Annotated in this window: 68 protein-coding genes, 1 pseudogene and 2 other annotated features (1 of these 71 running past the window's edge); of the genes and pseudogenes, 68 read left to right on the top strand and 1 reads right to left on the bottom strand. The window is 38.8% G+C overall.

Going from position 1 to position 57,671, the window contains the following annotated elements; translation table 11 throughout:
- The 68 genes and pseudogenes from radA to AC1RFD_RS17060 form a co-directional block, all read left to right on the top strand.
- Positions 1-726, top strand: partial view of a DNA repair protein RadA gene (gene radA, locus AC1RFD_RS17395; RefSeq protein WP_004233577.1) — the 3' portion only. The gene continues 651 nt to the left of window position 1, outside the view; 726 of the gene's 1,377 nt are visible here — the last part of the coding sequence; its start codon lies off the left edge, out of view; the stop codon is at positions 724-726.
- A gap of 282 nt (positions 727-1,008) precedes the next feature.
- Positions 1,009-2,094, top strand: a complete 1,086-nt coding sequence (locus AC1RFD_RS17390) for a PIN/TRAM domain-containing protein (RefSeq protein WP_004233578.1) — start codon at positions 1,009-1,011, stop codon at positions 2,092-2,094.
- A gap of 11 nt (positions 2,095-2,105) precedes the next feature.
- Entirely contained in the window at positions 2,106-2,801 is a 696-nt protein-coding gene (gene ispD, locus AC1RFD_RS17385) for a 2-C-methyl-D-erythritol 4-phosphate cytidylyltransferase (RefSeq protein WP_048395541.1), read from the top strand.
- A 314-nt stretch (positions 2,802-3,115) separates the two neighbouring features.
- Positions 3,116-4,057 carry a serine O-acetyltransferase EpsC gene (gene epsC, locus AC1RFD_RS17380; protein WP_004233580.1) on the top strand — a complete coding sequence of 314 codons (942 nt, stop codon included), beginning with the start codon at positions 3,116-3,118 and terminating at the stop codon, positions 4,055-4,057.
- Between the two features lie 141 nt (positions 4,058-4,198).
- On the top strand, positions 4,199-4,675 hold the full coding sequence (gene ispF, locus AC1RFD_RS17375) for a 2-C-methyl-D-erythritol 2,4-cyclodiphosphate synthase (protein ID WP_004233581.1): 477 nt from the start codon (positions 4,199-4,201) through the stop codon (positions 4,673-4,675).
- A gap of 89 nt (positions 4,676-4,764) precedes the next feature.
- On the top strand, positions 4,765-6,225 hold the full coding sequence (gltX, locus tag AC1RFD_RS17370; RefSeq protein WP_349532465.1) for a glutamate--tRNA ligase: 1,461 nt from the start codon (positions 4,765-4,767) through the stop codon (positions 6,223-6,225).
- A 50-nt stretch (positions 6,226-6,275) separates the two neighbouring features.
- Positions 6,276-6,494, top strand: a binding site (T-box leader).
- Between the two features lie 61 nt (positions 6,495-6,555).
- The gene (gene cysS / locus AC1RFD_RS17365; protein WP_048395551.1) at positions 6,556-7,956 is read left to right on the top strand and encodes a cysteine--tRNA ligase; all 1,401 of its coding nucleotides are present in this window, start codon (positions 6,556-6,558) and stop codon (positions 7,954-7,956) included.
- The gene (locus AC1RFD_RS17360) at positions 7,941-8,381 is read left to right on the top strand and encodes a Mini-ribonuclease 3 (protein WP_175400791.1); all 441 of its coding nucleotides are present in this window, start codon (positions 7,941-7,943) and stop codon (positions 8,379-8,381) included. The genes cysS and AC1RFD_RS17360 overlap by 16 nt, the downstream gene beginning before the upstream one ends.
- Positions 8,381-9,133 (top strand): 23S rRNA (guanosine(2251)-2'-O)-methyltransferase RlmB, encoded by a 753-nt coding sequence (rlmB, locus tag AC1RFD_RS17355; protein WP_054548957.1) that lies wholly within the window; start codon positions 8,381-8,383, stop codon positions 9,131-9,133. Before AC1RFD_RS17360 ends, rlmB begins: the two co-directional genes overlap by 1 nt.
- A 2-nt stretch (positions 9,134-9,135) precedes the next feature.
- Positions 9,136-9,648 carry an NYN domain-containing protein gene (locus tag AC1RFD_RS17350; protein ID WP_054548958.1) on the top strand — a complete coding sequence of 171 codons (513 nt, stop codon included), beginning with the start codon at positions 9,136-9,138 and terminating at the stop codon, positions 9,646-9,648.
- Positions 9,649-9,716: 68 nt separating this feature from the next.
- Positions 9,717-10,364 (top strand): RNA polymerase sporulation sigma factor SigH, encoded by a 648-nt coding sequence (sigH, locus tag AC1RFD_RS17345; RefSeq protein ID WP_004233587.1) that lies wholly within the window; start codon positions 9,717-9,719, stop codon positions 10,362-10,364.
- 77 nt (positions 10,365-10,441) lie between these two features.
- Entirely contained in the window at positions 10,442-10,588 is a 147-nt protein-coding gene (gene rpmG / locus AC1RFD_RS17340; RefSeq protein ID WP_004233588.1) for a 50S ribosomal protein L33, read from the top strand.
- 48 nt (positions 10,589-10,636) lie between these two features.
- Positions 10,637-10,822 (top strand): preprotein translocase subunit SecE, encoded by a 186-nt coding sequence (gene secE / locus AC1RFD_RS17335; protein WP_004233589.1) that lies wholly within the window; start codon positions 10,637-10,639, stop codon positions 10,820-10,822.
- 358 nt (positions 10,823-11,180) lie between these two features.
- Positions 11,181-11,714, top strand: a complete 534-nt coding sequence (gene nusG, locus AC1RFD_RS17330) for a transcription termination/antitermination protein NusG (protein ID WP_004233590.1) — start codon at positions 11,181-11,183, stop codon at positions 11,712-11,714.
- 229 nt (positions 11,715-11,943) lie between these two features.
- Positions 11,944-12,369 carry a 50S ribosomal protein L11 gene (gene rplK, locus AC1RFD_RS17325; RefSeq protein ID WP_004233593.1) on the top strand — a complete coding sequence of 142 codons (426 nt, stop codon included), beginning with the start codon at positions 11,944-11,946 and terminating at the stop codon, positions 12,367-12,369.
- 116 nt (positions 12,370-12,485) lie between these two features.
- On the top strand, positions 12,486-13,184 hold the full coding sequence (rplA, locus tag AC1RFD_RS17320) for a 50S ribosomal protein L1 (protein WP_004233594.1): 699 nt from the start codon (positions 12,486-12,488) through the stop codon (positions 13,182-13,184).
- A gap of 53 nt (positions 13,185-13,237) precedes the next feature.
- Positions 13,238-13,383, top strand: a sequence feature (ribosomal protein L10 leader region).
- 32 nt (positions 13,384-13,415) lie between these two features.
- A complete protein-coding gene (gene rplJ, locus AC1RFD_RS17315) occupies positions 13,416-13,916 on the top strand; it encodes a 50S ribosomal protein L10 (RefSeq protein WP_004233596.1) in 501 nt (166 codons plus the stop codon).
- Between the two features lie 73 nt (positions 13,917-13,989).
- A complete protein-coding gene (gene rplL / locus AC1RFD_RS17310) occupies positions 13,990-14,349 on the top strand; it encodes a 50S ribosomal protein L7/L12 (RefSeq protein WP_004233598.1) in 360 nt (119 codons plus the stop codon).
- A gap of 76 nt (positions 14,350-14,425) precedes the next feature.
- Entirely contained in the window at positions 14,426-15,028 is a 603-nt protein-coding gene (locus AC1RFD_RS17305) for a class I SAM-dependent methyltransferase (protein ID WP_036077767.1), read from the top strand.
- A 242-nt stretch (positions 15,029-15,270) separates the two neighbouring features.
- Positions 15,271-18,846, top strand: coding sequence for a DNA-directed RNA polymerase subunit beta (rpoB, locus tag AC1RFD_RS17300; protein ID WP_175400790.1), 3,576 nt, complete (start codon positions 15,271-15,273; stop codon positions 18,844-18,846).
- 202 nt (positions 18,847-19,048) lie between these two features.
- The gene (rpoC, locus tag AC1RFD_RS17295) at positions 19,049-22,732 is read left to right on the top strand and encodes a DNA-directed RNA polymerase subunit beta' (protein ID WP_048395560.1); all 3,684 of its coding nucleotides are present in this window, start codon (positions 19,049-19,051) and stop codon (positions 22,730-22,732) included.
- Between the two features lie 138 nt (positions 22,733-22,870).
- The gene (locus AC1RFD_RS17290; protein ID WP_004233607.1) at positions 22,871-23,119 is read left to right on the top strand and encodes a ribosomal L7Ae/L30e/S12e/Gadd45 family protein; all 249 of its coding nucleotides are present in this window, start codon (positions 22,871-22,873) and stop codon (positions 23,117-23,119) included.
- 99 nt (positions 23,120-23,218) lie between these two features.
- The gene (gene rpsL / locus AC1RFD_RS17285) at positions 23,219-23,638 is read left to right on the top strand and encodes a 30S ribosomal protein S12 (protein WP_004233609.1); all 420 of its coding nucleotides are present in this window, start codon (positions 23,219-23,221) and stop codon (positions 23,636-23,638) included.
- Positions 23,639-23,682: 44 nt separating this feature from the next.
- On the top strand, positions 23,683-24,153 hold the full coding sequence (gene rpsG / locus AC1RFD_RS17280) for a 30S ribosomal protein S7 (RefSeq protein WP_004233610.1): 471 nt from the start codon (positions 23,683-23,685) through the stop codon (positions 24,151-24,153).
- A gap of 42 nt (positions 24,154-24,195) precedes the next feature.
- Positions 24,196-26,274, top strand: coding sequence for an elongation factor G (gene fusA, locus AC1RFD_RS17275; protein ID WP_066038311.1), 2,079 nt, complete (start codon positions 24,196-24,198; stop codon positions 26,272-26,274).
- Positions 26,275-26,410: 136 nt separating this feature from the next.
- The gene (tuf, locus tag AC1RFD_RS17270; protein ID WP_004233614.1) at positions 26,411-27,598 is read left to right on the top strand and encodes an elongation factor Tu; all 1,188 of its coding nucleotides are present in this window, start codon (positions 26,411-26,413) and stop codon (positions 27,596-27,598) included.
- A 158-nt stretch (positions 27,599-27,756) separates the two neighbouring features.
- Positions 27,757-28,437 (top strand): response regulator transcription factor, encoded by a 681-nt coding sequence (locus AC1RFD_RS17265; protein ID WP_082148187.1) that lies wholly within the window; start codon positions 27,757-27,759, stop codon positions 28,435-28,437.
- Between the two features lie 15 nt (positions 28,438-28,452).
- Positions 28,453-29,469 carry a sensor histidine kinase gene (locus tag AC1RFD_RS17260; protein ID WP_492475119.1) on the top strand — a complete coding sequence of 339 codons (1,017 nt, stop codon included), beginning with the start codon at positions 28,453-28,455 and terminating at the stop codon, positions 29,467-29,469.
- Between the two features lie 96 nt (positions 29,470-29,565).
- Positions 29,566-30,327, top strand: coding sequence for an ABC transporter ATP-binding protein (locus AC1RFD_RS17255; protein ID WP_048395566.1), 762 nt, complete (start codon positions 29,566-29,568; stop codon positions 30,325-30,327).
- Positions 30,317-32,296 carry an ABC transporter permease gene (locus AC1RFD_RS17250; RefSeq protein ID WP_328023931.1) on the top strand — a complete coding sequence of 660 codons (1,980 nt, stop codon included), beginning with the start codon at positions 30,317-30,319 and terminating at the stop codon, positions 32,294-32,296. The genes AC1RFD_RS17255 and AC1RFD_RS17250 overlap by 11 nt, the downstream gene beginning before the upstream one ends.
- Before the next feature lie 159 nt (positions 32,297-32,455).
- Positions 32,456-33,766: a Na+/H+ antiporter family protein gene (locus AC1RFD_RS17245; protein ID WP_259420055.1), complete on the top strand. Its 1,311-nt coding sequence runs from the start codon at positions 32,456-32,458 to the stop codon at positions 33,764-33,766.
- A 357-nt stretch (positions 33,767-34,123) separates the two neighbouring features.
- Positions 34,124-34,432 carry a 30S ribosomal protein S10 gene (rpsJ, locus tag AC1RFD_RS17240; protein ID WP_004233624.1) on the top strand — a complete coding sequence of 103 codons (309 nt, stop codon included), beginning with the start codon at positions 34,124-34,126 and terminating at the stop codon, positions 34,430-34,432.
- A gap of 45 nt (positions 34,433-34,477) precedes the next feature.
- Positions 34,478-35,107 (top strand): 50S ribosomal protein L3, encoded by a 630-nt coding sequence (rplC, locus tag AC1RFD_RS17235; RefSeq protein WP_004233625.1) that lies wholly within the window; start codon positions 34,478-34,480, stop codon positions 35,105-35,107.
- Positions 35,108-35,133: 26 nt separating this feature from the next.
- Positions 35,134-35,757: a 50S ribosomal protein L4 gene (gene rplD / locus AC1RFD_RS17230; RefSeq protein WP_004233626.1), complete on the top strand. Its 624-nt coding sequence runs from the start codon at positions 35,134-35,136 to the stop codon at positions 35,755-35,757.
- Positions 35,757-36,041: a 50S ribosomal protein L23 gene (gene rplW / locus AC1RFD_RS17225; protein WP_004233628.1), complete on the top strand. Its 285-nt coding sequence runs from the start codon at positions 35,757-35,759 to the stop codon at positions 36,039-36,041. The genes rplD and rplW overlap by 1 nt, the downstream gene beginning before the upstream one ends.
- 47 nt (positions 36,042-36,088) lie before the next feature.
- A complete protein-coding gene (rplB, locus tag AC1RFD_RS17220) occupies positions 36,089-36,919 on the top strand; it encodes a 50S ribosomal protein L2 (RefSeq protein ID WP_009373990.1) in 831 nt (276 codons plus the stop codon).
- A 60-nt stretch (positions 36,920-36,979) separates the two neighbouring features.
- Positions 36,980-37,258: a 30S ribosomal protein S19 gene (gene rpsS, locus AC1RFD_RS17215; RefSeq protein ID WP_004233637.1), complete on the top strand. Its 279-nt coding sequence runs from the start codon at positions 36,980-36,982 to the stop codon at positions 37,256-37,258.
- Positions 37,259-37,280: 22 nt separating this feature from the next.
- Positions 37,281-37,625, top strand: a complete 345-nt coding sequence (gene rplV, locus AC1RFD_RS17210; RefSeq protein ID WP_004233639.1) for a 50S ribosomal protein L22 — start codon at positions 37,281-37,283, stop codon at positions 37,623-37,625.
- Positions 37,626-37,628: 3 nt separating this feature from the next.
- Positions 37,629-38,282 carry a 30S ribosomal protein S3 gene (gene rpsC / locus AC1RFD_RS17205; RefSeq protein WP_004233642.1) on the top strand — a complete coding sequence of 218 codons (654 nt, stop codon included), beginning with the start codon at positions 37,629-37,631 and terminating at the stop codon, positions 38,280-38,282.
- A gap of 1 nt (position 38,283) precedes the next feature.
- Entirely contained in the window at positions 38,284-38,718 is a 435-nt protein-coding gene (gene rplP / locus AC1RFD_RS17200; RefSeq protein WP_004233644.1) for a 50S ribosomal protein L16, read from the top strand.
- Complete coding sequence (gene rpmC / locus AC1RFD_RS17195) at positions 38,708-38,908, top strand: 50S ribosomal protein L29 (RefSeq protein ID WP_004233646.1); 201 nt, start codon at positions 38,708-38,710, stop codon at positions 38,906-38,908. Before rplP ends, rpmC begins: the two co-directional genes overlap by 11 nt.
- A gap of 18 nt (positions 38,909-38,926) precedes the next feature.
- Positions 38,927-39,190, top strand: coding sequence for a 30S ribosomal protein S17 (gene rpsQ / locus AC1RFD_RS17190; RefSeq protein ID WP_004233648.1), 264 nt, complete (start codon positions 38,927-38,929; stop codon positions 39,188-39,190).
- A 43-nt stretch (positions 39,191-39,233) separates the two neighbouring features.
- The gene (rplN, locus tag AC1RFD_RS17185; RefSeq protein ID WP_004233650.1) at positions 39,234-39,602 is read left to right on the top strand and encodes a 50S ribosomal protein L14; all 369 of its coding nucleotides are present in this window, start codon (positions 39,234-39,236) and stop codon (positions 39,600-39,602) included.
- A 35-nt stretch (positions 39,603-39,637) separates the two neighbouring features.
- Entirely contained in the window at positions 39,638-39,946 is a 309-nt protein-coding gene (gene rplX / locus AC1RFD_RS17180) for a 50S ribosomal protein L24 (protein WP_004233652.1), read from the top strand.
- Positions 39,947-39,974: 28 nt separating this feature from the next.
- Positions 39,975-40,514 carry a 50S ribosomal protein L5 gene (gene rplE / locus AC1RFD_RS17175; protein ID WP_004233654.1) on the top strand — a complete coding sequence of 180 codons (540 nt, stop codon included), beginning with the start codon at positions 39,975-39,977 and terminating at the stop codon, positions 40,512-40,514.
- Positions 40,515-40,535: 21 nt separating this feature from the next.
- A complete protein-coding gene (locus tag AC1RFD_RS17170) occupies positions 40,536-40,721 on the top strand; it encodes a type Z 30S ribosomal protein S14 (RefSeq protein ID WP_004233656.1) in 186 nt (61 codons plus the stop codon).
- Positions 40,722-40,750: 29 nt separating this feature from the next.
- Positions 40,751-41,149: a 30S ribosomal protein S8 gene (rpsH, locus tag AC1RFD_RS17165; protein WP_008181717.1), complete on the top strand. Its 399-nt coding sequence runs from the start codon at positions 40,751-40,753 to the stop codon at positions 41,147-41,149.
- 30 nt (positions 41,150-41,179) lie between these two features.
- Complete coding sequence (gene rplF / locus AC1RFD_RS17160) at positions 41,180-41,719, top strand: 50S ribosomal protein L6 (protein WP_048395570.1); 540 nt, start codon at positions 41,180-41,182, stop codon at positions 41,717-41,719.
- Positions 41,720-41,751: 32 nt separating this feature from the next.
- Positions 41,752-42,111, top strand: coding sequence for a 50S ribosomal protein L18 (rplR, locus tag AC1RFD_RS17155; RefSeq protein WP_004233662.1), 360 nt, complete (start codon positions 41,752-41,754; stop codon positions 42,109-42,111).
- A 21-nt stretch (positions 42,112-42,132) separates the two neighbouring features.
- Positions 42,133-42,636, top strand: a complete 504-nt coding sequence (gene rpsE / locus AC1RFD_RS17150) for a 30S ribosomal protein S5 (protein WP_004233664.1) — start codon at positions 42,133-42,135, stop codon at positions 42,634-42,636.
- Between the two features lie 13 nt (positions 42,637-42,649).
- Complete coding sequence (gene rpmD / locus AC1RFD_RS17145) at positions 42,650-42,832, top strand: 50S ribosomal protein L30 (protein WP_004233668.1); 183 nt, start codon at positions 42,650-42,652, stop codon at positions 42,830-42,832.
- A 34-nt stretch (positions 42,833-42,866) separates the two neighbouring features.
- Positions 42,867-43,307 carry a 50S ribosomal protein L15 gene (gene rplO, locus AC1RFD_RS17140; RefSeq protein WP_004233670.1) on the top strand — a complete coding sequence of 147 codons (441 nt, stop codon included), beginning with the start codon at positions 42,867-42,869 and terminating at the stop codon, positions 43,305-43,307.
- Positions 43,307-44,602 (top strand): preprotein translocase subunit SecY, encoded by a 1,296-nt coding sequence (secY, locus tag AC1RFD_RS17135; RefSeq protein WP_004233672.1) that lies wholly within the window; start codon positions 43,307-43,309, stop codon positions 44,600-44,602. The genes rplO and secY overlap by 1 nt, the downstream gene beginning before the upstream one ends.
- A 70-nt stretch (positions 44,603-44,672) precedes the next feature.
- Positions 44,673-45,326 carry an adenylate kinase gene (locus tag AC1RFD_RS17130; protein ID WP_004233689.1) on the top strand — a complete coding sequence of 218 codons (654 nt, stop codon included), beginning with the start codon at positions 44,673-44,675 and terminating at the stop codon, positions 45,324-45,326.
- A gap of 249 nt (positions 45,327-45,575) precedes the next feature.
- Positions 45,576-45,653, top strand: a pseudogene (locus AC1RFD_RS17125) (type I methionyl aminopeptidase); the annotation flags it as partial.
- 86 nt (positions 45,654-45,739) lie between these two features.
- Positions 45,740-45,958 carry a translation initiation factor IF-1 gene (infA, locus tag AC1RFD_RS17120; protein ID WP_004233690.1) on the top strand — a complete coding sequence of 73 codons (219 nt, stop codon included), beginning with the start codon at positions 45,740-45,742 and terminating at the stop codon, positions 45,956-45,958.
- A 37-nt stretch (positions 45,959-45,995) separates the two neighbouring features.
- Positions 45,996-46,109 carry a 50S ribosomal protein L36 gene (gene rpmJ, locus AC1RFD_RS17115; protein WP_000868344.1) on the top strand — a complete coding sequence of 38 codons (114 nt, stop codon included), beginning with the start codon at positions 45,996-45,998 and terminating at the stop codon, positions 46,107-46,109.
- 24 nt (positions 46,110-46,133) lie between these two features.
- Positions 46,134-46,499, top strand: coding sequence for a 30S ribosomal protein S13 (rpsM, locus tag AC1RFD_RS17110; protein WP_004233729.1), 366 nt, complete (start codon positions 46,134-46,136; stop codon positions 46,497-46,499).
- A gap of 25 nt (positions 46,500-46,524) precedes the next feature.
- Entirely contained in the window at positions 46,525-46,914 is a 390-nt protein-coding gene (rpsK, locus tag AC1RFD_RS17105; protein ID WP_004233731.1) for a 30S ribosomal protein S11, read from the top strand.
- Between the two features lie 139 nt (positions 46,915-47,053).
- Positions 47,054-47,998, top strand: coding sequence for a DNA-directed RNA polymerase subunit alpha (locus AC1RFD_RS17100; protein WP_004233733.1), 945 nt, complete (start codon positions 47,054-47,056; stop codon positions 47,996-47,998).
- Between the two features lie 57 nt (positions 47,999-48,055).
- Entirely contained in the window at positions 48,056-48,436 is a 381-nt protein-coding gene (gene rplQ, locus AC1RFD_RS17095) for a 50S ribosomal protein L17 (RefSeq protein ID WP_008181938.1), read from the top strand.
- Positions 48,437-48,861: 425 nt separating this feature from the next.
- Positions 48,862-49,707, top strand: a complete 846-nt coding sequence (locus tag AC1RFD_RS17090; protein ID WP_115673256.1) for an energy-coupling factor ABC transporter ATP-binding protein — start codon at positions 48,862-48,864, stop codon at positions 49,705-49,707.
- Positions 49,683-50,555, top strand: a complete 873-nt coding sequence (locus tag AC1RFD_RS17085) for an energy-coupling factor ABC transporter ATP-binding protein (RefSeq protein ID WP_492475118.1) — start codon at positions 49,683-49,685, stop codon at positions 50,553-50,555. The genes AC1RFD_RS17090 and AC1RFD_RS17085 overlap by 25 nt, the downstream gene beginning before the upstream one ends.
- The gene (locus AC1RFD_RS17080; RefSeq protein ID WP_004233739.1) at positions 50,552-51,349 is read left to right on the top strand and encodes an energy-coupling factor transporter transmembrane component T family protein; all 798 of its coding nucleotides are present in this window, start codon (positions 50,552-50,554) and stop codon (positions 51,347-51,349) included. Before AC1RFD_RS17085 ends, AC1RFD_RS17080 begins: the two co-directional genes overlap by 4 nt.
- A gap of 13 nt (positions 51,350-51,362) precedes the next feature.
- Positions 51,363-52,103 carry a tRNA pseudouridine(38-40) synthase TruA gene (truA, locus tag AC1RFD_RS17075; protein WP_066038306.1) on the top strand — a complete coding sequence of 247 codons (741 nt, stop codon included), beginning with the start codon at positions 51,363-51,365 and terminating at the stop codon, positions 52,101-52,103.
- A 178-nt stretch (positions 52,104-52,281) separates the two neighbouring features.
- A complete protein-coding gene (gene rplM, locus AC1RFD_RS17070) occupies positions 52,282-52,719 on the top strand; it encodes a 50S ribosomal protein L13 (protein WP_004233742.1) in 438 nt (145 codons plus the stop codon).
- 25 nt (positions 52,720-52,744) lie between these two features.
- Complete coding sequence (gene rpsI / locus AC1RFD_RS17065; RefSeq protein WP_004233744.1) at positions 52,745-53,137, top strand: 30S ribosomal protein S9; 393 nt, start codon at positions 52,745-52,747, stop codon at positions 53,135-53,137.
- 237 nt (positions 53,138-53,374) lie between these two features.
- Entirely contained in the window at positions 53,375-56,431 is a 3,057-nt protein-coding gene (locus AC1RFD_RS17060; protein ID WP_492475117.1) for a sensor histidine kinase, read from the top strand.
- A gap of 258 nt (positions 56,432-56,689) precedes the next feature.
- Here AC1RFD_RS17060 and AC1RFD_RS17055 read toward each other — a convergent pair whose 3' ends face one another.
- Complete coding sequence (locus AC1RFD_RS17055) at positions 56,690-57,295, bottom strand: ankyrin repeat domain-containing protein (RefSeq protein ID WP_492475116.1); 606 nt, start codon at positions 57,293-57,295, stop codon at positions 56,690-56,692.
- Between the last annotated feature and the right edge of the window lie 376 nt (positions 57,296-57,671).

The following is a 57,671-nucleotide window of genomic DNA, read 5'->3' as shown; positions in this document are numbered from 1 at the left end:
ACAAAAGAGGGACAAATTGCAGGGCCACGTATTTTAGAGCATATGGTGGATACTGTACTGTACTTTGAAGGGGAGAGACATCATAATCATCGTATTTTAAGAAGCCAAAAAAACCGATTCGGATCTACAAATGAAATTGCTATATTTGAAATGCTTCAAGGTGGGTTAAAGGAAGTTCTAAACCCTTCTGAGTTATTTTTACAGGAGCGTTCACAAGGTGCGGCGGGGTCAACTATTGTAGCCTCAATGGAGGGGACAAGGCCAATTCTTGTTGAAATTCAATCCTTAGTTACGCCTACAAGCTTTAACTATCCTAAACGTATGGCCACAGGTGTCGATCAAAATCGAGTACAATTGCTAATGGCTGTACTAGAAAAGCGTATGGGTCTCATGCTACAAGCTCAGGATGCATATATTAAAGTTGCTGGTGGTGTCAAGCTGGATGAGCCAGCAATAGATTTAGCGGTGTTGACAAGTATTGTATCTAGTTTTAAGGATCAGGCAGTGCGTGCAACGGATTGCTTTATTGGTGAGGTCGGACTGACAGGTGAGGTCCGTCGGGTATCACGTATAGAACAGCGAGTCATTGAAGCGGCGAAGCTTGGATTTAAAAGAGCTTTCATTCCTTCTTCGAATATTGGTGGTTGGGAATTTCCGCAGGGAATTGAAATTGTTGGTGTAGAAACGATAAAAGATGCACTAAATGCATGCTTTAGAGAGTTATAAAGGAGGTTGTGCATGTTGGATATTATTCTGACATGCATTTTCCTTCATTTTTAATGCTAATATCGGAAACTCATATAAAAGAATAAACGTCCTAAATAATAGCTGATGAATGAATAAAGGATTTCATCTAGTACGAACAAAATAGAAGTTTGTAAAATTTTGTCTAACTATCTTATCCTTGTTTCACAACATCAAAAATAATGAGATTTTGACTGAGCTCATGAAAGATTTTCTACCGTAAACTATGTATAATCTTAACTAACAATTAGGAGGTGACAGCTTGTGAAAAAATTTGTTCAAATTGCGTTTTTACTGATTGGAGGAGCATTGGGCCTTGTTTTCTTACCGCCATTATACGAATTGCTTCATTTATCATCTAATCCTTGGCTAGATAATCCTTATGTATCAGTAGCTCTAGGCGCACTTTTACTGTTTACACTATCTTTTGCATTTTCCGATTACTTTGTAAGGCTCATTAGCTGGATGGAAGAAGTTCTGTTTAAGGTTCCTATCGGAGATTTATTATTTGGTACGTTTGGTTTAATAATTGGGTTGATTGTCGCTTACTTTTTAGGCTTTGCCATTGATAGTGTACCATTCCCTGTTATTTCGGAAGTACTTCCAATTATCCTGTCATTTGTATTAGGGTATTTAGGGTTCCGTCTAGGTTTTAGAAAAAGAGATGAGCTCATACAGCTTTTTACATTACGTAGTACCAATACGAAGAAAAAAGCTGCTGAAGGTGCTGAAGCTCAAGAGGTTCGTGGAAGCTACAAACTGCTAGATACAAGTGTAATTATTGATGGTCGTATTGCTGATATTTCTGAAACAGGCTTCATTGAGGGTATATTAGTTGTACCTCAATTTGTGCTCACAGAGCTTCAGCATATAGCTGATTCTTCTGATACCTTAAAGCGCACAAGAGGTCGGCGTGGTTTAGATATTTTAAAAAAATTACAAGATGAACGTAAGACAAAAGTTGAAATTACAGACGAGGATTTTGAAGATGTACAAGAGGTAGATTTAAAGCTTGTCCGTCTTGCAAAAAAAATGGGCAATGATACATGCATCGTTACCAATGATTTTAACCTGAATAAAGTCTGTGAGCTCCATCATGTAAAAGTGTTAAATATCAATGATTTAGCGAATGCAGTGAAACCTGTAGTTATACCAGGTGAAGATATGCAGGTTGTGGTTATAAAGGATGGCAAAGAGCATAACCAAGGAGTTGCCTATTTAGATGATGGTACGATGATTGTGGTTGAAGGTGGTCGTAGTTACATCGGACAGGCAATTACAGTTACAGTTACTAGTGTGCTGCAAACATCAGCAGGTCGTATGATATTTGCTAAGCCGAAGGACGATTAGGATGTGGGGAAATGCAATATGAAGTGGTTCTACCTGCTGCCGGAAGTGGGAAGCGTATGGGTGCAGGGCAAAATAAATTATTTTTAAAGCTTTTAGAGAAACCTATTCTGGTACACACGCTAGAAGTGTTTCAACAAGATCCCGCTTGCACAGGTATTTGGCTCGCTGTAAAACCAGAAGAGCGTGGATTTATTCAAAAAATGCTAGAGGACTATAGGATTACCAAAGTGAAGGGTTTACCTGATGGGGGTGCTGAGCGACAGCATTCGGTTCATTCTTGCATGAAAGAGATGCAACAGGTAGATATTGTGCTTGTCCATGACGCAGCACGCCCGTTTATTACGCATGATATCATTGCAAAGCTTGTACAGAACGCGCATCATCATGGTGCAGCAATTGCAGGGGTTCGTGCGAAAGATACGATGAAAAAAGTATCAATGAATGGCATTATAGAGGAAACGGTTGATCGAGAAAGCCTTTGGATGGTGCAAACTCCACAAGCATTCCGTTTTGAATTAATTATGGAAGCGGAGGACGTAGCTGAAAAAGTAGGTTTTCTTGGGACAGATGAGGCAATGCTAATGGAGCGTCTCGGACATCAGGTACACATCGTAGAAAGTAGTTATGAAAATGTAAAAATGACAACACAAGAAGACTTAGTATTTGGTGAGGCAATTTTGCGTAAGCGTGGATCATTCAATCATTAAGAAATATTATATATAGAGGCTATACATTCGTAGTTTGTTAAGGATGGATAGTCTTTTTTATTTGTTTTGTTTGGGAAAAATTATATGGTCAGAATGCCTTATTGCTTCGTAATCTGTTCATCCATATATGTATGATAATAATGACATAACTGCTAGTCGAATTAGAAACGAAGGCGTAGAAGAGAATAAAAAGTTGGAATGCTCAAATAAAGTGGATTTTATCCATGTGTGATCGTTTTACGTGTAAAATGAAATAGTGGATATATGATTAATAAGGTAATAGAATAGATGAAAAGATGTGAGGGGTGTTTATTGTGTCATTAAATGATTGGTTGAATCAAAAGGTTCCAGAAATTACAGGTTCATTAACTAGTATAAATAAACAGTACATCGACGTTGACAACTCAATAGGCTTTGATGGACGAGATCGGGTTATAAAAATAATAGATAATTTCCATGAGGTGCTGTTTCCTGGCATTTATATGACAAGACCTATTGATGAAACAAGGGTGAACGTAGTTTGCAGTAATAAGCTGCGTGAAACAGCATTAGATTTGCGGGATATTATCGAAAAAGTATTATTTTATAATATGGAGGATAGTGATCCTGCCAATTGCGAGAAGTATTGCCGTGAACAAGCAGACAAAATTGTTATGAATTTGATTAATCGATTTCCTGCCATTCGCCAAGTGCTACAAACAGATATTCAAGCGGCATATAATGGTGACCCAGCAGCTCTTTCCACAGAGGAAATTTTGCTAAGCTATCCTTCTATTGTGGCTGTTTATATTCACCGCATCGCACATGAGTTATACGAAATGGGTGTACAAATTGTGCCTCGAATTATGTCAGAATATGCGCACCGATTAACGGGTATCGATATTCATCCAGGGGCTACAATAGGAGAATCATTCTTTATTGACCACGGAACAGGTGTCGTTATCGGTGAAACTTGTACTATCGGTAAGAATGTAAAAATTTATCAAGGTGTAACATTAGGTGCACTAAGCTTCCCATTAGATGAAAATGGTAATCCAATTAAGGGCATTAAACGTCATCCGAATATTGCCGACAATGTTGTCATTTATGCTGGTGCTACTATCTTAGGGGGCGAGACGACGATTGGGCACGATTCCGTTTTAGGGAGTAATATTTGGCTAACACACTCTGTTCCCCCTTATTCACGTGTCTATAATTCACAGCCATCTCCGAATATTAGCAACAGTCAAATGAAAAATATAGAGTATCATATTTAAAGAATGTGGGGCAGTCTAGAGAGTGTAGCTTTCTAAACTGCCCATTACTGCTATAGGAGGATAATTATTAAAGCGCTTTTCAAACAACCTAGGGCAAATTTTGATATGATAATGATAAATATTAATTAAAGGAAGATGAATATGTTTCGAATTGGACAAGGTTTTGACGTACATGCATTTGAAGAAGGTCGTCCATTAATTATTGGTGGCATTACCATTCCGCATGAAAAAGGACTAGTAGGACATTCAGATGCGGATGTTCTCTTACACACTGTCACAGATGCGGCTCTAGGAGCAATTGGAGAAGGGGATATTGGCCGTCATTTTCCAGATACAGACCCTGCATTTAAGGACGCGGACTCAGCAAAATTATTAGAGTACATTTGGAAGATCGTTGAGGATAAGGGTTATTCTCTAGGTAATGTCGATTGTACCATTATGGCACAGCGTCCTAAAATGGCCCCCTATATTGGACAGATGCAACAACGTATCGCTGAATTATTACACGCAGAGCCTTCACAGGTAAATGTTAAAGCAACTACAACTGAACGATTAGGTTTTACAGGTCGCGAGGAAGGTATTGCGGCAATGGCAACAATTCTATTGATCAAGAAATAAATGTGGATGAACCCCGCTTTTATTTCCTGTAACAGAGTGGTAAAATGAACAAAGTCAATTTTTGATCGAAAATTTAGGAGGCTTTTAATATGACGAAAGAAGTTCGCGTTCGTTACGCGCCATCTCCAACAGGTTATTTACATATCGGTGGAGCGCGTACAGCATTATTCAATTATTTATATGCAAAACATCATAACGGTAAATTCATTGTACGTATTGAAGATACGGATATTGAACGTAATGTAGAGGGCGGAGAAGCATCTCAGCTAGATAACCTAAAATGGTTAGGTATTGAATATGATGAGTCCATTGATATTGGTGGACCTTATGCGCCTTATCGTCAAATGGAGCGTCTTGATATTTATAAAGAGCACGCTGAAAAACTATTAGAGCAAGGTGTAGCCTACAAGTGTTTCTGTTCTTCTGAAAAGCTTGAAGCATCTCGTGAAGAACAAAAAGCAAGAGGTGTAGCTGCTCCTACTTATGATGGTACATGTCGCCACTTATCAGCAGATGAAATCGCTGCTAAAGAAGCGGCAGGTGAGCCATACACAATCCGTATGCGTGTACCTGAAAATGTAACATACGAATTTGAAGATTTAGTTCGTGGACAAGTTACCTTTGAGTCTAAAGATATTGGTGATTGGGTACTTGTAAAAGCAAATGGTATTCCAACATATAACTATGCAGTTGTTTTAGATGATCACTTTATGGAAATCTCTCACGTTTTCCGCGGTGAGGAGCATTTATCGAATACACCAAAGCAAATGATGATTTTTGATGCATTTGGTTGGGAATATCCACGCTTTGGACATATGACATTAATTATTAACGAAAACCGTAAAAAACTATCTAAGCGTGATGAATCGATTATTCAATTTGTTACGCAATATAAAGATTTAGGTTATCTTCCTGAAGCGATGTTTAACTTCTTTGCACTACTTGGTTGGTCTCCAGAGGGAGAAGAAGAGATTTTCTCAAAAGAAGAATTTATCAAAATTTTTGATGAAAAACGTCTTTCAAAATCACCATCTATGTTCGATAAACAAAAGCTAACATGGATGAATAATCAATATATTAAAAAGTTGTCTTTGGAAGAAGTTGTAGCTTTATCTTTACCACATCTACAAAAAGCAGGCTTATTACCTGAAGAACTTACTGCAGAGCAACATGCTTGGGCGACGGATTTAATCGCACTTTATCATGACCAAATGAGCTTTGGTGCAGAAATTGTCGAATTATCTAGCCTATTCTTTAACGACCATATTGAATATGATGAAGAAGCAAAAGAGGTTTTAGCAGGAGAGCAAGTACCTGAAGTAATGGCGGCATTTAAAGCACAATTGGAAGAGCTAAAAGAGTTTACACCAGATGCGGTAAAAGCTGCGATTAAAGCTGTACAAAAGACAACTGGTCATAAAGGTAAAAATCTGTTCATGCCAATCCGTGTTGTGACAACAGGTGAAACACATGGACCAGAGTTGCCGAACGCCATTTGTTTAATTGGTAAAGAGAAAGCAATTGACCGTGTAGAAAAATTTGCACAATAAAGATAAATTTATTGACAATTCATTCTTTCGTTGTAAAATGTATTTACATTGAAAAAGCGTTGATAAGGAGAAGTAAGTGGCGCATGCTCTTAAGAGAGGACCATCATCGGCTGAAAGTGGTCTGAGCCTAGGCAAAACTGAAATGCACCTTTGAGCATAAAGCTGAACGAGAGTAGGCTTTATCGAGTCATCCCCGTTAATGGATGTCCAAAGTGGAAGGCTTTTTGTCTTCAATCAGAGTGGAACCACGCAAATCGAGCGTCTCTGTCATTCCTTTTAGGAGTGATAGAGACGCTTTTTTTATTCAACAGAAAAGGAGAGTGAAATACAATGGGTATTCAAATTTTTAACTCATTAACACGACAAAAGGAAACCTTTGTACCGCTAGAAGAGGGCAAGGTAAAAATGTATGTCTGCGGTCCTACGGTTTATAACTATATCCATATTGGGAATTCACGTCCTGTAATTGTTTATGATACAGTACGTCGTTATTTTCAGTATAAAGGCTATGATGTAAAGTTTGTTTCCAATTTTACGGATGTAGACGATAAAATTATTAAAGCAGCAAATGAGCTTGGTGAAGAAGTACATGAATTAACAGAGCGTTTTATTGCAGCCTATTTTGAAGATGTTACAGCACTGGGATGCAAAAAGGCAGATGTTCATCCACGTGTGACAGAGCATATGGACGATATCATTCAATTTATTCAAGTGCTAATTGAAAAGGGCTACGCTTATGAGTCTGCTGGAGATGTGTATTACCGTACTCGTAAATTTGATGGCTACGGTAAATTATCACACCAATCAGTTGACGATTTAAAAATCGGTGCTCGTATTGAAGCGGGCGAGAAAAAAGATGATGCGCTAGATTTTGCTTTATGGAAAGCTGCTAAGCCAGGTGAGATATTCTGGGAAAGCCCATGGGGAGATGGTCGTCCAGGGTGGCATATTGAGTGTTCTGTAATGGCTCGTGAACATTTAGGAGATACTATTGATATTCATGCTGGTGGGCAGGATTTAACTTTCCCTCACCACGAAAATGAAATTGCTCAATCAGAGGCACACAATGATAAAACATTTGCGCGTTATTGGATGCATAACGGGTATATTAATATTGATAATGAAAAGATGTCCAAATCTCTTGGGAATTTTATTCTTGTGAATGATATCCGTAAACAAATTGACCCGCAGATATTGCGTTTCTTCATGCTATCTGTCCATTATCGTCATCCAATTAACTTTGCGAAGGACCTAGTAGAAGCTGCTGCGTCAGGTTTAGAGCGCATTCGTACAGCATACAACAATGTGAAGCATCGCCTTACGACTACTGTAAGCTTAGGTGATCATTCAGAAGAATGGCTGAACAAAATTGCGGAACAGAAAGCGCATTTTGAAGAGGCAATGGATGATGATTTTAATACAGCCAACGCTATTTCTGTATTATTTGAAGTAGCTCGTATTGCTAATATTTACTTAAATGAAGCCAATACTTGCAAGAAGGTATTAGAAACCTTTATTGAAACCTTTGAAGTACTAGGTGACGTCTTAGGTATTGAATTTGCAAAAGAAGAAGAACTATTAGACGAAGAAATTGAAGCATTACTACAAGAGCGCGTCGAGGCACGTAAAAATCGTGATTTTGCTCGCTCTGATGAGATCCGTGACCATTTGCAAGCCCAAGGTATCATTTTAGAAGATACACGACAAGGAACTAGATGGAAACGAGGGTAATTAAGTTGGATAAACTTCGCAATGAAGATGTTAAACAATTAAAAGCGCTGGCGTTAGCCTATATGGGTGATGCCGTATTGGAACAAAAGGTCCGAGAATATTTGCTACGCTCTGGTCGTGTTAAACCAAACACACTACATCGAGAGGCAACTCGCTACGTCTCAGCAAAAGCGCAATCGATGATCGTTCATCGCATGATGGATGAAAATTATTTAACAGAGGAGGAATTGGCTGTGTTCCGCCGTGGACGCAATGCCAAATCCGGCTCTGTACCAAAAAATACGGATGTCCAAACCTATCGTAATAGCTCAGGCTTTGAGGCGGTGCTTGGTAGTTTATATTTATTGAATGAACTAGAACGCGTCTACGAAATCATTGCATATGCTATTCAAATAATCGAGGAATCAAAAGGAGTGTCTAAATAATGGCAGAACAGAATGGTGAAATTATTGCCGGTAAAAACCCAGTGTTAGAAGCACTTCGTTCAGGCCGCGATATGAATAAAGTATGGATTGCAGAAGGGGTAAAAAAATCTGGCGTCAATGAACTGCTAGATTTAGCCCGTGAACGTGGTGTCATAGTTCAATTTGTCCCAAAAAAGAAAGTTGATCAATTATCAAGTGCTAATCATCAAGGTATCGTTGCTTCTGTTGCCGCTTATAAGTATGCTGAACTAGAGGATTTATTTGCAGCCGCAGCTAATAAACAGGAAGATCCTTTTTTCTTAATCTTAGATGAGTTAGAGGATCCTCATAATCTAGGGTCTATTATGAGAACGGCTGATGCTATAGGAGCACATGGTATTATTATTCCTAAGCGCCGATCAGTGAGTCTAACAGCAGTAGTGGCAAAGGCATCTACAGGAGCGATTGAACACGTTCCAGTTGTACGTGTAAACAATCTTGCTCAAACTATAGATGAATTAAAAGAACGCGGTGTATGGATTGCAGGGACAGATGCAAAGGGATCTGCAGATTATCGAAAAATGGATGCAACATTACCATTAGCCATCATTATCGGTAGTGAGGGCAAAGGGATGGGGCGTTTATTAAAAGAAAAATGCGATTTTTTATATCACTTACCGATGGTTGGGCATGTCACATCACTGAACGCATCAGTAGCAGCGGCTTTATTAATGTACGAAGTGTATCGTAAACGTCAAGAAGCGATTGAATAACAATGAAAAACATTTTGCTTGTTGATGGCTATAATATGATTGGATCTTGGAAAGAGCTGCGGCCATTGCGTGATACAAATTTTGAGGATGCGCGAAGAAGGTTGATAGAACTCATGGCTGAATATAAAGCAGCAATGGGTTGGCGCGTAATTATTGTTTTTGACGCCCATCTTGTACCAGGAGTAGAGCAATCTTATATAGAAAATGATGTAGAAGTCATTTATACACGAAAAAATGAAACAGCAGATGAACGTATTGAAAAAATGACACATGAATTAAAGGCTAGAAATGTACAAATTCATGTAGCAACTTCTGATATGGCAGAGCAAAGTGTTATATTTGGGAATGGTGCCTTAAGGAAATCGGCTAGAGAGCTAGAAATTGATACAAGTATTATCCAACATAAAATTACTCATGATGTGAAGCGGAAGCAAGAAAGTAAGCCGCCTTCCCGTATAGAATTAAAGCCAGATGTTGCGCTCGCCTTTGAAAAATGGCGACGAGGGTTGAAATGATTGATTGACGCATATTTTCCAATTCCGTTATACTGTTTCTAATTATCTGTTGTGGCTGAGGTGATACCATGTTTAAAAATAGCATTGTACAAGTGACACAAGATTTTGAACGATTCAATGATGAAGAGCTTATTGAAATGGTGCATCAAGGTAATACAGATGCGTTGGATTATTTAATTACAAAATACCGTTTGTTAGTAAGAGCGAAGGCAAGATCCTATTTTTTAATCGGAGCAGATAAGGAAGACATTGTACAAGAGGGCATGATAGGCTTATATAAAGCGATTCGTGATTTTAAAGGAGATAAGCTTGCATCATTCAGAGCTTTTGCAGAGTTATGTATTACAAGACAGATTATCACAGCTATTAAAACAGCAACTAGGCAAAAGCATATACCTCTAAATTCCTATATCTCTTTGGACAAGCCTATATTCGACGAAGAGTCAGACCGAACGCTTATGGATGTACTAACGGGTGCTATTATGGATGATCCAGAAGAATTGATGATTCATAGAGAAGAGTTTGGATATTTAGAAGAAAAGATGAGTGAGATTTTAAGTGAATTAGAGCTACAAGTTTTAGCCTTATATCTAGACGGCCAGTCTTATCATGAAATTTCCGCCAAATTAAATCGTCATGTCAAATCTATCGATAATGCATTGCAGCGGGTAAAACGTAAATTAGAACGTCATTTAGTCCTTGAGGAAATGTCTTAGCCCATTTAGGCCTTTATTGACATTGACAAATATAGGTGTTAGTCTTAAAAAGACAAAGTGCCGAAAAAGGTGATTATATGGCAAAAAAAGTCGTGCTAAATTGTGAGAAATGTGGTTCGAGAAATTACACGTTCCCAGCTAAAGAAGGTTCAACTGTACGTCTCGAATTAAAGAAATTTTGCTCGCATTGCAATGAACATACAATGCATAAACAAACGCTATAAAATGATATGTAAATAGACAGATTTGATTGATTCGGAGGTTAAGCTAGAATGGGCAAGATCAAAAGCTTTTTCAGCGATGTAATGTCAGAAATGCGCAAAACAAGCTGGCCGAAAAGTAAAGAACTGACGAAATATACAGTCGTTGTAATTTCAACTGTTGTCATTATGGCTTTATTTTTTGTGTTAGTTGACTTAGGTATTTCATCATTATTCCGCTGGTACTTAGATTTATAATTTAGTAAATAGCATATTTTTGAAATAGCCCGTCCATTGCAATAACGGGTTTTTTCGTTTGTTTTATCTTCATTCATTCAGCAGAAAACCCCATCTAATGGGATCGGTGGGATGGGTGAAGTGAAGCGCAAAGCAGTAAAATCTCCTCATTATGATAAATACTACTAGGAGAGTATGATAGTAGCGATAGATGACTATGCTAGTTTCGGTATATATCATCGAGCTTTCGCAAGTAATTAGCGAAAGCTATATTTTTCTAATGAGATGTTTGTGAAAAGAGTAAAAATGCATTGAGCGTATCGCGATTCATTTTCACTTTTATTTGTAAGGGAGGGACGGACGAGGAGTCCTAGTAGTTATGGAGAAAAATTGGTATGTTGTTCATACGTATTCAGGGTATGAAAACCGTGTAAAAGCAAACCTAGAGAAACGTGTAGAAACAATGGGAATGCAAGATAAAATCTTCCGTGTGATTGTTCCTGAGCATGAAGAAACAGAAATGAAAGATGGAAAAAAACGTACAATGATGCGTAAAGTTTTCCCTGGTTATGTGTTAGTAGAGTTAATCATGACAGATGATTCTTGGTATGTAGTTCGAAATACGCCTGGTGTTACGGGCTTTATCGGTTCATCTGGTGGAGGAGCAAAACCAACACCGTTATTACCTGAAGAAGCAGATCGTTTACTACAACAAATGGGTATGACTGATAAAGTTGTAGAAGTGGACATTACTGTTGGTGAAGCAGTAGAAGTATTAGAAGGGCCGTTTGCTCATTTCCAAGGACGTGTTGAAGAAATTGACACAGAAAAAGGTAAAATTAAAGTGACGGTTGATATGTTTGGTCGCGAAACGATTATGGAGCTAGATTTCGAACAAGTTCAAAAATTATAGTTCTAACAATAGAACATTACATGCTAATTGGTAGATGTTTCGCAGATTTTGTTAATTACTACTTGCTTAAAAAAATTAAAAGTGGTATCATTTCATAGGTCAGACTGTCATACTTTTGTTTGACGTCTGTAATGATAATTTTAATGTTATCGGCACTTAGCTGACAGACAGATATTGAGTGGGAGGGGCAACCCAATTACCACATCACGGACTTAAGGAGGTGTGTCTCGTGGCTAAAAAAGTTATTAAAGTTGTTAAACTTCAAATCCCTGCTGGTAAAGCTAACCCAGCTCCACCGGTTGGTCCTGCATTAGGTCAAGCGGGTGTGAACATCATGGGATTCTGTAAAGAATTTAATGCGCGTACTGCTGATCAAGCTGGTCTTATTATCCCAGTTGAAATTTCAGTATTCGAGGATCGTTCTTTCACTTTCATTACAAAAACTCCACCTGCAGCAGTTCTACTTAAAGTAGCAGCTGGTATCCAATCTGGATCTGGTGAACCAAACCGTAAAAAAGTGGCAACGGTTAAACGTGATAAAGTTCGCGAAATCGCTGAAACTAAAATGCCAGACCTTAACGCTGCTTCAGTAGAAGCTGCTATGTTAATGGTTGAAGGTACTGCACGAAGCATGGGTATTGTTATCGAAGACTAATCCCATTTACTTGATGTTTTGTTTTTTGGAAGGTTGCGAAGTTTCTTTGTGAACACGCAACCTTTATTCGTGGGAGGTAAAATCCGCTATAACCACAATCAAGGAGGAAATATATAATGGCTAAAAAAGGTAAAAAACTGCAAGATGCAGCAAAATTAATTGATCGTAACGCACTTTACACTGCACAAGAAGCAATCGAACTTGCTCAAAAAACTAGCACAGTAAACTTCGACGCTACTGTAGAAGTTGCTTTCCGCTTAGGTATTGATACTCGTAAGAACGACCAACAAATCCGTGGTGCAGTAGTACTACCAAACGGTACAGGTAAAACTCAACGCGTATTAGTATTTGCAAAAGGTGAAAAGCTTAAAGAAGCTGAAGCAGCTGGTGCTGACTATGTAGGCGATGCAGAATACATCCAAAAAATCCAACAAGGTTGGTTTGACTTCGATGTAATCGTAGCAACTCCTGACATGATGGGTGAAGTTGGTAAACTTGGTCGTGTATTAGGGCCTAAAGGTTTAATGCCAAACCCTAAAACTGGTACAGTTACTTTTGATGTAACAAAAGCTATCGAAGAAATCAAAGCTGGTAAAGTAGAATACCGTGCTGATAAAGCTGGTATTATCCACGCTCCTATCGGTAAAGTTTCTTTCTCAGCAGAAAAATTAGTAGAAAACTTCTTAGCTGTTTTTGATGTAGTTCAAAAAGCAAAACCTGCTGCAGCTAAAGGTACTTACATGAAATCTGTAAATGTTACAACTACAATGGGTCCAGCGGTTAAAATTGACGCTTCTAACGTAGTAGTAAAATAATTTATATATATGTATTGACGATAGTGGCTATACGTGATACTATAGTTGCTGTTGTGAATTATCCATTTGTACCGTAGACAGTAGGAGTGACTTGTCACTTAATGTTCCTACCGAGGACATCGGAATTCAGATTCTTATTTAAAGATGATGACTTTCAGCCTCTGTGTCTATTTGACTCGGAGGCTTTTCTTTTGTCGGTATAAATGACCCATTCTAATAGGAGGTGTCATCATGAGCAAAGCAATCGAAAACAAACAAGTACAAGTTCAAGAGATTACTGAAAAATTCCAAGGCGCTGCTTCTGTAGTAGTTGTGGATTACCGTGGTCTTAATGTTGCACAAGTAACAGAGCTTCGTAAACAACTTCGTGAAGCTGGCGTTGAGTTCAAAGTTTACAAAAACACTTTAACTCGTCGTGCTGCTGAAGCTGCTGGCCTTGAAGGAATCAACGACGTATTAGTTGGTCCTAACGCAATTGCGTTCTCAAATGAAGATGTTGTAGCGCCTGCTAAAATCATCAACGAGTTCGCTAAGAAAAACGAAGCTTTAGAAATTAAAGCTGGTATTATTGAAGGTACTATTTCTTCTGTTGAAGATGTTAAAGCACTTGCAGAACTTCCATCACGCGAAGGTCTACTTTCTATGCTTTTATCTGTACTTCAAGCTCCAGTGCGTAACTTCGCACTTGCAACAAAAGCTGTTGCAGAACAAAAAGAAGAACAAGGCGCGTAATTTAGTACGCACTAATACTTCTGCGGCCTGATCGCAAAAAAATAAAACATTATCCAATTAGGAGGAAATTATAATGAATAAAGAGCAAATCTTAGAAGCTATCAAAGCTATGACAGTTCTTGAATTAAACGATTTAGTAAAAGCTATCGAAGAAGAATTCGGTGTAACAGCTGCTGCTCCAGTAGCAGTAGTTGCTGGTGGTGCTGCTGCAGCTGAAGAAAAAACAGAATTTGACGTAGTATTAGCATCTGCTGGTGCAGAAAAAATCAAAGTAATCAAAGTGGTTCGTGAAATCACTGGTTTAGGTCTTAAAGAAGCTAAAGAAGTAGTAGATAACGCTCCTAAAGCTCTTAAAGAAGGCGTTTCTAAAGATGAAGCTGAAGAAATCAAAGCTAAACTTGAAGAAGTTGGCGCATCTGTAGAAGTTAAGTAATCTCGCGTTACTTTTTAACAAAAGGAAAGCTCGTCATTTTGGCGAGCTTTTTTCTTCATTCTGAGGAGGCGTGAAAATGTCAGATCACTATTATACAAGTAAGCCTCAAACTGAAAGTAAACCACGTCACTGGACATTCAAGTTACTAGGGCATACGTTTTCATTCGAAACGGATGCAGGTGTATTTAGTAAAAGCGAAGTAGATTTTGGATCCCGTGTTTTAATAGACGCTTTTCAAATGCCTGATATTGATGGTGCGATTTTTGATGTAGGTTGTGGATACGGGCCGATAGGGTTATCGATTGCCAAAACTAATCCAGACCGTACCGTTTTTATGATGGATATTAATGAACGTGCAGTTGCGCTTTCGCAAAAAAATGCGCAAGTGAACGGTGTTCAAAATGTGCGAATATTTGTGAGTGACGGCCTATCGATGGTTGATAAAGATGTAGATGCAGCAGCTATCTTAACGAATCCACCAATTCGTGCGGGGAAGGAAACGATTTTCCGCTTTTACGATGGAGCTTACGATCGGCTAGTGTCTTCGGGTGAACTCTGGGTAGTCATTCAGAAGAAACAAGGAGCGCCATCGACAGTAAGTTACTTAGAAGAAAAGTTTTCAGAAGTCGATGTAGTAGAAAAGAAAAAAGGGTACTGGATAGTACGCGCAAAAAAATAAATGAAATATGTATAATTTATTGACTTGACAAATCGGCTATGATAATATGATACAATGCAAAAATATTATTTTGAGGTCGTATGCCCTTTTTGTATAGAATTGTTTTAATATGGGTATACTTGCCAAGATAAGTTTAGTTAACCGAAAATGAGATCTTTTTGAAGACTCGTTTTCTTTTTGTCTTTCGAAATCATACACTATTTGTATGATTTTGCAAAGACCTAATATCGCTTTATTGAGGGGTGAATGAGTTGACAGGTCAACTAGTTCAGTACGGACAACACCGCCAGCGTAGAAGCTTTGCGCGTATTAAAGAGGTGCTTGAGCTTCCAAATCTGATTGAGATTCAAACGGCGTCTTACGAGTGGTTCCTTGAAGAAGGTTTACGTGAAATGTTCCGTGACATTTCGCCGATCGAGGACTTTACAGGTAATCTTTCATTAGAATTCATCGATTATTCATTAGGTGAGCCTAAATATGATGTTGATGAGTGTAAAGAGCGAGATGTTACTTACGCAGCTCCATTACGTGTGAAAGTACGTCTTTACAACAAAGAAACAGACGAAGTGAAAGAACAAGATGTCTTCATGGGTGATTTCCCGTTAATGACAGAAACAGGTACGTTCATTATCAACGGTGCTGAACGTGTTATCGTTTCACAATTAGTTCGTTCACCAAGTGTGTATTTCCATGATAAAACTGATAAAAACGGTAAAAAAGGCTTTGGAGCTACAGTTATTCCAAACCGTGGTGCTTGGTTAGAGTATGAAACTGATGCGAAAGACGTAGTTTATGTGCGAATTGATCGTACTCGTAAGCTACCAGTAACAGTGTTACTACGTGCATTAGGTTTCGGTTCAGATCAAGAAATTATCGATATTATCGGTGATAACGAGTATCTACGTAATACGTTAGAAAAAGATAACTCTGAAAGTACAGAAAAAGCGCTTTTAGAAATCTACGAACGTTTACGTCCAGGCGAGCCACCAACAGTAGAAAGTGCGAAGAGTTTATTATACTCTCGTTTCTTCGATGCTAAACGTTATGATTTAGCGAATGTTGGTCGCTACAAAATGAATAAAAAGCTTCACATTAAAAATCGTTTATTCAACCAAACGATTGCTGAAACGCTTGTAGATCCAGAAACAGGCGAAATTTTAGTAGAAAAAGGTACAGTACTAGATCGTCGTACTTTAGATAAAATTCTACCTTACCTAGAAGATTCATCAAAAGGTATTGGTTACCGCACTTTATCACAAGTCGGTGGAGTGCTTGAAGATGATGTAACCATCCAATCTATTAAGATTTATGCTCCAAAGGATGAAGCTCAAAAAGAAATTAATATCATTGGTAATGCGTACATTGATGAAGAAGTGAAGAATATTACACCTGCTGATGTTTTATCTTCAGTAAGCTATTTCTTTAACTTACTTTACCAAGTAGGTGCAACAGATGATATTGACCATTTAGGTAACCGTCGCCTACGTTCTGTTGGTGAGTTACTACAAAATCAATTCCGTATCGGTTTATCTCGTATGGAACGTGTAGTACGTGAGCGTATGTCAATTAATGACACAGCTGCGATCGTACCACAACAATTAATCAATATCCGTCCAGTGATTGCGTCGATTAAAGAGTTCTTCGGAAGCTCTCAATTATCACAATTCATGGACCAAACAAACCCATTAGCAGAGTTAACGCATAAACGTCGTCTATCTGCATTAGGTCCTGGTGGTTTAACGCGTGAGCGTGCTGGCTTCGAAGTACGTGACGTTCACTACTCTCACTATGGTCGTATGTGTCCGATCGAGACACCAGAGGGTCCAAACATTGGATTAATCAACTCATTATCTTCATTTGCCAAAGTTAATAAATTTGGCTTCATTGAAACACCTTATCGTCGTATTGACCACGAAACAGGTCGAGTAACAGAGCAAATTGATTATTTAACAGCTGATGAAGAAGATAACTACTATGTAGCACAAGCAAATTCACCGTTAAATCCAGATGGTACTTTTGTAAATGATGAAGTAGTAGGTCGTTTCCGTGGTGATAACACGGTATTCAATAAAGCGCAAATGGACTACATGGATGTATCTCCTAAACAAGTTGTCTCTGCAGCGACTGCATGTATACCGTTCTTAGAAAACGATGACTCGAACCGTGCACTTATGGGTGCCAACATGCAACGTCAAGCAGTTCCACTACTTAACCCAGAAGCACCATTCGTTGGTACTGGTATGGAACATGTTGATGCGCGTGATTCAGGTGCAGCTGTAGTAGCGAAGTATGATGGTATTGTTGAGCATGTTGAAGCTCGCTCTATCCATGTACGCCGCATTGAAGTTGTAGACGGCAAAGAGGTTAAAGGCGATTTAACAAAATATAAATTACAGAAGTTCATTCGTTCTAACCAAGGTACTTCATATAACCAACGTCCACTTGTAAAAGTAGGCGAACGTGTGAAACCTCGTGACATTTTAGCAGATGGTCCATCAATGGAAAAAGGCGAACTAGCTCTTGGACGTAACGTACTGGTTGCATTCATGACTTGGAACGGCTTTAACTATGAGGATGCTGTTATTATGAGTGAGCGCCTTGTAAAAGACGATGTCTATACATCTGTTCATATCGAAGAATATGAATCAGAATCTCGTGATACAAAGCTTGGACCAGAAGAAATCACTCGTGATATTCCAAACGTCGGAGAAGATGCACTTCGTAACCTAGACGAACGTGGTATTATCCGTATTGGTGCGGAAGTACGTGACGGTGATATTCTTGTTGGGAAAGTAACGCCTAAAGGGGTTACAGAATTAACTGCTGAAGAGCGTTTATTACATGCAATCTTCGGTGAAAAGGCTCGTGAGGTTCGTGATACTTCATTACGTGTACCACACGGTGCTGGCGGTATCATTCTTGATGTTAAAGTATTTAACCGTGAAGATGGCGATGAATTACCACCAGGTGTTAACCAATTAGTTCGTGCTTATATTGTTCAAAAACGTAAAATTCGTGTTGGGGACAAAATGGCCGGACGTCATGGTAACAAAGGGGTTATCTCTCGTATCTTACCAGAAGAAGATATGCCATTCATGCCAGATGGCACGCCTGTTGATATCATGTTAAATCCACTTGGTGTACCTTCCCGTATGAATATCGGACAAGTTTTAGAGTTACACTTAGGTATGGCTTCTCGTTATCTAGGCGTTCACATGGCAACACCAGTATTTGATGGTGCTAATGAAGAAGACGTTTGGGAAACAATGGAAGAAGCTGGGATGAACCGTGACGGTAAAACAATCCTGTATGATGGACGTTCTGGTGAACCATTCGATAACCGTGTATCAGTAGGTATCATGTATATGATCAAACTTGCTCACATGGTTGATGATAAACTTCATGCACGTTCAACTGGTCCTTACTCACTTGTTACGCAACAACCACTTGGTGGTAAAGCGCAATTTGGTGGACAACGTTTTGGTGAAATGGAGGTATGGGCACTTGAAGCTTATGGTGCTGCGTATACACTTCAAGAAATCTTAACGGTTAAATCTGATGACGTTGTTGGTCGTGTGAAAACATATGAAGCCATCGTTAAAGGTGAAAGTGTACCAGAGCCAGGTGTTCCTGAGTCATTCAAAGTATTGATTAAAGAACTTCAATCTCTTGGTATGGATGTTAAGATGTTAACAGTTAATGATGAAGAAGTAGAGCTTCGCGATTTAGACGAAGAAGACGATCTTCAGCCAGCTGATGCACTTAACATTGCACCACAGCCAGATACAGAAGAAGAGCCAGTAGAGTCTTTTGAATAATGGAAAACCAAATTCACAAATGTGAATATGGTCAAACTTATTTTTCAAATTAGCCGGGCAGGATTTAACGCCCTGCCTGGCTTTTTCTTTTAATAAATCATTCTATTTCTAATCCTTTGCCAAAGAGGCAATCTTTGCAAACGATTATCGAGCTGCGTAAAAGAGTCTTTATAAAGACCTATACTAGAGGGAGGTAGGCTCCTTGATAGACGTTAATGAATTTGAATATATGAAAATTGGTTTAGCATCACCTGACAAGATTCGTTCTTGGTCATATGGAGAGGTTAAAAAACCTGAAACAATTAACTACCGTACACTAAAACCAGAAAAAGATGGTTTATTCTGTGAGCGTATTTTTGGTCCAACTAAGGACTGGGAGTGTCACTGTGGGAAATATAAACGTGTACGCTATAAAGGCGTAGTTTGTGATCGTTGTGGCGTTGAAGTAACACGTGCTAAAGTTCGTCGTGAACGTATGGGACATATCGAATTAGCAGCACCAGTTTCTCATATCTGGTACTTCAAAGGTATTCCTAGCCGTATGGGTCTAATTTTAGATATGTCACCTCGTGCTCTTGAAGAAGTTATCTATTTCGCTTCATACGTTGTGATCGATGCAGGTGCTACTAATTTAGAAAGTAAACAATTACTATCTGAAAAAGAGTATCGTGCATACCGTGAAAAATTCGGTAATACATTCGAAGCATCAATGGGTGCAGAAGCAATCAAAAAATTATTAGGTAAAATCGACCTAGAAGATGAAACACAATCTTTAAAAGAGGAGTTAAAATCTGCTCAAGGTCAAAGACGTACTCGTGCCATTAAACGTCTAGAAGTTGTTGAATCTTTCCGTAACTCAGGAAACTCACCTGAATGGATGATTCTAGATGTACTACCTGTTATTCCACCAGAGCTTCGTCCAATGGTGCAATTAGATGGTGGTCGTTTCGCGACTTCAGATTTAAACGATTTATACCGTCGTGTAATTAATCGTAATAACCGTTTAAAACGTTTATTAGATTTAGGTGCTCCGAGCATCATCGTACAAAATGAAAAACGAATGTTACAAGAAGCTGTTGATGCATTAATCGATAATGGTCGTCGTGGACGTCCTGTAACAGGTCCTGGTAACCGCCCGTTAAAATCACTTTCACATATGTTGAAAGGTAAACAAGGTCGTTTCCGTCAAAATCTACTTGGTAAACGTGTTGACTACTCTGGTCGTTCGGTTATCGTAGTAGGTCCAAACTTAAAAATGTACCAATGTGGCTTACCAAAAGAAATGGCTATCGAATTATTCAAGCCATTCGTTATGAAAGAATTAGTAGAGCGTGGTCTTGCTCATAACATTAAATCTGCTAAACGTAAAATCGAACGTTTAAATAACGACGTATGGGACGTTTTAGAAGATGTTATCCGTGAGCATCCAGTATTACTAAACCGTGCACCAACGCTTCACCGTCTTGGAATTCAAGCATTTGAACCAACACTAGTTGAAGGTCGTGCTATTCGTCTTCACCCATTAGTATGTACAGCCTATAATGCTGACTTCGATGGTGACCAAATGGCGGTTCACGTACCATTATCAGCTGAAGCTCAAGCTGAAGCTCGTCTTCTAATGCTTGCTGCACAAAACATCCTGAATCCAAAAGACGGTAAACCTGTTGTAACACCTTCTCAAGATATGGTATTAGGAAACTACTACTTAACACTTGAACGTGAAGGCGCACGTGGTGAAGGTACTGTTTTCTATGGTCCAAATGAAGTTTTAATTGCCTATGATACAGGTCATGTACACTTGCATACACGTATCGCAATTAAAGCAAGTTCATTAAATAATCCGACATTCACTGAAGAACAAAATAATATGTTCTTATTAACAACTGTCGGTAAAGTAATCTTTAATGAAATCTTACCGGAATCATTCCCTTATATTAATGAGCCAACTGATTTCAACTTAGAGCAAGTAACACCAGAAAAATACTTTGCTAAGTTAACAATTGATGAAGAAACACTTAAAGAGCTTGAATCAGATAGTGCTTATAATAATTTAGATGAAAAAGGGAAAATTGATGCACAACGTACAGCTGTATTGCGTAAATACTTTGCATCAGTACCTGTTGTAAACCCATTCCGTAAGAAATTCTTAGGAAATATCATTGCTGAAGTATTTAAACGTTTCCACATTACGGAAACATCTAAAATGCTTGACCGTATGAAAAACCTAGGTTTCAAATATTCAACACGTGCAGGTATTACTGTAGGTGTATCTGATATCGTGGTATTACCTGATAAAGGTGAAATTTTAGCAGAAGCTCAAGAGAAAGTAGATAAAGTTCAAGCGCAATTCCGTCGTGGTTTCATTACTGAGGATGAGCGTTATGATCGCGTTATTTCAAGCTGGAGTGCTGCAAAAGATGAAATTCAAGCGAAGCTGATGAAGTCACTTGAGAAAACAAACCCAATTTTCATGATGTCTGATTCAGGTGCCCGTGGTAATGCATCTAACTTTACTCAGCTAGCTGGTATGCGTGGTCTGATGGCCAACCCGGCTGGTCGTATTATCGAACTTCCAATCAAATCTTCATTCCGTGAAGGTTTAACAGTATTAGAGTACTTCATCTCAACTCACGGTGCTCGTAAAGGTCTTGCCGATACAGCCCTAAAAACTGCCGATTCAGGTTACTTAACGCGTCGTCTTGTTGACGTTGCACAAGATGTTATCGTTCGTGAAGATGACTGTGGTACTGACCGTGGCTTAACGATTGGTGCATTAATGGAAGGCACAGAGTTAATTGAAGCTCTAGATGAACGTATTGTTGGTCGTCATACGAAGAAAACAATCTTCCACCCTGAAACTGGTGAAGTAATTCTTGCAAAAGACGGTTTAATCGACCAAGATATCGCTCGTGCAATTATCGAGGCTGGTATTGAAGAAGTGACAATCCGTTCAGCATTTACATGTAATACAAAACACGGCGTTTGTAAAAAATGTTACGGCATGAACTTGGCGACAGGTGAGAAGGTTGAAGTTGGGGAAGCAGTTGGTATTATTGCGGCTCAATCAATCGGTGAACCAGGTACACAGTTAACAATGCGTACATTCCATACAGGTGGGGTTGCCGGTGATGATATTACACAAGGTCTTCCACGTATCCAAGAGATCTTTGAAGCACGTAATCCAAAAGGTCAATCTGTTATTTCAGAAATTGCTGGTACGGTTTCAGATATCACAGAAATTCGTGAAGGCTTAAAAGAAATTACAATTCAAGGTGACGTAGAAACTCGTAAGTATCAAGCACCTTATAACGCACGTTTGAAAGTTATCGAAGGTGATAATGTAGAACGTGGTCAAGTTTTAACAGAAGGTTCTATCGATCCAAAACAATTGCTAAAAGTCAAAGACGTTTCAACTGTTCAAGAATATTTATTAAAAGAAGTTCAAAAAGTATACCGTATGCAAGGGGTAGAAATTGGGGATAAACACATTGAGGTAATGGTTCGCCAAATGCTTCGTAAAGTGCGTGTAATTGAAGCTGGAGATACAGAATTACTACCTGGCTCATTACTAGATATCCACCAATTCTCAGAGGCAAACGTAGACGCTGTTATGAATGGCAAAAACCCTGCAACTTGTCGCCCTGTTATCCTTGGTATTACAAAAGCTTCTCTTGAAACAGAATCATTCTTATCTGCAGCATCGTTCCAAGAAACAACACGTGTGTTAACAGATGCAGCAATTAAGGGTAAACGTGACGAACTTCTTGGATTAAAAGAGAACGTAATTATCGGTAAACTTGTTCCTGCAGGTACTGGTATGCAACGTTATCGTCAAATCCGCATCGAAAAAGATGAGCTTGACACAGAAGTCGTTTCTGCTGAATAAACATTAAATTAGGCCGAAGAGATGCATATTTTCATCATCTCTTCGGACTTTTTCAAGATATTAGTTGACAGTGTAAATGAGTAATGATAATATATTGAAGGTTGATAGTTAACTGTCTGTACTTCGGAGGATATGTAAATGTCTTATGATAAAGTAAGGGCTAGTCAAACAATCATAGGTACAAAGCAAGCAGTAAAAGCAATGCGAGCTGGTTCAGTGAAAGAACTTTTTGTGGCACTTGATGCAGACAATTGGGTAACCGATTCGGCCATATCTTTCGCGAGAGAAATCGGTATACCAGTTATTCTTGTTGAGTCCAAAAAGGAACTGGGCAAAGCCTGTGGAATCCATGTTGGAGCTGCGGTAGTTGCGATTACTGTAGAGTAGTTTTTGTGTAAAATGCACAAAGACTTTGTTTTTACCCAAAAAATGAACCACCTGGATGTGTGGTATTAAAAAAAGAAGGAATGAAGGGAGGAAAAATCGATGCCTACAATTAACCAATTGGTACGTAAGCCTCGTAAATCTAAAATCACGAAATCAAATTCACCAGCGTTAAACAAAGGATATAACTCATTTAAAAAATCTTTAACTGATGTTAAATCTCCACAAAAACGTGGTGTTTGTACTCGTGTAGGTACAATGACGCCTAAAAAACCAAACTCAGCGTTACGTAAATACGCTCGTGTACGTTTAACTAACCAAATCGAGGTTACTGCGTACATTCCTGGTGAAGGCCACAACTTACAAGAGCACAGTGTTGTTCTTATCCGTGGCGGTCGTGTAAAAGACTTACCGGGTGTTCGTTACCATATCGTTCGTGGTGCTCTTGATACTGCTGGTGTAAACGGTCGTATGCAATCACGTTCTTTATACGGTACAAAACGCCCTAAAGAAAAAAAATAATTTAAATCCCACTATATATTTACTCAATGAAAGGAGGAAAACACATGCCTCGTAAAGGTCCTGTTTCCAAACGTGACGTGTTACCAGATCCAATTTATAATTCAAAACTAGTAACTCGTTTAATCAATAAAATGATGATTGATGGTAAAAGAGGTACTTCTCAAAAGATTTTATACGGTGCGTTCGAACTAGTTAAAGAACGTTCTGGTCAAGATCCAATCGAAGTATTCGAAGCTGCTCTAAATAACGTAATGCCAGTTCTTGAAGTACGTGCTCGCCGTGTTGGTGGTTCTAACTACCAAGTACCAGTTGAAGTACGCCCAGAACGTCGTACAACTTTAGGTCTTCGTTACCTAGTTAACTATTCTCGTCTTCGTGGTGAAAAAACTATGGAAGAGCGTTTAGCTAACGAAATCCTTGATGCTTCTAACAACACTGGTGCATCAGTTAAGAAACGTGAAGATATGCACAAAATGGCAGAAGCGAACAAAGCATTCGCTCACTACCGTTGGTAATCTAAACATAGCATAAGCCCAATATGGAAGGAGAAATACCTAATGAAACGCGAATTCTCACTAGAGAATACTCGTAATATTGGGATCATGGCTCACATTGATGCTGGTAAAACAACAACAACTGAGCGTATCCTTTATTACACAGGTAAGATTCACAAAATCGGTGAAACTCATGAAGGCGCTTCTCAAATGGACTGGATGGAGCAAGAGCAAGAACGTGGTATCACAATCACTTCTGCTGCGACAACAGCTCAATGGAAAGGCAACCGCGTAAACATCATCGATACTCCTGGACACGTAGACTTCACTGTAGAAGTAGAACGTTCTTTACGTGTACTTGACGGCGCAGTAACTGTACTTGATGCTCAATCTGGTGTTGAACCTCAAACAGAAACTGTATGGCGTCAAGCTACAACTTACGGTGTACCACGTATCGTATTCATTAACAAAATGGATAAAATGGGTGCAGATTTCCTATATTCTGTAGGTACTTTACACGAGCGTTTACAAGCAAATGCTCATCCAATCCAATTACCAATTGGTGCGGAAGATGAGTTCAAAGCAATTATTGACCTGGTTGAAATGGATGTAACTTACTACGATAACGAAGAAGGTACAGCATTACGTGAAGGTCAACCAATTCCTGAAGAATTCAAAGCGCAAGCTGAAGAATACCGTGAGAAGTTAATCGAAGCAATCGCTGAAGTTAACGAAGAAATCATGGAAAAATACTTTGCTGGTGAAGAAATTACAAAAGAAGAGCTTAAAGCGGCTATCCGTAAAGCGACAATCGCTGTAGAATTCTACCCAGTAATCTGTGGTACAGCATTCAAACACAAAGGTGTTCGTAAAATGCTTGACGCAGTTATCGATTACTTACCATCACCAGTTGATGTACCAGCTATTAAAGGTACAACTCCAGATGGTGATGAAACTGAACGTCCATCATCAGACGAAGCGCCATTCTCAGCTTTAGCATTTAAAGTTATGACTGACCCATTCGTAGGTAAATTAACGTTCTTCCGTGTGTACTCTGGTGTTCTTGAATCAGGTTCATACGTACAAAACTCTTCAAAAGGTAAACGTGAACGTGTAGGTCGTATCCTACAAATGCACGCTAACAGCCGTGAAGAGATTTCAAAAGTATTTGCTGGTGATATCGCAGCTGCTGTAGGTCTTAAAGATACAACAACTGGTGACACTCTTTGTGAAGAGAAAAACCTTGTTATCCTTGAGTCTATGGAGTTCCCAGAACCAGTTATCTCTCTTTCTGTAGAACCAAAATCAAAAGCTGACCAAGATAAAATGGGTCAAGCTTTACAAAAACTACAAGAAGAAGATCCAACATTCCGTGCACATACAGACCAAGAAACTGGTCAAACAATTATCTCAGGTATGGGTGAGCTTCACCTTGATATCTTAGTTGATCGTATGCGCCGTGAATTTAAAGTAGAAGCTAACGTAGGTGCTCCAATGGTATCTTACCGTGAAACATTCCGTGGCTCTGCTCAAGTTCAAGGTAAATTCACTCGTCAATCAGGTGGTCGTGGTCAATACGGTGACGTATGGATCGAGTTCTCTCCAAATGAAGAGGGTAAAGGCTTTGAATTCGAAAATGCTATCGTTGGTGGTGTAGTACCACGTGAATATATTCCAGCTGTAGAAGCAGGTCTTCGTGACTCGCTTGACCGCGGTGTAATCGCTGGTTACCCATTAATCGACATCAAAGCGAAATTATTCGATGGTTCATACCATGATGTTGACTCAAACGAAATGGCATTTAAAATCGCTGCATCTATGGCACTTAAAGCTGCTGCATCAAAATGTAGTCCAGTTCTTTTAGAGCCTATGATGAAAGTTGAAGTTGTAATTCCTGAAGAATATCTTGGTGATATCATGGGTAACATCACTTCTCGCCGTGGTCGCGTAGAAGGTATGGAAGCTCGCGGTAACGCTCAAGTTGTTCGTGCGATGGTTCCACTTTCAGAAATGTTTGGATATGCAACAACTTTACGTTCTGCAACGCAAGGTCGTGGTGTATTCTCAATGGTATTCGATCATTATGAAGAAGTACCAAAATCAATCTCTGAAGATATCATCAAAAAAAATAAAGGTGAATAATTGAAATTTCATCTTGCATAAAGTATAACTAATTTGTAAGCTATGATTGCAGGATAGGGGATGGGCCCGTTCTCTATCAGCATTCATTCTATAAATTTTAAATCTAAAACATACAATTTTGAGGAGGCAATCTCTAATGGCTAAAGAAAAATTTGACCGTTCTAAAACGCATGCTAACATTGGTACAATCGGACACGTTGACCATGGTAAAACTACTTTAACTGCTGCAATCGCTACAGTTCTTTCTAAAAAAATGGGTGGTACAGCTAAATCTTACGCTGATATCGATAACGCTCCAGAAGAAAAAGAACGTGGTATCACAATCAATACTTCTCACGTAGAATACGAAACTGAAACTCGTCACTATGCACACGTTGACTGCCCAGGACACGCTGACTATGTTAAAAACATGATCACTGGTGCTGCTCAAATGGACGGCGGTATCTTAGTAGTATCTGCTGCTGACGGCCCAATGCCACAAACTCGTGAACACATCCTTTTATCTCGTCAAGTAGGTGTTCCATACTTAGTAGTATTCATGAACAAATGTGATATGGTTGACGACGAAGAATTATTAGAATTAGTAGAAATGGAAATCCGTGACCTACTATCTGAATATGACTTCCCAGGTGACGATATTCCTGTAATCAAAGGTTCTGCTCTTAAAGCTCTTGAAGGTGAACCAGAATGGGAAGAAAAAATCGTTGAATTAATGGACGCTGTAGATTCTTACATCCCAACTCCAGAACGTCAAACTGACAAACCATTCATGATGCCAGTAGAGGACGTATTCTCTATTACTGGTCGTGGTACAGTTGCAACTGGCCGTGTTGAACGTGGTCAAGTTAAAGTTGGTGACGTAGTTGAAATCATCGGTATCGCTGAAGAAGCTAAATCTACTACTGTAACTGGTGTAGAAATGTTCCGTAAATTATTAGACTATGCTGAAGCTGGTGACAACATCGGTGCTTTACTACGTGGTGTTGCTCGTGAAGAAATCCAACGTGGTCAAGTATTAGCTAAACCAGGTTCAATTACTCCACACACTAACTTCAAAGCTGAAGTTTACGTATTATCAAAAGAAGAGGGTGGCCGTCATACTCCATTCTTCTCTAACTACCGTCCTCAGTTCTACTTCCGTACAACTGACGTAACAGGTATCTGTAACTTACCAGAAGGCGTTGAAATGGTAATGCCTGGTGATAACATCGAAATGACAGTTGAACTTATCGCTCCAATCGCTCTTGAAGAAGGTACTAAATTCTCTATCCGTGAGGGTGGCCGTACTGTAGGCGCTGGCGTAGTTGCTTCTATCCAAAAATAATTTTAGCTCTTGCTAATTCCAAACCAATCTGTAGGGACGCCTACAGATTGGTTTTTTGTGTTAAAATAAAGAAAAATTAGAGTTTTAATTAGTGTATGTGTACATAACCACAAGCATGTCCTCTAGCGTAAATAATTAAAGGGAAAGGGGAACTGAGTATGGACATGAAAATTTTGCTGATTGAAGATGATCCTTCTATTTTTAGCATGATTCAAGAACGTTTTGAGCAGTGGTCACTAAACGTGGTGGGACCTAAAAATTTTCAGAAGGTGATGGATGACTTTATAGAGGAGAAGCCCCATCTCGTGCTAATTGATATTCAATTGCCTGCCTATGACGGCTTTCATTGGTGTCGTGAAATTCGTCATTTATCCAAAGTGCCAATCCTTTTTCTTTCTTCCAGAGATCACCCGATGGATATGGTGATGGCTATGCAAATGGGGGCTGATGATTTTATTCAAAAGCCTTTTCATATGGAAGTTTTACTCGCAAAAGCACAGGCTATTTTACGTAGAACCTATGATTACGTTGAAGAAAAAATGGATGTTACACGTTTTAACGATGCCATAATTGATTATGCGAGAAGTGAAATTATGTATAATGGTGCCATTGCTTCTTTAACAAAAAATGAACTTTTTATTTTAAGAATATTAGTGGAGCAGGCTAATCATATCGTTTCAAGAGACGAGCTAATGAGAAAACTATGGGATGACGAACGTTTCGTAAACGATAATACTTTGTCTGTAAACGTTAATCGGTTACGTGCAAAGCTAGAGGATATTGGTTTACATGAGGTAATACTAACAAAAAAGGGACTTGGTTATATGGCAGTAAGCTGAGGGATGTGAGGGAAGTTGTTATTATTATTTGTTAGAGAACGCTTTGCTTGGATAGGATTTTTCATTTTTACTCTAATAATTCTAAATGTGCTATTTTCTTTAGATGTTGGTTTAAATGGGGTTTCTATTTGGTATGTAAACGTTAGTTTACTTGTTTGTTTTATACTCTTTTTTTGGTGTCGCTATGTCATCGAAGTTGGGAAATTAAAAGATTTCCTGGGAAATATGGATAGCCACCTTGATGATGCACATAGAAATAGTTTAGCTTTATCTCCTTTTCAAGAAGTATACTTTCGAAAAATGGAGGATGCCTTTTTTGAAAAGAATTTAGAGTTAAATCAAGCCAAAGTGCAGATACAGGAACATTCTGATGAACTATTAGCTTGGGTCCATGAAGTAAAAGCACCTTTAACTGCCATTAATTTAATGTTTGAACATATTGAGGATTTACAGCTACGTCGAAAATTAGAGAATGAATGGCTAAGACTACATCTTTTGGTTGATCAACAACTGCATCAAACAAGATTATACGCTATTGAAAAAGATAATTATTTAACTGAGATTGAACTGAAGCCCATTATTTATAAAGAAATCCGAGCTATGCAAGCTTGGTGTCTTGAAAAAGGCATTGGCTTTGAAATTGGTGAACTGACAGGGATGGTTATGACAGATGGCAAGTGGCTAGCTTTTATTATACGACAAATTCTTTCGAATGCCATCAAGTATAGCCCAGTAAATTCTGAGATAACAATCTTTACAGAACATGATTCTTCAGGTGCAACATTACTACATATTAAAGATATAGGTAGGGGTATACCTTTAGACGATTTACCTCGGATTTTTCAAAAATCTTATACAGGAACAGCGGGAAGGGAATCCTCTCAATCTACAGGTATGGGTCTCTATTTAGCATCTAATGTAGCCCATAAAATTGGTATTCGTATTAATGTTCAATCTAAAGTTGATGAAGGCTCGCTATTTACACTAAGTTTCCCCTTACAAAATGAATATGCGAAACTAACAGGTAGATGACGAAAATGTCACCTACCTTTTTATATTGTCATGTAAAACGCACGAATGATTAGGTTTGACAGGGTACACTTGAACTATAGAAAGGGGCGTTATGAAGTGACAGTTTTAATAGGACGTAAAATAAAGAAAGTGTATGGAAAAAAATCAACGGCTCAGGAAGTATTAAAGGGTATTGATGTAGAAGTGAATAGAGGAGAATTTGTAGGTATTATGGGACCTTCTGGCTCTGGTAAAACAACGCTTTTAAATGTCTTATGCTCAATTGACTTTGCGACAGAAGGTGTTATTGAGATAAACGGTCATAGTTTACGTGGTATGAAAGAAAAGGCTTTAGCAAACTTCCGAAGAGAGCAGCTAGGATTTATATTTCAAGACTATAATTTATTAGATACCTTGACAGTAAAAGAAAATATTCTTCTACCGTTAGCCATCAGTAAGTTACCAAAAGCTGTTGCCGAAAGTCGAGTGAAGGAACTCACTTCTTTGTTGGGAATCACGGAAATTTTAAATAAATACCCCAACGAAATATCAGGTGGACAAAAACAGCGTACCTCAGCTGCACGTGCACTTATTACCAATCCGTCATTGGTATTTGCAGACGAGCCCACTGGTGCACTAGATTCTAAATCAGCTACAGCCCTGCTTCAAAATCTACAAAATATAAATGAAACAAAAGAAGCGACAATTATGATGGTTACACACGATGCTGTAGCCGCAAGTTTCTGTACACGTGTGTTATTTCTAAAGGATGGCCTTATCTATAGTGAACTTTATAAGGGCGATAAAACACGGCAGGCCTTTTTCAAAGAAATCATGCATACACAAAGTGTGCTAGGCGGTGACGGGTATGAGTCTTAGTAAGTTAGTACTTCGAAGTATGAAGAAAAATATGAAGCACTACTATCTATATTTCTTTGCACTTATTTTTAGTGTTACATTATACTTTTCGTTTGTCACCTTGCAAAATAATACGGAGGTGTGGGCTGCTGTTCAAATGAGTGGAACAGCTACGGCCGGATTTAAGGCAGCAACTTATATTCTTTATTTTATCGTTTTATTCTTCGTTCTGTATGCAAACCATTTATTTATGAAGCGTCGTAGTAAGGAAATAGGTTTGTATCAACTGATCGGCATGACTAAGGGGCTAATCGTGCGTTTATTAGCGGTTGAAAACATTCTCTTATTTGTTGGAGCTGTTATTATAGGTATGTTGGCAGGCTTCTTTAGCTCTCGTGTGTTTGCAATGATTTTGCTTCGTGTGCTTGAAAAAGAAGCTCTCGTAACCATGACTTTTAGTACACAAGCTTTACTGCAGTCGATGATTGTATTTACTATCTTATTGATCATCGTTCTTATACAGATGGCTTGGATGATTCATCATGTGTCATTGTTATCATTATTTAGTGCAGCAAAACAAGCAGATGAGCGTGTGAGACGCTTTAGTGCGTTCCAGATGGTTATTGGCTTTTTGGGCCTTATACTGATTGTTTATGGCTACTATGCATCGACAAAGTTGTTCGATATCGAATCTGCTGGTAATTTATTTATCAATATGATAATTATTTTAGCTACTACAATTGGTGGAACATTCCTTGTTTTTCGTTTCTCTGTAGCATTTATTATGAATACTATTCGCCTAAAGAAAAAAGGGCATTTATCCATAAAGGATGTGTTAGCATTAACGCCCATCATGCATCGCATGAAGAGCAATGCAAAGTCATTAACGCTAATCACCGTGTTAACAGGCGTTTCTCTAGGCGTGACGACTCTTTCCTATATCGCCTACTACTCCTCGGAAGCATCTGCATATAGCCAAGTACCTGGTGATTTCATATTGCTTGAAGAGCAAGGGGAGGAATTTTTAGAGAAGTTAGAGGAAAATAATATTGCTTATGATAAAATTGACTACCGTCTTCAGGGAGTAACCGCTGCTGTAGGTCAATTGATGTCTAAAAAACAGCAGGATAACCCTTTATATACAATGGAAGGCACAATTTATACCATTCCGCTTTCAGATTACCAGCAGAGTGTTCCAGAAGCTAATCTTTCAGGGAATGAGGTTATCTTAACAAACTATGGTGGTTATATGGCTGAAATGTTCCCGTTAGAGAAAGATCATGATTTAGTAGTATCTGCAGGAGAACTTGAAGAAACTTTTCATGTCGTTGATATCCACGATAAAAGCGTTATAAGTGGTATTGTAACGGCTGGGGGTGGTGGACCTATCTTTGTTGTGACAGATGATATGTTTAAAAGTTTAACTACACAGGCAGCTCTTTATCCTTGGCATCATCAAACAACAATTACTTTAAAATCTAACGAAGATATTACAACAGCAGAAAAATTATATATTCAATCAAATGCAGGTATTATTACGGCTGTAGATGATGAAGGGAAGACAAAGCAATATACACAATCATCCTATGAAGGAAAACGTAAAGACAATATTGAATCATTGGGTCTTACCATCTTTACAACAGCATTTTTAGGGTTAGCGTTTTTAATGACCACAGGTAGTATTCTATACTTTAAACAAATGTCTGAGGCGGAGGAAGAACGTGATTCCTATACAATCCTACGAAAGATTGGTTTTGCTGAAAAAGATATCATGAAGGGTATTTATATGAAACAGGCCTTTAATTTCGGTGTTCCACTAGTTATTGGGTTATTGCATAGCTACTTTGCTGTTAAGTCAGGATGGTTTTTATTTGGGACAGAGTTAACAGCTCCCTTGTGGATTGCAATGTGCTGTTATATAGCTTTATATACGATTTTTGCTATTCTATCGGTAGGCTACTATAAAAAGGTTGTACGTCAGTCGTTGTAATATTAAATAAGAGGAAACTCGGAAACAGTGTGGTGGTTATCATTACACTGTTTTTTTAGTGCAAAAAATATAGAAGTTACAAAAAACCTTGACTTTCAATTATCAGAATAATAAAGTTTAACATGTTAGTAATTTAGTGTATGAAAGTAGAGTGTAACAATGAATGCAGTAATTGCGGCTGTTGCCGTTATGTTAATATTAAGCTTGCTTCGCATCAATGTAGTTCTCTCGTTAGTTCTAGGAGCATTTGTAGGTGGTCTAACTAGTGGGATGGGCATTGAGTCAACAGTCCAATCATTTACAGAAGGATTAGGAGCAGGAGCAACCATTGCATTAAGTTATGGCTTACTTGGTGGTTTTGCAATCGCCATTGCCAAAACAGGAATACCCGAATTAATGATAGCCGGGATGTTAAAAATATTAAAGGGTGAAAGTAATAGAAAAGGACTTGTGAAGGTATTAATTTTCTTCCTTATTTTTGTGATGTCTATTTTATCTCAAAATGTTATTCCTATTCATATTGCCTTCATTCCATTATTAATACCTCCTATTTTAAAGATTTTAAATATGCTAGAAGTCGATCGACGTATAATTGCAACGTTGATTGCAGTAGGCTTAATTGGTACTTATAGTTTTGTACCTGCTGGTTTTGGAGCAATCTTTCAAGATATCGTTGCTACACAAGTGTCAGAGGCAGGAATGGCTGTTTCTTCACGTGATGTCCCTGCAGCAATGGGTATTCCCGTATTAGGAATGCTAATCGGATTGATAATTGCCTTCGCTGTATACCGCAAACCAAGACATTATAAGCATAGTGAAGTGGAGACGGAATCTTTAAATGTAAACGTCAGCAAATTCATTATGTTTTCTACAGCTCTGGCACTAGTAATATCACTATGCGCTCAAGTGTTAACAGACTCAATGATTGTAGGCTCGTTTGCAGGTATTATGATTATGTATTTTACAGGTGCTCTTAAATGGAGAGAAGCAGATGATATTCTTTCTGAAGGAATGAAGATGATGGCCTTTATTGGCTTTGTTATGATTGCGGCAAATGGTTTTGCGGCGGTAATCAATGCAACAGGTGATGTGGACAGCTTAATTACAAATTCACTCACTGTATTAGAAGGAAATAGAAGTCTTGCTGTCTTCATCATGTTAGTCATAGGATTAGTTGTGACGATGGGGATTGGTTCGTCCTTCGCTACAGTGCCTATAATCGCGACACTATTTGTTCCGCTAGCACAAGGTTTAGATATGAGTCCTTTAGCGATATTATGCTTAATCGGTACAGCTGGTGCTTTAGGAGACGCAGGTTCTCCAGCATCCGATTCTACATTAGGGCCAACAGCAGGCCTTAATGTTGATGGCCAGCATCATCATATTTGGGATACCTGTGTTCCTACGTTTATTTTCATTAACATACCACTAATCCTGTTTGGTTGGATTGCTTGTGTGTTCTTTCTATAATAAGGAGGTAGTTTCTATAATTATATAGAAACTACTTTTTTCTTTTTTGAGTTATTTGAAATGTGCGAAAATGTTGATATGACAACCTTAAGTGTTGCAATATGTATAGAAATTTTATATACTAATAAACGGCTTAATAAAGCGAAGAAATAGTAGTACTAAGAATATCTGCAACATTTAAAAGAATTTAGCGAAAAGACTTGCTTATTCTTTTTTTATTGTATATAATGTTGAATGTTGGTCTTTGACTGCGATGAAGCGAGAGGTTGCCGACACACCCGGCCGCTTTGCCATGGCGGTGTGTGGGAAAATTTTCGTGGAGAATGTCTAGAAAATAGGCGAGAAGGAGGGAAAATAATGGCAAAACAAAAGATTCGTATTCGTTTAAAAGCGTATGATCACCGTATTTTAGATCAATCTGCTGAGAAAATTGTGGAAACTGCAAAACGTTCAGGTGCAAGTGTATCAGGTCCGATTCCACTTCCAACTGAGAAGTCTGTGTACACAATTCTTCGTGCGGTTCACAAGTACAAAGATTCTCGTGAACAATTCGAAATGCGTACGCATAAACGTCTGATCGATATCGTTAACCCAACACCACAAACTGTTGACGCGTTAATGAAACTTGATTTACCATCTGGCGTTGATATCGAAATCAAACTTTAATGGTAAAAACAATATAACTTTTAAAACTTACAGGAGGTGTGACAAATGGCTAAAGGAATCTTAGGTAGAAAAATTGGTATGACACAAGTTTTCGCTGAAAACGGCGATTTAATCCCGGTAACAGTTATCGAAGCTACTCCAAACGTAGTTCTTCAAAAGAAAACTGTTGAAACAGACGGCTACGAAGCAATTCAAGTTGGTTTCGAAGACAAGCGCGTTAAGCTTTCTAACAAACCAGAACAAGGTCACGTAGCAAAAGCGAACACTGCTCCTAAGCGCTTCATTCGTGAATTCCGCAACGTGAACGTGGAAGAATACGAAGTTGGTCAAGAAGTCAAAGTAGAAATTTTCGCAGAAGGCGATGTAATCGATGTAACAGGAGTTACTAAAGGTAAAGGTTTCCAAGGTGTTATCAAACGCCACGGACAATCTCGTGGTCCTATGGCCCACGGTTCTCGTTACCACCGTCGTCCTGGTTCAATGGGTCCAGTTGCTCCGAACCGCGTATTCAAACAAAAGAAATTACCTGGTCAAATGGGTGGCAATGTAGTTACAATCCAAAACTTAGAAATCGTGAAAGTTGACACAGATCGTAACTTACTACTTGTTAAAGGTAATGTTCCTGGTTCTAAAAAAGCTCTAGTTACAGTAAAAACTGCAATTAAAGCTAAGTAATCACTTAAGGAAAGGAGGAAACAGGAATGACAAAAGTATCTGTACTTAGTCAAACAGGTGCTTCAGTTGGTGAAATCGAATTAAACGATGCGATCTTCGGAATCGAGCCAAATGAAGCAGTATTATTCGACGCAGTAGTTGCTCAACGCGCTTCTCTTCGTCAAGGTAATCACAAGGTTAAAAACCGTTCTGAAGTTGCTGGTGGTGGTCGTAAACCATGGCGTCAAAAAGGAACTGGTCGTGCTCGTCAAGGTTCTATCCGTTCTCCACAATGGCGCGGCGGTGGTATCGTATTCGGTCCTACTCCACGTAGCTATTCTTATAAATTACCTAAAAAAGTTCGTCGTTTAGCTCTTAAATCTGCTTTATCAGCTAAAGTAGTAGAACAAAACTTCTTAGTTCTTGATGCTCTAACTCTAGCAGCACCAAAAACAAAAGAATTCACAAAAATCCTTAAAGATCTTTCTTTAGAGAAAAAATCTTTATTCGTAACTGCTGACCTAGATGAAAACGTAGCATTGTCTGCTCGTAACATCCCAGGTGTAACAGTTTTAACTGCAAACGGAATCAACGTTCTTGATCTATTAGGTCATGATAAAGTTGTATTCACTAAGTCTGCAGTAGAAAAAGTTGAGGAGGTGCTTGGATAATGGAAGCACGTGATATTTTAAAACGTCCGGTCATTACTGAGCGTTCTTCAGAACTTATGGCAGAGAAAAAGTATACTTTCGAAGTAGACACTCGCGCTAACAAAACTCAAGTAAAAGACGCTGTAGAAGAAATCTTTGGCGTAAAAGTTGAGAAAGTAAACGTTCTTAACTACAAAGGTAAATTCAAACGCGTAGGCCGTTACGGTGGTTACACTAACAAACGTCGTAAAGCGATCGTTAAACTAACTGCTGATAGCAAAGAAATTGAATTATTCGAAATGTAATCCTAACGGATTTATGATTTGAACACTCAAGAAGGAGGGAAAACACAATGGCGATTAAAAAGTATAAACCTACCTCTAATGGTCGTCGTAACATGACGTCATTAGACTTTGCGGAAATTACAACTAACAAGCCTGAGAAATCATTGCTTGAACCAACTAAACGCAAAGCTGGTCGTAACAACCAAGGTAAAATCACTGTTCGTCATCATGGTGGTGGTCATAAGAAGCAATACCGTGTTATCGATTTCAAACGTGTTAAAGATGGCATTCCGGCAAAAGTTGCTACTATTGAATATGATCCAAACCGTTCTGCGAATATCGCATTAATCAACTACGCTGATGGAGCAAAAGCTTACATCTTAGCACCAAAAGGTCTAGAGGTTGGTCAAACAATCGTTTCTGGTCCAGATGCTGATATTAAAGTAGGTAACACTTTACCATTAGCAAACATTCCAATGGGTACTACAATCCATAACATCGAGTTAAAACCTGGTAAAGGCGGACAATTAGTACGTTCAGCTGGTACTTCTGCGCAAGTACTTGGTCGTGAAGATAAGTACGTTATCGTTCGTTTACAATCTGGTGAAGTACGTTTAGTTTTAGCTACTTGCCGCGCTACAATCGGTCAAGTTGGTAACGAACAACACGAACTTGTACACATCGGTAAAGCAGGTCGTAGCCGTTGGTTAGGTAAACGCCCAGAAGTTCGTGGTTCTGTAATGAACCCTAACGATCACCCACACGGTGGTGGTGAAGGACGTTCTCCAATCGGACGTAAATCACCAATGACTCCTTGGGGTAAACCAGCACTTGGTTACAAAACTCGCAAGAAGAAAAACAAATCGGATAAATTTATCATCCGTAGTCGTAAAAAATAAAGTGGTTAAACTACGGTTCTATGTGAGAGCCGTGGTGGAATCACGGAGGGAGGTTCCTACATGGGTCGCAGCTTGAAAAAAGGACCTTTTGTCGATGACCACTTAATGAAAAAAGTGGAAGCGCAAGAGGCTTCTGAGAAAAAACAAGTTATCAAAACTTGGTCACGCCGTTCTACAATCTTCCCGAACTTCATCGGTTTAACGATTGCTGTATATGATGGACGTAAACATGTTCCTGTATACGTAACAGAAGATATGGTAGGCCATAAACTTGGTGAGTTCGCACCGACACGTACTTATAAAGGTCACGGTGCAGACGACAAGAAAACAAGACGCTAATTTTGAGAGGAGGTAAATCCTAATGACACAAGCTAAAGCTATCGCTCGTACAGTACGCATTGCTCCTCGCAAAGTACGTCTAGTTGTAGACTTAATCCGAGGTAAGCAAGTTGGTGAAGCAGTTGCAATTTTACGTCATACTCCAAAAGCGGCGTCTCCAGTCGTTGAGAAAGTATTAAAATCTGCAGTTGCTAACGCTGAGCACAACTACGATCTTGACATCAACTCTTTAGTAGTTTCTGAAGTATTCGTTGACGAAGGTCCAACTTTAAAACGTTTCCGTCCACGTGCACAAGGACGTGCAAGCGCAATTAACAAACGCACAAGCCACATTACTCTAGTGGTATCTGAGAAGAAGGAGGGTTAATCCGTGGGTCAAAAAGTACATCCAATAGGACTACGCGTTGGTATTATTCGTGACTGGGAGTCAAAATGGTACGCTGAAAAAGACTATGCAACTCTACTTCACGAAGACATCAAAGTGCGTAAATATATTGAAACGGCTCTTAAAGACGCTTCAGTTTCTAAAGTAGAAATCGAACGTGCTGCAAACCGTGTAAACATTACAATTCACACTGCGAAACCAGGTATGGTAATCGGTAAAGGTGGTACTGAAGTTGAAAATCTTCGTAAATACCTTAGCGATTTAACTGGTAAACGTGTACACATCAACATCATTGAAATCAAACGTGCAGATCTTGACGCTCGTCTAGTAGCTGAAAACATCGCTCGTCAATTAGAAAATCGTGTATCATTCCGTCGTGCGCAAAAGCAAGCGATCCAACGCACAATCCGCGCTGGTGCAAAAGGAATTAAAACACAAGTATCTGGTCGTTTAGGTGGCGCTGATATCGCGCGTGCTGAACACTATAGTGAAGGAACTGTTCCACTTCATACTCTACGTGCTGACATCGATTATGCACACGCAGAAGCTGATACTACTTACGGTAAATTAGGCGTTAAAGTATGGATCTACCGTGGTGAAGTTCTTCCTACGAAGAAATCTGTGGAAGGAGGCAAATAATATGTTATTGCCTAAACGCGTTAAATACCGTCGTGAACACCGCGGCAACATGCGTGGCGAAGCGAAAGGCGGTAAAGAAGTAACTTTCGGCGAATGGGGCTTACAAGCTCAAACTGCTAGCTGGATTACTAACCGTCAAATCGAATCTGCTCGTATCGCGATGACTCGTTACATGAAACGTGGCGGTAAAGTTTGGATTAAAATCTTCCCACATAAACCTTACACTAAAAAACCTCTAGAAGTCCGCATGGGTTCTGGTAAAGGTTCTCCTGAAGGTTGGGTAGCAGTAGTTAAACCAGGAAAAGTAATGTTCGAAATTGCTGGCGTATCTGAAGAAGTTGCACGTGAAGCACTTCGTTTAGCATCACACAAACTTCCTGTTAAATGTAAGATCGTAAAACGTCAAGAAACTGGTGGTGAATCTAATGAAAGCTAATGAAATCCGTGACCTTGCTACTTCTGAAATAGAATTAAAAGTGAAATCACTGAAAGAAGAGCTTTTCAACCTTCGCTTCCAATTGGCGACTGGTCAATTAGAAAACACAGCTCGTATTCGTGAAGTGCGTAAAGCAATCGCGCGTATGAAAACTGTTATTCGTGAAAGAGAAATCAGTGCAAATAACTGATAAAGGAGGTTTTCAAGTATGACTGAGCGCAATCAACGCAAAGTTTACACGGGCCGCGTTGTTTCAGATAAAATGGACAAAACTGTTACTGTTTTAGTTGAAACTTACAAAAAGCACAAGCTTTATGGTAAGCGTGTAAAATACTCTAAAAAGTTTAAAGCTCATGATGAGTTAAACACAGCGAAAATCGGTGATATCGTACGTATCATGGAAACTCGCCCGCTATCAGCTACTAAACGTTTCCGTCTAGTAGAAGTTGTAGAAAAAGCGGTTATTATTTAATAACTATTTCGGAACAACCAATTTCCGAAGGGAGGTAACCTAAGTGATCCAACAAGAAAGTCGTATGAAAGTTGCTGACAACTCAGGTGCACGTGAAGTTCTTACAATTAAAGTGCTTGGTGGCTCTGGCCGTAAAACTGCTAACATCGGTGATATCGTTGTTTGTACAGTTAAGAAAGCAACACCAGGTGGCGTTGTCAAGAAGGGTGACGTTGTTAAAGCTGTTATCGTTCGTACTAAATCAGGCGTTCGTCGTAAAGACGGCACGTACATCAAATTTGATGAAAATGCTTGTGTAATTATTCGTGATGATAAATCACCACGCGGAACTCGTATTTTCGGACCTGTTGCACGTGAACTACGTGACAGCAACTTCATGAAAATCGTTTCTCTAGCTCCAGAAGTTCTTTAATTTCATGACAGTGCCAATCAAGGAGGTGCGACAGCATGCATGTAAAAAAAGGTGACAAGGTTAAGGTAATCACTGGTAAGGATAAAGGCAAAGAAGGCGTAATCCTTGCTGCTTTCCCAAAACAAGATCGCGTTCTTGTTGAAGGTGTGAATATCGTGAAAAAACACGTTAAACCTAACCAATTGAATCCACAAGGTGGTATTGTTAGCCAAGAGGCTGCAATTCACGTTTCGAACGTAATGCTAATCGATCCTAAATCTGGCGAGCCGACTCGTGTAGGTTATAAAATCGAAAACGGTAAAAAAGTTCGTGTAGCAAAAAAATCAGGTGCAGTAATCGACTAATTAGTATAAATAGAAGGGAGGTACACACATGAGCCGCCTAAAAGAAAAATATTTAAATGAAGTTTCTCCAGCTCTTATGAGCAAATTTGGATATAAATCAGTTATGCAACTACCGAAAGTTGAGAAAATCGTTATCAACATGGGTGTTGGTGATGCAGTTCAAAACTCTAAAGCGTTAGATGCAGCTGTTGAAGAATTAACAATTATCACTGGTCAAAAACCAGTAGTAACTAAAGCTAAAAAATCGATCGCAGGTTTCCGTCTTCGTGAAGGTATGCCTATCGGTGCTAAAGTTACATTACGCGGTGAGCGTATGTATGAATTCTTGGACAAATTAATTTCTATCTCACTACCTCGTGTACGTGACTTCCGTGGTGTTTCTAAGAAAGCATTCGATGGTCGCGGTAACTACACTCTAGGTGTTAAAGAACAATTAATTTTCCCAGAAATCGATTACGATAAAGTTTCAAAAGTACGCGGTATGGACATCGTGATCGTAACGACAGCGAACTCTGACGAAGAAGCTCGCGAGTTATTGACACAATTCGGTATGCCGTTCCAAAAGTAATCAAACAAGGAGGGCGAAAACGTGGCTAAAAAATCTATGATCGTTAAACAACAACGTAAGCAAAAGTTTAAAGTGCAAGAGTATACACGTTGTGAACGCTGTGGTCGTCCACATTCAGTATATCGCAAATTCAAACTTTGCCGTATTTGTTTCCGAGAACTTGCATATAAGGGACAAATTCCTGGCGTGAAAAAAGCCAGCTGGTAATCCCCTAATTTGGGAAGGAGGTAAATGTAATGACAATGACTGATCCGATTGCAGATATGCTTACTCGCATTCGTAATGCGAACATGGTTCGTCACGAGAAGTTAGAAGTACCAGCTTCCAACGTGAAAAAAGAAATCGCTGAAATTTTAAAGCGTGAAGGTTTCGTACGTGACGTAGAATACGTGGAAGACAACAAACAAGGTATCATCCGTATTTTCTTAAAATATGGAAAAGATAACGAGCGCGTTATCACTGGCTTAAAACGTATTTCTAAACCTGGTTTACGTGTATATGCTAAAACAAATGAAGTACCTAAAGTATTGAACGGTCTTGGTATCGCTTTAGTGTCAACTTCACAAGGTTTATTAACAGATAAAGAAGCTCGCGCTAAACAAGTTGGCGGCGAAGTTCTAGCATACGTTTGGTAATTAGCAATAAATGAATGGAGGTGCAACTAAATGTCTCGTGTAGGTAAAAAAATTATCGAGGTACCAGCTAACGTAACTGTTACTGTTGCAGCTGACAACACTGTTACTGTTAAAGGTCCTAAAGGCGAACTTGTTCGTTCTTTCCACCAAGATATGAAAATTGAGCAAGAGGGTAACGTAATCACTGTAGTACGTCCTTCTGATTCAAAAGAACACCGCACAAACCACGGTACTACTCGTGCGCTTCTTGCGAACATGGTTACTGGTGTTTCTGCAGGTTTCGAAAAAGCTTTAGAACTTATCGGTGTAGGTTACCGTGCGCAATTACAAGGTAATAAACTTGTACTTAACGTAGGTTACTCTCATCCAGTAGAGTTCACACCTGAAGATGGTCTACAAATTGAAGTTCCTTCAAACACTAAGATCATCGTTAAAGGTATCAGCAAAGAACGCGTTGGTGCTCTTGCATCTAACATCCGTGACGTTCGTCCACCAGAGCCTTATAAAGGTAAAGGTATTCGTTATGAAGGCGAATATGTTCGTCGTAAAGAAGGTAAAACAGGTAAATAATGCAGCTTAAGCATTAGAAAGGAGTGACCCTTGTGATTACGAAACAAGATAAAAATCAGGTTCGTAAAAAACGTCATGCTCGCGTTCGTTCTAAAATTTCGGGTACTGCTCAGCGTCCACGCTTAAACGTATTCCGTTCTAACAAGAACATTTACGCGCAACTTATCGATGACGTAGCAGGCGTAACAATTGTTAGCGCATCTTCTCAAGAAAATGGTTTCGAAGGTGCTGGTAGCAATGTTGACGCAGCAACTAAAGTCGGTGAAACAATCGCAAAACGCGCTGCGGAAAAAAATATTACTGCTGTAGTATTTGACCGTGGTGGTTACTTATATCATGGACGTGTTAAAGCTTTAGCTGAAGCTGCACGTGAGAACGGTTTAGAATTTTAATAAGAAGGAGGGACACATTTCATGAGTCGTATTGACGCAAACAAACTTGGAGAACTTGAAGAACGCGTAGTTACTATTAACCGCGTTGCTAAAGTTGTTAAAGGTGGACGTCGCTTCCGCTTCACAGCATTAGTTGTAGTTGGCGATAGAAACGGTCATGTAGGTTTCGGTACTGGTAAAGCTCAAGAGGTGCCAGATGCTATCCGCAAAGCTGTTGAAGATGCGAAGAAAAACTTAATCGAAGTGCCACGCGTAGGTGGAACAACTCCACACTTAGTGCAAGGTCGCTTTGGTGCAGGAGAAATCCTAATCAAACCTGCTGCTCCTGGTACAGGGGTTATCGCTGGTGGTCCAGTACGTGCTGTACTAGAACTTGCTGGTATTACTGATATTCTTTCAAAATCACTTGGATCTAACACACCAATTAACATGGTGCGTGCAACAATTCAAGGTTTAACTGAATTAAAACGCGTAGAGGACGTAGCTAAATTACGTGGTAAATCAGTGGAAGAACTATTAGGATAAGGGGGGAAAGATAATGGCTAACAAATTAGAAATCACCCTTACTAAATCTGTGATTGGTACTAAACCTGCACAACGCAAAACTGTTGAAGCTTTAGGTTTACGTAAATTACACCAAACTGTAGAGAAAGCTGATAACGCAGCTACTCGCGGTATGCTTGATAAAGTAGCTCACTTAGTTACTGTAAAAGAAATTTAATTTCCAATTATTGAACAAGGAGGTGCCACCCACTATGAAACTGCATGAGTTAAAACCAGCAGAAGGTTCTCGTAAGCAACGCAACCGCGTTGGTCGTGGTATCGGTTCTGGTAACGGTAAAACAGCAGGTAAAGGTCATAAAGGTCAAAACGCTCGTTCTGGTGGCGGTGTACGCCCAGGCTTTGAAGGCGGTCAGAACCCATTATTCCGTCGTTTACCAAAACGTGGCTTTACGAACATTAACCGTAAAGAATACGCGATCGTTAACCTTGATGCTTTAAACCGTTTCGAAGACGGTGCAGAGGTAACTGCTGCATTATTACTTGAAACTGGTCTAGTGAGCAATGAAAAAGCTGGAATTAAAGTTCTAGGCAACGGAACTCTTAATAAAAAGCTTACTGTCAAAGCTCATAAATTCTCAGCTTCAGCGAAAGAAGCAATCGAGAATGCCGGCGGAACTACTGAGGTGATTTAATGTTTCAGACAATCTCTAACTTTATGCGTGTTCGAGATATAAGAAATAAAATCATTTTCACACTTTTAATGTTAATCGTTTTTCGTATTGGAACTTTCATTCCAGTACCTAACGTTGACGCTAATGTATTAAAGGCAACTGATGAGTTTAACCTCGTTGGTTTCCTGAATACTTTTGGCGGTGGTGCTTTAAAGAACTTCTCCATCTTTGCAATGGGGATTATGCCTTACATCACAGCCTCAATTATTGTTCAGTTATTGCAAATGGACGTAGTACCGAAGTTTGCTGAGTGGGCAAAGCAAGGTGAAGTCGGAAGACGTAAACTTGCGCAATTTACACGCTACTTTACTATTATTCTTGCTTTTATTCAATCATTCGCGATGTCATTTGGTTTTAATAGAATGTATGGCGGGTCATTGATTAAGGAAGAAGGGGTTTTAACATATGTTATAATCTCTATTGTATTAACAGCGGGTACAGCATTCCTAGTATGGCTTGCTGATCAAATTACTGCGCATGGCGTTGGTAATGGTATTTCTGTTGTAATCTTCGCAGGTATCGTTGCGGCATTACCTACAGGTATCAACCAAATCTATGCACAACAAATCGAGGGTGCGGGTGATAAGCTATTTATCAACCTAATTATCCTTGGTCTACTTGTTTTAATCTTGCTTGCGGTTGTTATTGGAGTTATCTACGTGCAACAAGCACTACGTAAAATTCCAATTCAATATGCAAAACGAGTTACTGGGCGAAATCAACAAACTGGTGGTCAACAAACTCATTTACCGTTAAAAGTAAATGCTGCAGGGGTTATTCCTGTAATCTTTGCTTCAGCGTTTCTGATGACACCTCGTACGTTAGTTCCGTTCTTCGGTGAAAATAATGTTACTACTTTCATTAATAACACGTTTGATCATACAAAACCTGTTGGAATGATTATTTATGTGGCATTAATCATCGCATTCACATATTTCTATGCATTCGTACAAGTGAATCCAGAAAATGTGGCAGATAACTTGAAAAAGCAAGGTGCTTATATTCCAGGTATTCGTCCTGGTGAAAACACTCAAACGTATTTAACAAGCGTGTTATATCGTCTGACATTTGTCGGCGCGATTTTCTTAACTGTTATTTCAGTAATGCCGGTTATATTCATAAACTTTATGAATCTACCTGCCTCAGTGCAGATCGGTGGTACTAGTATTATTATCGTAGTCGGCGTAGCGCTCGAAACGATGAAGCAGCTAGAATCTCAACTTGTTAAACGTCACTACAAAGGCTTTATGAAATAATGTTGGTTTTTAGGGAACGTTCCATCGTTTCCTTTAATCAGCAAACCTTTTGTGGGAGGAATATTTCCTAATGAATATCGTTTTAATGGGTCTGCCAGGTGCTGGTAAAGGTACGCAGGCAGATAAAATTGTTGAGAAGTACGCAATTCCTCATATTTCTACAGGCGATATGTTCCGTGCTGCAATTAAAGAAGGTACTGAACTAGGCTTACAAGCTAAGTCGTTTATGGATCAAGGTGCACTTGTACCTGATGAAGTAACGATTGGTATTGTTCGTGAGCGACTGGCTAAACCTGATTGTGAAAAAGGATTCTTATTAGATGGTTTCCCACGTACTGTTCCTCAAGCTGAAGCCTTAGATAGCATTCTTGCTGACCTAGGTAAAGCTATTGAGCATACATTAAACATTCAAGTTGAAAAGGATGAGTTAATTGCTCGTCTTTCAGGTAGACGTATTTGTAAAACTTGTGGTACATCCTATCATTTAATTTTCAATCCTCCTGCTGAGGAAGGGAAATGTGATAAAGATGGTGGCGAGCTTTATACACGTGCAGATGATAATCCTGAAACGGTTGCGAACCGTCTGGAAGTAAATATGAAACAAGCACAACCTCTACTTGATTTCTATCAAGCTAAAGGCGTGTTAACTAATATAGATGGACAGCAAGATATTAACAAAGTGTTTGCTGATCTTGATGCTCTATTACAGAGCAGCCGCAGCTGATACCCGGCTCCGGGCGCAGAGTACTGCTTCCGCGGGAGGCATGCGGGAGCAACAACGAAACATAATTTTTTTGAGAGTTGCAAAAGCATATTGTGCCCGGTATATATTTCTTCTTAAAAGTGCAACATACCTTTTGGAGGAGTATAATGGGTTTCGTGGAAGCATCTGTGTAACGGGTATGAATATCTCATCCAAGACATTCCGGTATTCGTGTAAACATGGGAGATTCAGTGCCCTTACTGGTTCTGTATATTCCGTGGATTGTGTGAAGCGAAACCAGACGAGCGTCTTTCAAACATCTCTCATACAATCCAAACATATGTTGAAACGAGGTTGCTTCTAAAGTTGCAGCAGATATCCGTTTGATGTAACGATGAGAACTTTAATTTGCATATAGAGAGGAGACAGAGTAGATGGCGAAAGATGATGTAATTGAAGTCGAAGGGACAGTTGTTGAGACTTTGCCAAACGCGATGTTTAAGGTAGAATTAGAAAATGGACATGTGATTCTAGCACACGTATCTGGTAAGATTCGTATGCACTTTATCCGTATTCTACCTGGAGATAAGGTTACTATTGAGTTATCTCCTTATGATTTAACTCGCGGTCGTATCACATACCGTTTTAAATAATCTTTTGCGCTCCGGACTACTAAGGAGGTTAGGTTAGATGAAAGTGAGACCATCTGTGAAACCGATCTGCGAAAAATGTAAAGTAATTCGCCGACGCGGTAAAGTAATGGTAATCTGTGAAAATCCTAAACATAAACAAAAACAAGGTTAATTCTAAAGGAGGTGCACAACGTACATGGCACGTATTGCTGGTGTTGATATTCCTCGCGACAAACGCGTGGTAATTTCATTAACGTACATTTTCGGTATTGGTAAAACTACAGCTCAGAAAGTACTAGCTGATGCAGGTATTTCAGAAGATACACGCGTACGCGACTTAACTGAAGATGAGTTAAACAAAATCCGTGAACAATTAGATTCATACAAACTTGAAGGTGACTTACGTCGCGAAACTTCATTAAATATTAAACGTCTGATGGAAATCGGTTCATTCCGTGGTATCCGTCACCGTCGTGGCTTACCTGTTCGTGGTCAAAATACGAAGAACAATGCGCGTACGCGTAAAGGTCCTCGTAAAACAGTTGCGAACAAGAAAAAATAATTGGTAAAGGAGGTTCCTTCTTAACATGGCTCGTAAACAACAAACTCGTAAACGTCGTGTGAAAAAGAATATCGAATCTGGTATCGCACACATTCGTTCTACATTTAACAATACAATCGTAACGATTACAGATATGCAAGGTAACGCTGTATCTTGGTCAAGTGCTGGTGCTCTTGGTTTCCGTGGTTCACGTAAATCTACACCATTCGCTGCTCAAATGGCTGCAGAAACTGCTGCTAAAACATCCCTTGAACATGGTCTGAAAACGTTGGAAGTAACTGTTAAAGGTCCTGGTGCTGGTCGTGAAGCTGCTATTCGTGCACTTCAAGCTGCTGGTTTAGAAGTAACTGCTATTAAAGACGTTACTCCAGTTCCTCATAATGGTTGCCGTCCGCCAAAACGTCGTCGCGTGTAATGGGTGCGTCTCATATTGTATGAGAACATCATTTTTTGTACAGACTGTCTTGTGCAGATAATAAACGATACGTCATTGACGATCGAATCTATGATGGAAAGAACCTATACATTCGATGTTTTGAAGGAGGGTAAATAAAATGATCGAAATTGAAAAACCAAAGATTGAAACGGTGGAGATCAGCGAAGATTCCAAATATGGAAAGTTTGTTGTAGAACCGCTTGAACGCGGATATGGAAACACTTTGGGTAATTCTTTACGTCGTATCCTTCTGTCTTCATTACCAGGAGCTGCTGTCACTTCAATTCAAATTGATGGTGTTCTTCACGAATTCTCAACTGTAGAAGGCGTAGTAGAAGATGTAGCTTCAATCATTTTGAACGTGAAAAAACTAGCTCTTAAAATCTACTCTGACGAAGAAAAAGTTATTGAGATTGATGTTAAAGGCGATGGTACAGTTACGGCTGCTGACATTACACATGACAGTGACGTAGAAATTTTAAACCCAGATCTATATATTGCAACAATCGCTAAAAACGGTCATTTACGTATGCGTATGTATGCACAACGCGGCCGTGGTTACACTCCTGCTGATCAAAACAAACGTGAGGATCTTCCTATCGGCGTGATCCCGATCGACTCTATTTACACTCCAGTATCACGCGTCAATTTCCAAGTGGAAAATACTCGTGTTGGTCAGTCTTCTGACTACGACAAACTTTCTCTTGATGTGTGGACAGATGGCAGCATCGGTCCGAAAGAGGCGATTTCGCTCGGAGCAAAAATTTTAACCGAGCATCTTAACATCTTCGTTGGCATGACAGATGAGGCACAAACTGCTGAAATCATGGTCGAAAAAGAAGAAGATCAAAAAGAAAAAGTTTTAGAGATGACTATCGAAGAGCTTGATCTTTCTGTTCGTTCTTATAACTGTTTAAAACGCGCTGGTATTAATACAGTACTAGAACTTGCGAATAAATCAGAAGACGACATGATGAAAGTTCGTAACCTTGGACGCAAGTCATTAGAAGAAGTAAAAGCGAAGTTAGAAGAGCTTGGTTTAGGATTACGCAAAGAAGACTAAGCGATTTAAACACAACTAACAAGATCAGATTTTTTTCTATAAAGGAGGGAAACATCCATGGGTTACAGAAAACTTGGTCGTACAAGTTCTCAACGTAAAGCGATGTTACGTGACTTAGCTACTGATTTAATCATCAACGAGCGTATCGAAACTACTGAGGCTCGCGCTAAAGAAGTACGTAAAGCTGTTGAAAAAATGATTACTTTAGGTAAACGCGGAGATTTACATGCACGCCGTCAAGCTGCTGCATTTATCCGTCGTGAACTAGTAACAACGACTGATGCAGAAGGTAACGAATCAACATCATTTGCACTTCAAAAGTTATTTGATGATGTTGCACCACGTTATGCTGAGCGTCAAGGTGGTTACACTCGTATTCTTAAAGTAGGTCCTCGTCGTGGCGACGGTGCACCTGTTGTTGTGATTGAACTAGTTTAATCATAAGAGAAAACTTGTGGTGAAGAGGGTGGGAATCACCACCCTCTTTCTTTATAAATGATTTATACGACAAATAATTAAGCTGAGCGTTATGATGAGCGGACACTTATTAGTGTGGCGTCTCGTTTAGCTCTCCGCACCTCATTCAGGAGAAATAGGGCTTGAGCACCCATATTTCTTGTAAATGTAACGACTAGCGCATTTCTATCGAATGAGGTGCGCGCTTTTTTATTAGATTAGATGGCGCCAATTTGTGGTGCTTTTTTTAATATATGGGTGTTATTTTGTTATTTATTAAACCAATATCAATTTGAGTTGCTATTGTAGTATTTTTCTTTTATCGACATACGGATTGTAGTAGAATTCATACATAAAAAAGTGTAAGTTAATTAGTAGAGCTGAGCGTAGGGAGAGGAGTTCTAGATATGCCTGAAATTTTATCTTTAAATAATGTAACTTTTTCATATACACCAGAAAATCCAAATAGTCGTAATGCTGTTGAAAATGTTAGCTTTGCTGTGGAAGAAGGTGAGTGGATTGCTATAGTAGGACATAATGGTTCTGGTAAGTCCACTATTGCCAAGCTGATGAATGGTTTATTGTTTCCTCAACAGGGAGATGTACGAATATTGCGAGAACCCTTGAATGAAGAAAATCTTTGGGAATCTCGCTCTTTAATGGGAATGGTCTTTCAAAACCCTGACAATCAATTCGTTGGAGCAACGGTACAGGATGATGTAGCATTTGCCTTGGAAAACAACGGTATCCCCTTTGAAGAAATGGTAAAACGTGTACATGCGGCACTCGAACAGGTAAAAATGAGTCAGTTTTTAGACCATGAGCCACATCATTTATCTGGTGGACAAAAACAGCGTGTAGCCATTGCTGGGGCACTTGCATTAAAGCCGAAGCTTTTAATTTTAGATGAGGCTACATCCATGTTAGATCCTCAGGGGCGTGCAGAGGTGTTACAAACGGTTCAAACATTACGTGCAGAAACAGGATTAACAGTTTTATCTATTACCCATGATTTAGAAGAGGCAATGTTAGCGGATCGTGTTCTTTTTATGAATGATGGTAAGAAATTTGCAGAAGGTACACCTGCTGAAATCTTTGCACTTGGGGACAAGCTAGTTGAATTTGGACTAGATTTGCCATTTGCCTTGAAGTTATCAAAGCTATTGCAAAAGGAAGGTGTTCCATTAATGGGGCAACATATGACAGAAGAAGAGTTGGTGAATGATTTATGGACATCAAACTTCAACAAGTAAGCTATGCCTATGCACAAGGAACGCCCTTTGAAAAACGGGCATTATTCGATGTGGATTTTGACATTCCATCTCATACTTATCAAGCGATAATTGGCCATACCGGTTCTGGGAAATCAACGATTTTGCAGCATTTTAACGCACTTCTAAGACCTACTTCAGGAGAAGTACATATAGGAGACCGTCTTATTGTAGCTGGGAAAAAAGCAAAGGATTTAAAAGCTGTAAGACAAAAGGTCGGCATTGTCTTTCAATTTCCAGAGCATCAACTATTTGAAGAAACCGTGTTGAAGGACATTATGTTTGGCCCAATGAACTTTGGTATATCAGAGGAGGAGGCTGAAGCTCGTGCAATAGAACTTGTCAGCTTAGTCGGTTTGCCAGATAACGTTTTGGATAAATCACCGTTTGATTTATCAGGTGGTCAAATGCGTCGAGTAGCGATTGCAGGCGTTTTGGCGATGGACCCTGAGGTTATTGTCTTAGATGAACCAACAGCAGGTCTTGATCCACGTGGTCAAAAGGAAATTATGGATATGTTTTATCAGCTCCATCAAGAACGTCAACTTACAACCATTCTAGTAACCCATAGTATGGAGGATGCAGCTCGATATGCTGATAATATTGTGATTATGCATGAAGGGAAGAATGTCTTAAGTGGATCACCACGAGTTATTTTTAAAGATGTTGCAACATTAAAGGAATTCCGTTTAGAGCCACCACGTATTGTCCGCTTTCAGCAAAAGATTGAGCACATGATGGGGCATTCCTTGTCTAAGGTTTGCTTAACAGAGGAAGAGCTTGCTACTGAAATTGCTCAAGCCCTTAGAGAGGAGCGTGCAGAGTCATGATGGAAAAAATGATCTTTGGGCGCTTCTTACCTGGTGATTCACCTGTACACAAACTTGATCCACGGTCAAAGCTGATCTTTGTGTTCGCCTTTATTATTATTGTGTTTTTAGCCAATAATACCGTGACATATGCTATGTTACTCGCATTCACGCTACTGATTGTATTAGTATCGCGCATTCGTCTATACTTTTTAATAAATGGACTCAAACCAGTACTCTTTTTGATGGCCTTCACATTCCTTCTCCATATTTTCATGACGAAGGAAGGCGTCCCTGTGTTTGAATCAAAATTCATTACGATTTATGACGAAGGGATTAGGCGGGGAATATTTATCTCAATTCGTTTTCTAGTATTAGTATTTATGACGTCAATCTTAACGTTAACTACATCGCCGATTTCCATTACAGATGGTATCGAGGTTCTACTGAATCCCTTAAAAGCAATAAAAGTACCCGTACATGAATTGGCTTTAATGATGTCCATCTCATTACGCTTTATTCCAACCTTAATGGATGAGACGGATAAAATTATGAAGGCACAAATGGCAAGAGGCTCTGATTTATCATCTGGGCCAATTAAGGACCGTATAAAGGCAGTAGTACCATTGCTTGTGCCTCTCTTTGTCAGTGCATTTAAACGGGCTGAGGATTTAGCAACAGCGATGGAAGTAAGAGGCTATCGCGGTGGTGAAGGACGCACTAGGTACCGTAGGTTAAAATGGGATATGGGGGACACATTTGCGATTGTGTTATTAGTAGCAATAGGCGTATTGCTATTCTTCTATAGAAGTTAAAGGAGTAGGCTATATGCGACGATTAAAAGTAATTATAAGCTATGATGGCACACTTTTTTCGGGCTATCAGGTACAGCCAGGTGAACGCACAGTGCAGGCTGAGCTTGAGCGTGTTCTAGCTATTATGCATAAGGGAGAACAGGTTAAGGTAACTGCAAGTGGTCGTACAGATGCTAAAGTACATGCGACAGGGCAAACATTGCATTTCGACACACCACTTGCCATTCCAGCAGAAAAATATAGTAAGGCTTTGAATGTGCAACTGCCAAGAGATATTCGTGTATTATCGGTTGAGGAAGTGGCACATGACTTTCATGCGCGTTACGATGTGGCTGGAAAAAGATATCGCTATATTTGGTCTTGTGAGCCTATCCAAAGTCCATTCCGCAGATATTATACTGTGGAGACAAATGGGGTCAAACCTAACGTAGAGGCGATGCAAGAGGCAGCTAAGGCTATTATTGGTACACATGACTTTTCTTGTTTTTGCGCGGCGAATACAAGCGTGAAAGATAAAGTACGCACAGTAACATTGTTACAATTTGAATGGCATGGTGAAGAGCTACATATGGTGATTGAAGGGAATGGCTTCTTATATAATATGGTACGTATTATTGCAGGTACTCTTTGGGAGGTTGGGATAGGTCGACGTAAGATTGACAATGTGTCCCATGTAGTTGCTTCAGGTAATCGTGATAAGGCGGGAAAAACCGCTCCACCACAAGGGCTATACTTAGAAAAAGTGTTCTATTAGTGGCGTTCTATAATTCTGAACAACTTCACCAGGTGTTTAATGAAATTGCTTGACTTTAAAAGTCATTCATTATATGATAACAGATGGTATTTTCATTACCACCACAAATAAGCCCCGAAACTTATAGTGTAGTCTAATGAAAAATAACGGTAATCGAATCGATTAGGAGGATATATACATGCGTACAACATTCATGGCTAAAGGTCACGAAGTAGACCGTAAATGGTTAGTAGTTGATGCAGAAGGCCAAACTCTTGGACGTTTAGCTTCTGAAGTAGCTGCAATCTTACGTGGTAAACATAAACCAACATTCACACCAAACGTTGACACAGGTGATCACGTAATCATCATCAACGCTGACAAAATCCATTTAACTGGTAACAAATTAGAGGGTAAATTATACCGTCACCACACTCAATTTGCGGGTGGTTTAAAAACACGTACTGCTGGTGAAATGCTAGATAAGTACCCAACAAGAATGATCGAATTAGCAGTTAAAGGAATGCTTCCTAAAAACTCTTTAGGTCGCAAAATGTTCACTAAACTTAATGTTTACACTGGAACAGAGCATCCACATGCTGCACAAAAACCAGAAGCATACGAGCTTCGCGGATAATATAAATTAAGAGGAGGATATTACTTTGGCACAAGTTCAATACATCGGCACTGGTCGCCGTAAAAGCTCTGTAGCTCGCGTACGTTTAGTACCAGGTACAGGTAAAATTGTTATCAACAAACGTGAAATCGAAGAATACGTACCATTCGCTGCATTACGCGAAGTAATTAAACAACCATTAGTAGCTACTGAAACTACAGGAAGCTATGATATCCACGTAAACGTTAACGGTGGTGGATACACTGGTCAAGCTGGTGCTGTTCGTCACGGTATCGCTCGTGCTCTACTTCAAGTAGACCCAGATTTCCGTGCTGCATTAAAATCAGCTGGATTACTTACTCGTGATTCACGCATGAAAGAACGTAAAAAACCAGGTCTACGCGGCGCTCGTCGTGCACCTCAGTTCTCAAAACGTTAATATCGTTGTTATATCAACGATTTCAAGCTCTTCTCAGGTTTACCTGAGAGGAGCTTTTTTTACGTCTATAACAAAAATAATATGATTTGTTCAGAATTTGTTTAACAGCCCTATGATAGGATGCCTAAGAGGGCTAATGAAATACAGGTGAAAGTCATATTGCATAATGGATTTCATTCTAACTAACTGATAGTTTGATGTTATATATAATTGTGTTCAAGTAGGGGAGGGGTGATAGTGAAAAAAAATATTAGCATTACTTTGACCATTATCATGCTATTTATTATCGTATACTTTATTGGCAATGGAGAGTATTTTGTTAGTAGTAGTAAGCCGATTGCGCAGAATGGGAACGTTACGATTGAAGAAAAAGAACTACAAGAAAAGACTATTTTAAAACTAGATGGAGAATGGTCTTTCTATCCAAATATCTTAATAGCATCAAGCGATTCATTCGACGCGTACGAGAGCGAGAAAATACCAATTGAGGTACCAGCTACTTGGAATAGCTTTGTAGAACCAAATGAGGAAGGACTTACTGTAGGAACGTATCATGTTAAGATAAATGTACCAGTTGAAGGGGAATATGGATTATACATTCGTTCAATTCGCCAATCTAACCGTGTTTTCATAAATGGAAAAGATGTAGGTAGTAAGGGGAATCCGAGTGAAACCTTAAAGGACTTTAAGTTCGAAAATGATGATAAATATACGGTGTTTGCACCAAGTGAGAATCTAATGCTTGATATAGTGATTCATGTGGGGAATTATAATTATCCAAAAGCCGGTATTACTTTTCCTATTGAGTTTGGAACAAAGGAAGCTATTCAAAGAGATTTTAGCATGAAAATTTTAGCAGAATCGTTTGTATGTATTGGTTATATTGTATTCGGTGCAATTTATATTATATCGTATAGTCAAAATCGGAAGCGTAAAGAAGAATTGTTTTTGGGGTTATTCACTATATTATTCGGACTGTACATGTCGTTTACAAATGAAAAAATATTTTTCCTTATTTTTACACATTTAACTATAAATGAACAAGTACGTTTACAATTAGGGATTTTACCACTTGTTGATGTTTGTTTAGCATTATTTCTCTATTATTTGTATCCGGAGTTTATGAGGAAAAAAGCGATTTATATTATTAGTATTTTGTTAGGTTTACTTTTTTTTATCTATGGGATTTACAACCCGATGACAAAAAATAGTATGATTATACCAATAGAAAATCTAGTTCTTTCCCAAATAATCTTTGCAGTAATTTTTATTCCAGTTGGGCTTTATAATGTGTTTGTGCTATTACGTGTGCTTATGAAAGGTGTAGATGGCTCACGTTATATTCTAATTCTTTTAGTATCTCTTACTTGTTATACTTTTTTAATGGTAATGTATTACATTTTTGATATACCTATGGTTTATAGTGAACAATTATTGTTTATTTTTACACTCTATAGTTTTGCATCTCTGCTTAGCTTCCGAGCAAATACTTCTTTTAAGGAAGTTCAAGCGTTATCGGAAGAGCTTTTGATGCATAATCAAATGAAGGATGAGTTTTTATTGAAAACGTCTCATGAATTACGTACGCCTTTAAATGGTATTTTAAATATATCCAAATCATTAATGGAAGGTGTACAAGGACCTTTAAAGCGTGAGCAACAAGAAAATGTCATTTTAATACATAATGTCGCGCAACGTTTAGGTTATTTAGTAGAGGATTTATTGATTTCTTCGAATCATATGACCGGAGAAGTTCGTGTTATCCCTCGTGTTGTTCCGATAAGCGTAATTGATGAAGTAATTGAGGAAATTCGTAGTTTAATGTCGAGTGATACATCCATAAGGTTAATGAGTGCAGTAGATTCTAATTTACCCCATATGTATACAGATGAATTACGATTGAAACAAGTGCTTTATAATTTACTCTATAATGCTCTGCAACATACAAAACATGGGCAAATTACAGTCTTAGCTAGTGTACGTAATGATTATATGGAAATACAAGTAAGCGATACTGGAATTGGTATACCATCACAAGACTTAGATCGAATTTTTAATTCTTTTTATCAAGTAAAGAAAGGTAAAAAAAGTGGGGGTCTTGGGTTAGGATTAAGTATCTCAAAAAATATAGTAGAACAGTTAAATGGGGAAATTCATGTAACAAGTACATTAGGTGTTGGAACAATTTTTACATTTACGGTGCCACTTGCCACCCTCGAAAAACTAGATATTGAAACACAACACCAGATAGGCAATCGAGCAGATAATACTATACTACAGCTAGATTTACCATTAATGCATAAAGGTAATGACAAAGCCATACTCATTGTTGATGATGATCATGTGAATATAAAAGTACTAGTGGACGCATTAATTCAAAAAGGCTATACCGTTATTGGAGTAGATAATGGGTTTGAAGCGATAGATTATATAAAGAAACATAAAGTAGATTGTATGTTAGTCGATTTAATGATGAATGGTATGTCAGGCTATGAATTATGCAAACAAGTACGAAAGCAATACGATATGTTGGAATTACCGATTATAGTTTTAACAGCAATTATGCAGCATTCGGATTTAGTGTTATCTTTACAAGTTGGGGCAAATGATTATCTGCAAAAACCGATTGCGATGGATGAATTACTAGTGCGTATTCAATCATTACTAGCGGTTCGACAATCTTCCATTGATGCGATTGAAGATGAAATGAATTATTTATATGCGCAAGTAACTCCTCATTTTGTCTACAATACACTTAACACTATTATCGGCTTAAGCTATACAAATATAGAGAATACACGAGAGGCGTTATACAGTTTAGCCACCTATTTCCGTGCCAAGCTAAATGTCCATTATCGTAACAGCATGGTTTCAATAGAAGATGAAATAGATCTTGTAAAAGCATATCTCTATATTGAAAAAATGCGCTTTGGTGATCGTCTTACAGTTGCGTATGATATTGATGAGTCCATTCAATCTTTGATTCCAGCATTATCAATTCAGCCTATAGTTGAAAATGCAGTTTTACACGGGATTTCGAAGAAAAAAGAAGGTGGTACTATTGAGGTGAGTGTGCAACGAGAAGGTCAATTTATACGTATTAAAATTTATGATAATGGGGTCGGTATCTCAGAAGAAAAGTTGCAACGATTAGTAAATGAAGAAAACTCACGTATTGGATTTACGAATCCTTTGAAAAAATTTAAGCTTATGAGAAATGCCAGTTTTCGTATATATAGTGAAGAAGGAAAAGGAACTACTGTTATTATTCTATTACCAGAAGAGAATTCGTAACCTTTACAAATGGCGTACCGTTTAAAGATGATTTGGTCTTTACGGAGTCAGAGGCAGACAAAACATCTATCCTAAGACTCTTTCTACTTTCGAGGAAAGAGTCTTTTTGTCATTCCATCATAAAAAGCAATCTGTGAAGTAACCCAAAGATTGCTTAACGTTATTTCTTTTGAAATTGCAGGTGAAATTGATGCAACAGATAAGCTAATTCCGAAGTGAGGCCATCTAGAAAAGTATATGATCATATCTCCTATAGTGTTAACTGTTATTTCGTTCGGGTACAGCTTCTTTTAAAATTTGCTCAATCTCATAAAAGCCTAGTTTTTTTGCATGCTGCAATGGTGTGACACCATTTTGATCTCCAATAGTTATATCAGCACCATGATCCACCAATAATTGCACAATTTCTTGATGTTTCTCCCCACCATTGCCTAATATGACTGCCTCCAATAGAGCTGTCCAATGCAAATTATTAATGTGATTGACATGAATGTCCGAGTGATTAAGTAGCTCTCGAACCACCTCAACATGTCCACGTTCGGATGCAGGGATGATGGCAATTCCACCAAAGCGATTAGTTAGCTTTGTATCTGCCCCTGCAGATATGGCAAGTTTAACGATTTCTAAATAGCCTGATGCCCCTGCATGTAAAAGTACGTTCTCAAGGTTATTATCTCTAATATTAATATCAGCACCATGTTGAATGAGCACCTTCACAGTATCCACCTGGTTATTATAAGTGGCAGCTAAGACAGGGGTTCTTCCATTGTGATCCGTTGTATTAATATTGATGCCTTTTTGCAGAAGTGCTAATACTTTATCAATCTCACCGTTCGCTGCTGAAAGTATTAATTGATCATTCATTTTTCCACCCTCTTTTCTTTGGTTAAAACAGCCAAATGACTAATGGTATATCACTGTAGCCTACTTTTCCGTTTATAAAAATATGGTAACATGTTGCGAATTATACGAGTAATATTAAAAAGATATGCTAGGCTTAGCTTTTTCCTATAATAAATAATGTTGAAGTACTCGTTTGTGAGAAATGTCGATCACCCATAAATTAAGTATATGTAGAAAAAAATAAATAACTTTTTACATAAACCTCACTATTAGTGTACAGATTTAATATATATTAAAAATATTTTCGTATAAGTTTATGTTTTTTTAAGAAATTATTTAGGGGGAGTTTAACATTCCACTTTAATATAGTTTTTAGAAGGTACAACAAACCTTTCAT

This window comes from Lysinibacillus sp. GW823-FHT02G10 (assembly GCF_058797135.1).
This window is presented reverse-complemented; position numbering and strand designations above follow the sequence as displayed.

Coding starts and splice junctions, on each gene's coding strand:
- ispD (WP_048395541.1), top strand. CDS start 2,106: ATGCAATATGAAGTGGTTCTACCTGCTGCCGGAAGTGGGAAGCGTATG.
- ispF (WP_004233581.1), top strand. CDS start 4,199: ATGTTTCGAATTGGACAAGGTTTTGACGTACATGCATTTGAAGAAGGT.
- gltX (WP_349532465.1), top strand. CDS start 4,765: ATGACGAAAGAAGTTCGCGTTCGTTACGCGCCATCTCCAACAGGTTAT.
- cysS (WP_048395551.1), top strand. CDS start 6,556: ATGGGTATTCAAATTTTTAACTCATTAACACGACAAAAGGAAACCTTT.
- AC1RFD_RS17360 (WP_175400791.1), top strand. CDS start 7,941: ATGGAAACGAGGGTAATTAAGTTGGATAAACTTCGCAATGAAGATGTT.
- rlmB (WP_054548957.1), top strand. CDS start 8,381: ATGGCAGAACAGAATGGTGAAATTATTGCCGGTAAAAACCCAGTGTTA.
- AC1RFD_RS17350 (WP_054548958.1), top strand. CDS start 9,136: ATGAAAAACATTTTGCTTGTTGATGGCTATAATATGATTGGATCTTGG.
- sigH (WP_004233587.1), top strand. CDS start 9,717: ATGTTTAAAAATAGCATTGTACAAGTGACACAAGATTTTGAACGATTC.
- rpmG (WP_004233588.1), top strand. CDS start 10,442: ATGGCAAAAAAAGTCGTGCTAAATTGTGAGAAATGTGGTTCGAGAAAT.
- secE (WP_004233589.1), top strand. CDS start 10,637: ATGGGCAAGATCAAAAGCTTTTTCAGCGATGTAATGTCAGAAATGCGC.
- nusG (WP_004233590.1), top strand. CDS start 11,181: ATGGAGAAAAATTGGTATGTTGTTCATACGTATTCAGGGTATGAAAAC.
- rplA (WP_004233594.1), top strand. CDS start 12,486: ATGGCTAAAAAAGGTAAAAAACTGCAAGATGCAGCAAAATTAATTGAT.
- rplJ (WP_004233596.1), top strand. CDS start 13,416: ATGAGCAAAGCAATCGAAAACAAACAAGTACAAGTTCAAGAGATTACT.
- rplL (WP_004233598.1), top strand. CDS start 13,990: ATGAATAAAGAGCAAATCTTAGAAGCTATCAAAGCTATGACAGTTCTT.
- AC1RFD_RS17305 (WP_036077767.1), top strand. CDS start 14,426: ATGTCAGATCACTATTATACAAGTAAGCCTCAAACTGAAAGTAAACCA.
- AC1RFD_RS17290 (WP_004233607.1), top strand. CDS start 22,871: ATGTCTTATGATAAAGTAAGGGCTAGTCAAACAATCATAGGTACAAAG.
- rpsL (WP_004233609.1), top strand. CDS start 23,219: ATGCCTACAATTAACCAATTGGTACGTAAGCCTCGTAAATCTAAAATC.
- rpsG (WP_004233610.1), top strand. CDS start 23,683: ATGCCTCGTAAAGGTCCTGTTTCCAAACGTGACGTGTTACCAGATCCA.
- fusA (WP_066038311.1), top strand. CDS start 24,196: ATGAAACGCGAATTCTCACTAGAGAATACTCGTAATATTGGGATCATG.
- tuf (WP_004233614.1), top strand. CDS start 26,411: ATGGCTAAAGAAAAATTTGACCGTTCTAAAACGCATGCTAACATTGGT.
- AC1RFD_RS17265 (WP_082148187.1), top strand. CDS start 27,757: ATGGACATGAAAATTTTGCTGATTGAAGATGATCCTTCTATTTTTAGC.
- AC1RFD_RS17250 (WP_328023931.1), top strand. CDS start 30,317: ATGAGTCTTAGTAAGTTAGTACTTCGAAGTATGAAGAAAAATATGAAG.
- AC1RFD_RS17245 (WP_259420055.1), top strand. CDS start 32,456: ATGAATGCAGTAATTGCGGCTGTTGCCGTTATGTTAATATTAAGCTTG.
- rpsJ (WP_004233624.1), top strand. CDS start 34,124: ATGGCAAAACAAAAGATTCGTATTCGTTTAAAAGCGTATGATCACCGT.
- rplC (WP_004233625.1), top strand. CDS start 34,478: ATGGCTAAAGGAATCTTAGGTAGAAAAATTGGTATGACACAAGTTTTC.
- rplD (WP_004233626.1), top strand. CDS start 35,134: ATGACAAAAGTATCTGTACTTAGTCAAACAGGTGCTTCAGTTGGTGAA.
- rplW (WP_004233628.1), top strand. CDS start 35,757: ATGGAAGCACGTGATATTTTAAAACGTCCGGTCATTACTGAGCGTTCT.
- rplB (WP_009373990.1), top strand. CDS start 36,089: ATGGCGATTAAAAAGTATAAACCTACCTCTAATGGTCGTCGTAACATG.
- rpsS (WP_004233637.1), top strand. CDS start 36,980: ATGGGTCGCAGCTTGAAAAAAGGACCTTTTGTCGATGACCACTTAATG.
- rplV (WP_004233639.1), top strand. CDS start 37,281: ATGACACAAGCTAAAGCTATCGCTCGTACAGTACGCATTGCTCCTCGC.
- rplP (WP_004233644.1), top strand. CDS start 38,284: ATGTTATTGCCTAAACGCGTTAAATACCGTCGTGAACACCGCGGCAAC.
- rpmC (WP_004233646.1), top strand. CDS start 38,708: ATGAAAGCTAATGAAATCCGTGACCTTGCTACTTCTGAAATAGAATTA.
- rpsQ (WP_004233648.1), top strand. CDS start 38,927: ATGACTGAGCGCAATCAACGCAAAGTTTACACGGGCCGCGTTGTTTCA.
- rplX (WP_004233652.1), top strand. CDS start 39,638: ATGCATGTAAAAAAAGGTGACAAGGTTAAGGTAATCACTGGTAAGGAT.
- rplE (WP_004233654.1), top strand. CDS start 39,975: ATGAGCCGCCTAAAAGAAAAATATTTAAATGAAGTTTCTCCAGCTCTT.
- rpsH (WP_008181717.1), top strand. CDS start 40,751: ATGACAATGACTGATCCGATTGCAGATATGCTTACTCGCATTCGTAAT.
- rplF (WP_048395570.1), top strand. CDS start 41,180: ATGTCTCGTGTAGGTAAAAAAATTATCGAGGTACCAGCTAACGTAACT.
- rpsE (WP_004233664.1), top strand. CDS start 42,133: ATGAGTCGTATTGACGCAAACAAACTTGGAGAACTTGAAGAACGCGTA.
- rpmD (WP_004233668.1), top strand. CDS start 42,650: ATGGCTAACAAATTAGAAATCACCCTTACTAAATCTGTGATTGGTACT.
- rplO (WP_004233670.1), top strand. CDS start 42,867: ATGAAACTGCATGAGTTAAAACCAGCAGAAGGTTCTCGTAAGCAACGC.
- secY (WP_004233672.1), top strand. CDS start 43,307: ATGTTTCAGACAATCTCTAACTTTATGCGTGTTCGAGATATAAGAAAT.
- AC1RFD_RS17130 (WP_004233689.1), top strand. CDS start 44,673: ATGAATATCGTTTTAATGGGTCTGCCAGGTGCTGGTAAAGGTACGCAG.
- infA (WP_004233690.1), top strand. CDS start 45,740: ATGGCGAAAGATGATGTAATTGAAGTCGAAGGGACAGTTGTTGAGACT.
- rpmJ (WP_000868344.1), top strand. CDS start 45,996: ATGAAAGTGAGACCATCTGTGAAACCGATCTGCGAAAAATGTAAAGTA.
- rpsM (WP_004233729.1), top strand. CDS start 46,134: ATGGCACGTATTGCTGGTGTTGATATTCCTCGCGACAAACGCGTGGTA.
- rpsK (WP_004233731.1), top strand. CDS start 46,525: ATGGCTCGTAAACAACAAACTCGTAAACGTCGTGTGAAAAAGAATATC.
- AC1RFD_RS17100 (WP_004233733.1), top strand. CDS start 47,054: ATGATCGAAATTGAAAAACCAAAGATTGAAACGGTGGAGATCAGCGAA.
- rplQ (WP_008181938.1), top strand. CDS start 48,056: ATGGGTTACAGAAAACTTGGTCGTACAAGTTCTCAACGTAAAGCGATG.
- AC1RFD_RS17090 (WP_115673256.1), top strand. CDS start 48,862: ATGCCTGAAATTTTATCTTTAAATAATGTAACTTTTTCATATACACCA.
- AC1RFD_RS17085 (WP_492475118.1), top strand. CDS start 49,683: ATGGACATCAAACTTCAACAAGTAAGCTATGCCTATGCACAAGGAACG.
- AC1RFD_RS17080 (WP_004233739.1), top strand. CDS start 50,552: ATGATGGAAAAAATGATCTTTGGGCGCTTCTTACCTGGTGATTCACCT.
- truA (WP_066038306.1), top strand. CDS start 51,363: ATGCGACGATTAAAAGTAATTATAAGCTATGATGGCACACTTTTTTCG.
- rplM (WP_004233742.1), top strand. CDS start 52,282: ATGCGTACAACATTCATGGCTAAAGGTCACGAAGTAGACCGTAAATGG.
- AC1RFD_RS17055 (WP_492475116.1), bottom strand. CDS start 57,295: ATGAATGATCAATTAATACTTTCAGCAGCGAACGGTGAGATTGATAAA.